The sequence below is a fragment of the Ktedonobacterales bacterium genome, from assembly GCA_036557285.1.
Classification (GTDB): Bacteria; Chloroflexota; Ktedonobacteria; order Ktedonobacterales; family DATBGS01; genus DATBHW01.
Genome location: DATBHW010000021.1, coordinates 1 through 57,075, shown reverse-complemented (window position 1 = coordinate 57,075; position 57,075 = coordinate 1). Strand labels below are relative to the sequence as shown.

General features: G+C 57.7%; 52 protein-coding genes, 1 pseudogene and 2 CRISPR repeat arrays (1 of these 55 only partly in view). Of the genes and pseudogenes, 26 read left to right on the top strand and 27 right to left on the bottom strand.

All coding sequences use genetic code 11. The features are described 5' to 3' along the window. A protein-coding gene (locus VH599_07255; GenBank protein ID HEY7348103.1) for a hypothetical protein crosses the window boundary here: on the bottom strand, positions 1-353 show its 5' portion. It extends 10 nt beyond the left edge of the window; 353 of the gene's 363 nt are visible here — the first part of the coding sequence; the start codon lies at positions 351-353; its stop codon lies beyond the left edge, outside the window. Next, positions 340-1,101 (bottom strand): ParA family protein, encoded by a 762-nt coding sequence (locus VH599_07250; GenBank protein ID HEY7348102.1) that lies wholly within the window; start codon positions 1,099-1,101, stop codon positions 340-342. The genes VH599_07255 and VH599_07250 overlap by 14 nt, the downstream gene beginning before the upstream one ends. A 718-nt stretch (positions 1,102-1,819) precedes the next feature. Between VH599_07250 and VH599_07245 the strand changes: the two genes are divergently transcribed. Beyond that, positions 1,820-2,395: a hypothetical protein gene (locus VH599_07245; GenBank protein ID HEY7348101.1), complete on the top strand. Its 576-nt coding sequence runs from the start codon at positions 1,820-1,822 to the stop codon at positions 2,393-2,395. Between the two features lie 181 nt (positions 2,396-2,576). Here the strand turns inward: VH599_07245 and VH599_07240 are convergent, their stop codons facing one another. Together VH599_07240 and VH599_07235 are read right to left on the bottom strand one after the other, a co-directional pair. Next, positions 2,577-2,783 (bottom strand): hypothetical protein, encoded by a 207-nt coding sequence (locus VH599_07240; GenBank protein ID HEY7348100.1) that lies wholly within the window; start codon positions 2,781-2,783, stop codon positions 2,577-2,579. Positions 2,784-2,991: 208 nt separating this feature from the next. Further along, entirely contained in the window at positions 2,992-3,210 is a 219-nt protein-coding gene (locus VH599_07235) for a hypothetical protein (protein ID HEY7348099.1), read from the bottom strand. A 707-nt stretch (positions 3,211-3,917) separates the two neighbouring features. On the opposite strand from VH599_07235, the gene VH599_07230 reads away from it, so the two are divergent. From VH599_07230 to VH599_07210, 5 genes are all read left to right on the top strand, one after another. Beyond that, positions 3,918-5,870 carry a hypothetical protein gene (locus VH599_07230; protein HEY7348098.1) on the top strand — a complete coding sequence of 651 codons (1,953 nt, stop codon included), beginning with the start codon at positions 3,918-3,920 and terminating at the stop codon, positions 5,868-5,870. A gap of 2 nt (positions 5,871-5,872) precedes the next feature. After that, on the top strand, positions 5,873-6,721 hold the full coding sequence (locus VH599_07225) for a replication-relaxation family protein (protein HEY7348097.1): 849 nt from the start codon (positions 5,873-5,875) through the stop codon (positions 6,719-6,721). Between the two features lie 95 nt (positions 6,722-6,816). After that, the gene (locus VH599_07220) at positions 6,817-7,020 is read left to right on the top strand and encodes a hypothetical protein (GenBank protein HEY7348096.1); all 204 of its coding nucleotides are present in this window, start codon (positions 6,817-6,819) and stop codon (positions 7,018-7,020) included. 87 nt (positions 7,021-7,107) lie between these two features. Further along, on the top strand, positions 7,108-7,452 hold the full coding sequence (locus tag VH599_07215) for a hypothetical protein (GenBank protein ID HEY7348095.1): 345 nt from the start codon (positions 7,108-7,110) through the stop codon (positions 7,450-7,452). Between the two features lie 444 nt (positions 7,453-7,896). After that, positions 7,897-8,883, top strand: coding sequence for a threonine/serine dehydratase (locus VH599_07210; protein ID HEY7348094.1), 987 nt, complete (start codon positions 7,897-7,899; stop codon positions 8,881-8,883). Here VH599_07210 and VH599_07205 read toward each other — a convergent pair. After that, positions 8,859-9,074 (bottom strand): hypothetical protein, encoded by a 216-nt coding sequence (locus tag VH599_07205; protein HEY7348093.1) that lies wholly within the window; start codon positions 9,072-9,074, stop codon positions 8,859-8,861. The two genes, VH599_07210 and VH599_07205, sit on opposite strands and share 25 nt — an antisense overlap. Positions 9,075-9,364: 290 nt before the next feature. Here VH599_07205 and VH599_07200 point away from each other — a divergent pair, with 290 nt between their 5' ends. From VH599_07200 to VH599_07185, 4 genes are all read left to right on the top strand, one after another. Further along, on the top strand, positions 9,365-10,915 hold the full coding sequence (locus VH599_07200; GenBank protein HEY7348092.1) for a carboxyl transferase domain-containing protein: 1,551 nt from the start codon (positions 9,365-9,367) through the stop codon (positions 10,913-10,915). Positions 10,916-10,932: 17 nt separating this feature from the next. Continuing rightward, the gene (locus VH599_07195) at positions 10,933-11,148 is read left to right on the top strand and encodes an acetyl-CoA carboxylase biotin carboxyl carrier protein subunit (GenBank protein ID HEY7348091.1); all 216 of its coding nucleotides are present in this window, start codon (positions 10,933-10,935) and stop codon (positions 11,146-11,148) included. Positions 11,149-11,277: 129 nt separating this feature from the next. Then, positions 11,278-11,538, top strand: a complete 261-nt coding sequence (locus VH599_07190) for a hypothetical protein (protein HEY7348090.1) — start codon at positions 11,278-11,280, stop codon at positions 11,536-11,538. 185 nt (positions 11,539-11,723) lie between these two features. Next, positions 11,724-12,785, top strand: a complete 1,062-nt coding sequence (locus VH599_07185) for a molybdopterin-dependent oxidoreductase (protein HEY7348089.1) — start codon at positions 11,724-11,726, stop codon at positions 12,783-12,785. Here VH599_07185 and VH599_07180 read toward each other — a convergent pair. After that, positions 12,782-13,609, bottom strand: coding sequence for a hypothetical protein (locus VH599_07180; GenBank protein HEY7348088.1), 828 nt, complete (start codon positions 13,607-13,609; stop codon positions 12,782-12,784). The genes VH599_07185 and VH599_07180 overlap by 4 nt on opposite strands. Before the next feature lie 120 nt (positions 13,610-13,729). On the opposite strand from VH599_07180, the gene VH599_07175 reads away from it, so the two are divergent. The 5 genes from VH599_07175 (at position 13,730) to VH599_07155 (ending at position 18,221) form a co-directional block, all read left to right on the top strand. Further along, a complete protein-coding gene (locus tag VH599_07175; protein HEY7348087.1) occupies positions 13,730-14,695 on the top strand; it encodes a YafY family protein in 966 nt (321 codons plus the stop codon). A 162-nt stretch (positions 14,696-14,857) separates the two neighbouring features. Then, entirely contained in the window at positions 14,858-15,853 is a 996-nt protein-coding gene (locus VH599_07170; protein HEY7348086.1) for a Gfo/Idh/MocA family oxidoreductase, read from the top strand. A 28-nt stretch (positions 15,854-15,881) separates the two neighbouring features. Continuing rightward, positions 15,882-16,967: a tartrate dehydrogenase gene (locus tag VH599_07165; GenBank protein ID HEY7348085.1), complete on the top strand. Its 1,086-nt coding sequence runs from the start codon at positions 15,882-15,884 to the stop codon at positions 16,965-16,967. Positions 16,968-17,097: 130 nt separating this feature from the next. Beyond that, the gene (locus VH599_07160; GenBank protein ID HEY7348084.1) at positions 17,098-17,712 is read left to right on the top strand and encodes a chromate transporter; all 615 of its coding nucleotides are present in this window, start codon (positions 17,098-17,100) and stop codon (positions 17,710-17,712) included. Then, positions 17,709-18,221: a chromate transporter gene (locus tag VH599_07155; GenBank protein HEY7348083.1), complete on the top strand. Its 513-nt coding sequence runs from the start codon at positions 17,709-17,711 to the stop codon at positions 18,219-18,221. The genes VH599_07160 and VH599_07155 overlap by 4 nt, the downstream gene beginning before the upstream one ends. Positions 18,222-18,236: 15 nt before the next feature. Here the strand turns inward: VH599_07155 and VH599_07150 are convergent, their stop codons facing one another. Together VH599_07150 and VH599_07145 are read right to left on the bottom strand one after the other, a co-directional pair. Further along, positions 18,237-19,880 (bottom strand): CocE/NonD family hydrolase, encoded by a 1,644-nt coding sequence (locus VH599_07150; protein ID HEY7348082.1) that lies wholly within the window; start codon positions 19,878-19,880, stop codon positions 18,237-18,239. Between the two features lie 208 nt (positions 19,881-20,088). Continuing rightward, on the bottom strand, positions 20,089-20,448 hold the full coding sequence (locus tag VH599_07145; GenBank protein ID HEY7348081.1) for a nitroreductase/quinone reductase family protein: 360 nt from the start codon (positions 20,446-20,448) through the stop codon (positions 20,089-20,091). A 125-nt stretch (positions 20,449-20,573) separates the two neighbouring features. On the opposite strand from VH599_07145, the gene VH599_07140 reads away from it, so the two are divergent. Beyond that, complete coding sequence (locus VH599_07140; protein ID HEY7348080.1) at positions 20,574-21,293, top strand: LiaF domain-containing protein; 720 nt, start codon at positions 20,574-20,576, stop codon at positions 21,291-21,293. Here the strand turns inward: VH599_07140 and VH599_07135 are convergent. The 4 genes from VH599_07135 to VH599_07120 form a co-directional block, all read right to left on the bottom strand. After that, positions 21,253-22,209, bottom strand: a complete 957-nt coding sequence (locus tag VH599_07135) for a VOC family protein (GenBank protein ID HEY7348079.1) — start codon at positions 22,207-22,209, stop codon at positions 21,253-21,255. The two genes, VH599_07140 and VH599_07135, sit on opposite strands and share 41 nt — an antisense overlap. A gap of 58 nt (positions 22,210-22,267) precedes the next feature. Beyond that, positions 22,268-23,491 carry a hypothetical protein gene (locus VH599_07130; GenBank protein HEY7348078.1) on the bottom strand — a complete coding sequence of 408 codons (1,224 nt, stop codon included), beginning with the start codon at positions 23,489-23,491 and terminating at the stop codon, positions 22,268-22,270. A gap of 162 nt (positions 23,492-23,653) precedes the next feature. Beyond that, a complete protein-coding gene (locus VH599_07125) occupies positions 23,654-24,427 on the bottom strand; it encodes an aldolase/citrate lyase family protein (GenBank protein ID HEY7348077.1) in 774 nt (257 codons plus the stop codon). A gap of 82 nt (positions 24,428-24,509) precedes the next feature. Further along, positions 24,510-26,054 carry an acyl-CoA synthetase gene (locus VH599_07120; GenBank protein ID HEY7348076.1) on the bottom strand — a complete coding sequence of 515 codons (1,545 nt, stop codon included), beginning with the start codon at positions 26,052-26,054 and terminating at the stop codon, positions 24,510-24,512. Between the two features lie 413 nt (positions 26,055-26,467). On the opposite strand from VH599_07120, the gene VH599_07115 reads away from it, so the two are divergent. The 8 genes from VH599_07115 to VH599_07080 all read left to right on the top strand — a co-directional run bounded on the left by VH599_07115 (position 26,468) and on the right by VH599_07080 (position 36,606). After that, complete coding sequence (locus VH599_07115) at positions 26,468-27,406, top strand: WD40 repeat domain-containing protein (GenBank protein ID HEY7348075.1); 939 nt, start codon at positions 26,468-26,470, stop codon at positions 27,404-27,406. 94 nt (positions 27,407-27,500) lie between these two features. Then, on the top strand, positions 27,501-27,929 hold the full coding sequence (locus VH599_07110; GenBank protein HEY7348074.1) for a helix-turn-helix transcriptional regulator: 429 nt from the start codon (positions 27,501-27,503) through the stop codon (positions 27,927-27,929). 5 nt (positions 27,930-27,934) lie between these two features. Continuing rightward, positions 27,935-29,320, top strand: a complete 1,386-nt coding sequence (locus VH599_07105; protein ID HEY7348073.1) for a permease prefix domain 1-containing protein — start codon at positions 27,935-27,937, stop codon at positions 29,318-29,320. A 97-nt stretch (positions 29,321-29,417) separates the two neighbouring features. Further along, positions 29,418-32,456, top strand: coding sequence for an FtsX-like permease family protein (locus tag VH599_07100; protein HEY7348072.1), 3,039 nt, complete (start codon positions 29,418-29,420; stop codon positions 32,454-32,456). Positions 32,457-32,484: 28 nt separating this feature from the next. Continuing rightward, positions 32,485-33,111 (top strand): SGNH/GDSL hydrolase family protein, encoded by a 627-nt coding sequence (locus tag VH599_07095; GenBank protein HEY7348071.1) that lies wholly within the window; start codon positions 32,485-32,487, stop codon positions 33,109-33,111. 84 nt (positions 33,112-33,195) lie between these two features. Beyond that, the gene (locus VH599_07090) at positions 33,196-33,774 is read left to right on the top strand and encodes a sigma-70 family RNA polymerase sigma factor (GenBank protein ID HEY7348070.1); all 579 of its coding nucleotides are present in this window, start codon (positions 33,196-33,198) and stop codon (positions 33,772-33,774) included. Continuing rightward, on the top strand, positions 33,743-35,344 hold the full coding sequence (locus VH599_07085) for a YCF48-related protein (GenBank protein HEY7348069.1): 1,602 nt from the start codon (positions 33,743-33,745) through the stop codon (positions 35,342-35,344). The genes VH599_07090 and VH599_07085 overlap by 32 nt, the downstream gene beginning before the upstream one ends. A gap of 77 nt (positions 35,345-35,421) precedes the next feature. After that, positions 35,422-36,606, top strand: a complete 1,185-nt coding sequence (locus VH599_07080; protein ID HEY7348068.1) for a glycine C-acetyltransferase — start codon at positions 35,422-35,424, stop codon at positions 36,604-36,606. 10 nt (positions 36,607-36,616) lie between these two features. On the opposite strand, the gene VH599_07075 is transcribed toward VH599_07080, so the two are convergent. Together VH599_07075 and VH599_07070 are read right to left on the bottom strand one after the other, a co-directional pair. Then, positions 36,617-37,723, bottom strand: coding sequence for a sialidase family protein (locus VH599_07075; GenBank protein HEY7348067.1), 1,107 nt, complete (start codon positions 37,721-37,723; stop codon positions 36,617-36,619). 48 nt (positions 37,724-37,771) lie between these two features. After that, positions 37,772-38,050, bottom strand: a complete 279-nt coding sequence (locus VH599_07070) for a MoaD/ThiS family protein (GenBank protein HEY7348066.1) — start codon at positions 38,048-38,050, stop codon at positions 37,772-37,774. Positions 38,051-38,341: 291 nt separating this feature from the next. Between VH599_07070 and VH599_07065 the strand changes: the two genes are divergently transcribed. Next, the gene (locus VH599_07065) at positions 38,342-38,986 is read left to right on the top strand and encodes an ERG2 family protein (GenBank protein HEY7348065.1); all 645 of its coding nucleotides are present in this window, start codon (positions 38,342-38,344) and stop codon (positions 38,984-38,986) included. 13 nt (positions 38,987-38,999) lie between these two features. Here VH599_07065 and VH599_07060 read toward each other — a convergent pair whose 3' ends face one another. Beyond that, complete coding sequence (locus tag VH599_07060) at positions 39,000-39,944, bottom strand: NAD(P)-dependent oxidoreductase (protein HEY7348064.1); 945 nt, start codon at positions 39,942-39,944, stop codon at positions 39,000-39,002. A gap of 212 nt (positions 39,945-40,156) precedes the next feature. Between VH599_07060 and VH599_07055 the strand changes: the two genes are divergently transcribed. After that, positions 40,157-40,477, top strand: a complete 321-nt coding sequence (locus VH599_07055; protein HEY7348063.1) for a MazG nucleotide pyrophosphohydrolase domain-containing protein — start codon at positions 40,157-40,159, stop codon at positions 40,475-40,477. A gap of 131 nt (positions 40,478-40,608) precedes the next feature. On the opposite strand, the gene VH599_07050 is transcribed toward VH599_07055, so the two are convergent. From VH599_07050 to VH599_06995, 12 genes and pseudogenes are all read right to left on the bottom strand, one after another. Continuing rightward, entirely contained in the window at positions 40,609-41,241 is a 633-nt protein-coding gene (locus VH599_07050; protein HEY7348062.1) for an Hsp20/alpha crystallin family protein, read from the bottom strand. Positions 41,242-41,347: 106 nt separating this feature from the next. Then, positions 41,348-42,370 (bottom strand): universal stress protein, encoded by a 1,023-nt coding sequence (locus tag VH599_07045; protein HEY7348061.1) that lies wholly within the window; start codon positions 42,368-42,370, stop codon positions 41,348-41,350. Positions 42,371-42,648: 278 nt separating this feature from the next. Next, positions 42,649-43,017: pseudogene (locus VH599_07040) on the bottom strand (transposase). A gap of 12 nt (positions 43,018-43,029) precedes the next feature. Then, positions 43,030-45,041: a CRISPR direct-repeat array (repeat unit 37 nt; unit sequence GTTTCAATCTCCAGCGGAGATTCAGCCAGCTTCTAAC). Positions 45,042-45,220: 179 nt separating this feature from the next. Continuing rightward, on the bottom strand, positions 45,221-45,586 hold the full coding sequence (gene cas2 / locus VH599_07035) for a CRISPR-associated endonuclease Cas2 (protein HEY7348060.1): 366 nt from the start codon (positions 45,584-45,586) through the stop codon (positions 45,221-45,223). Positions 45,587-45,591: 5 nt separating this feature from the next. After that, on the bottom strand, positions 45,592-46,716 hold the full coding sequence (gene cas1d, locus VH599_07030) for a type I-D CRISPR-associated endonuclease Cas1d (GenBank protein HEY7348059.1): 1,125 nt from the start codon (positions 46,714-46,716) through the stop codon (positions 45,592-45,594). Then, on the bottom strand, positions 46,709-47,308 hold the full coding sequence (gene cas4, locus VH599_07025) for a CRISPR-associated protein Cas4 (GenBank protein HEY7348058.1): 600 nt from the start codon (positions 47,306-47,308) through the stop codon (positions 46,709-46,711). The genes cas1d and cas4 overlap by 8 nt, the downstream gene beginning before the upstream one ends. Before the next feature lie 14 nt (positions 47,309-47,322). Further along, entirely contained in the window at positions 47,323-48,207 is an 885-nt protein-coding gene (gene cas6, locus VH599_07020) for a CRISPR system precrRNA processing endoribonuclease RAMP protein Cas6 (protein HEY7348057.1), read from the bottom strand. 22 nt (positions 48,208-48,229) lie between these two features. Beyond that, positions 48,230-50,611: a type I-D CRISPR-associated helicase Cas3' gene (cas3, locus tag VH599_07015; GenBank protein ID HEY7348056.1), complete on the bottom strand. Its 2,382-nt coding sequence runs from the start codon at positions 50,609-50,611 to the stop codon at positions 48,230-48,232. Between the two features lie 65 nt (positions 50,612-50,676). Continuing rightward, positions 50,677-51,429, bottom strand: a complete 753-nt coding sequence (gene cas5d / locus VH599_07010; protein HEY7348055.1) for a type I-D CRISPR-associated protein Cas5/Csc1 — start codon at positions 51,427-51,429, stop codon at positions 50,677-50,679. Positions 51,430-51,442: 13 nt separating this feature from the next. Continuing rightward, positions 51,443-52,417 carry a type I-D CRISPR-associated protein Cas7/Csc2 gene (gene cas7d / locus VH599_07005; GenBank protein ID HEY7348054.1) on the bottom strand — a complete coding sequence of 325 codons (975 nt, stop codon included), beginning with the start codon at positions 52,415-52,417 and terminating at the stop codon, positions 51,443-51,445. A 32-nt stretch (positions 52,418-52,449) separates the two neighbouring features. Beyond that, complete coding sequence (cas10d, locus tag VH599_07000) at positions 52,450-55,371, bottom strand: type I-D CRISPR-associated protein Cas10d/Csc3 (protein HEY7348053.1); 2,922 nt, start codon at positions 55,369-55,371, stop codon at positions 52,450-52,452. A 184-nt stretch (positions 55,372-55,555) separates the two neighbouring features. Next, on the bottom strand, positions 55,556-56,524 hold the full coding sequence (locus VH599_06995) for a WYL domain-containing protein (protein ID HEY7348052.1): 969 nt from the start codon (positions 56,522-56,524) through the stop codon (positions 55,556-55,558). Positions 56,525-56,810: 286 nt separating this feature from the next. Next, positions 56,811-57,074: direct repeats of the CRISPR family, unit length 38 nt; unit sequence AGTTAGAAGCTGGCTGAATCTCCGCTGGAGATTGAAAC. Position 57,075: the final 1 nt, after the last annotated feature.

Here is a 57,075-nt window from a genome sequence, read left to right as displayed (position 1 = left end):
ATTCTTCCCCTGACTTTGGCGAGCCAGTCATCTAGCGCTTCCCGAACCATCGCGCTCTGGCTGCCAATCCCTCCCTGCTTCTGGTCTTCAATAGAGCGCTGCCGAAGCGCCTCAATCTGATCTTCATAGATGTCGAAGGGGTGCCGCTTTTTAATCTTTCGCTTCGGCTCAGCGGCGGATGTCAGGGGTACCCTGGTACTCTGGTCCTCTGGTCCTGGAGTCCCCTGCTCTTTGGCAGCAATTTTGGGCTGTACCGGCCTCGGCTTCTCTATAGCCGGGAAGTCGGCCATCGAAGACTTGAGGCTATGCTCTTTAGCGTTCGGGTCAAAATCACTGGTTCTAGGCTGCTTCATTGCTGCTGTCGATTAACCAATCCGCAAACAGGTCATAAGCAATTGCACCAGGGTGGGATGGGTCTAACATACCGATTGGTGTCTTCTCGTCATAGGAACGCGAGAAGATGGTGGCATGAGGTATCTTGAAATTCAGCACGTTTTCGCGCCAGATTTTCCGGGCATTCTCGACGATAGCCGGTGAATGACTGGTCGTCGCCCGGTACATGGTAAACAGGATGCGTAGCTCCTGATGGCCCAGAGCGAACTTTGACCACATGATCTTCTGGACATGCGATATAAGGTCTGCTACGCCGTCTACTGCCATGCGTTCGGCAGAGGCTGGTATAACAATCAGGTCGGCGGCGGCCAGACCGTTAAACGCCAGCATAGCCTTGCCAGGCGGCGTATCAATCAGGATGAAGTCATACTCTTGCTTCAACGGATTTAGCATACCTGAGAGCTTTTGCTCCTCACCAGGCTCCAGCGCTTCTTCAATGGCTGCAAGCAGGTAGTGGGATGGCAAGACATCGATGCCGAACTTAGTATGTCTGATCGCAGCCTGGGCGGACTTCGCCCCAAGAAAGACATCGTAGAGACTGGGGGTTGCCTCTGGGTCAAGATCAAGATACCGTGTCGCTGACGCCTGCTGGTCAAGGTCAACCAACAAAACGCGCTTCCCTTTCTTCCTCAGCGCGGCGGCTGTGCTGACAGTGGAGGTGGTCTTCCCTGTCCCGCCTTTGAATATCGAGAAGCTAACCACCTTCATTGCTGGCCGCCTCTGATAAGCTTATCGTATGATTCTAATGGAATGCGCCACTGCCCTGCACTACCAACTCTGGTTGCCCCTTTCACGCGGCCTTTCTTGAGCCAGCGGCTGACCGTGGCCCGGTCTACCCTCAATAGTTTTGCGACCTCGGATGCGTTGAGATACGCCTTCATAACGGTAAGCTTAATGCAGCAGCAAGCGTACTGTCAATGCTATTTTGTTGCACCTGCTGCATATGTAGGGGTACCCTAGTCCCTTGGTTCTATGGTACTAGAGTACCCTCGTACGATAGTTCTCTGGAACTAGGGTGCTCCGGCGCCGTGGTTCCACGGTACGCCCGTACTAGGGGACCAGGGGACGGGACGTACTGTGGTACGGGAGTACTGTAGTACGGCTAGACAGGGTAAAAACGCTGGCTGTATGATACTAGCAACCTAGCAGTAACAAGACGTCGCAGTTTTGTAGGCTGTTAGGTGAACAACCGGGGTAAGAGGCAGGCCGCTGTAAGGTATTGACCGAGAAAGCGGGCAGTGCTAAAATTGTCTTGCGACGTTTTGTTACTGCAAATCTTATAAAACCTTAAGCCCCGACTAGGGGCTTTTATTTTGCCCTCGGAATCGGCCGCAGTCCGCGCGGGCAACGCCGATCCATACAAACCTAACCAGGCACAGCAAAGCCGCTCCTGGGCTATTCTGCGTGCCCTAAAAAAGGGATTTTGATGAGTACCATACAACTAAGTGAGGCGCTGCAAGGCAGATACGGCGCACGGGTGAGTCAGCGACAAAAATGCAACGAAGCTTCTATAGAAGATACTGTTAGTACAGTTACTAACAACACTTCTATAGAACTTCCGCAGGAAATTGATGATCTGATTGACAACAAAATGTACCGCAACAAGTTCAAGAAGCTCGTCAGGGAAGGGCATACACGTGATCTTCTCGAATTAGCCGCCATTGCTCGGACCAAAGACAAGCCGAGCCATTGGTTTGCGAGAGCGACGAAAACGACAGCCGCACCGGGGCAGGAAGGTACGCCGACCAACTGGGAACGGGCACTGAAGTATCTGGCGAAGCTCCGACAGGTGGCCCAGACCGCTGAACGTGTCGCCAAGCGGATTGGCACCAAAGTCAACAGCTTCATCTACAAGCAGATTTGGAAAGGTGTCAATGTCGAGCGGTGGGCTATCACCGCCGAAGAAGTTAAGCATGATAAGCCAGGGCAGGGAAGGGCGAAGCACTTTGCCTGGCTGTGCATCAATGAGCGGCAGTTAGCCGCCGAAACTGTGAAGTATTAGCAGAACTTTTCCCTATGAACCAATGCGACGGCAGGAGCGATGTACAGTACGATGCTGCGTCGCACACCACGGCGTACCCTATGGCCTTTCGACATGGCAGGCGCTGACCACCGCCGAAGCAACCGGGTGCCGTAAATATACGCGCCGATTTGTTCCTGACTGCTTCGTGATCTTCCTAATATCACTCAGCAGGCGCAGCCGTCAATTCTTGGGGTTGGTCCGCCAAAATCTCCTCGATCATTGCTGGCGATAGCTTACCAGCCACATACTGGCGCAATGCTTCGCCGACCGCCTCACCTAAGTTCCTGTCTTTCAGTTCGGTATATTTCGTGAAGAGGTAACGCACCTCTTCCGGTACGCCGTAGATTTCCCAACCGTGTTTTGCCATAGCGATTCTCCGTTATAAGGTGAGCAGTTTTGTGCCATGCTCAGGGCAACACTATCGCTCCAGTCGCCTACTGCTTAGGAGTAAGCGTTTTCGCTATGGTCTTCCATACCGGGCTTTGCAGATTAACAGTTCTTCCCTGATTTTTCTTTGTCATTGCTCCCTTTTCCTCCTTAACGTGGATTAGCCGGATAACGCTCCGGCCAGGCGGTTAGTGCCTCGTCTTGACGATGTGCACCCGTTCGAGCGGCTCACGAACAATCACCGTTTTGTTATATGTCCGGTGAATGATTGGCCGCATCTTCGGCCCGTGCCGCCGGTACTTGGCTTTGCCGAATACAAGGTCTATCAAAACGAGTTCGACGCTTGCGGCAACGCCGCTTATAGACTTTTCAAGCACATCCGCAACCTTGCGTAGTATCTTGTCCATGTCGGTTTCCTATGTTAAAGTGCTTAGTAGGTTATTTTGGATAGCTCGCCAGCGTGCCACCGCTGGCCTTTTTATGTTCCTTCGCCGTGTTCGATGTTTCTCTCCTTGCTTACCTCTCACAGTATACCGGTATATACCGGCATCAGTCAAGCAGTATTACCCCTGATAACTCTGTGATATTCACAACGTAACGACCCATCGCCGGTATTTTGTGAAATACATACGAATTGCATCCAAATTGACCAAAATCTGCGTCTAAAATCTTGACTATAGGCGCAAACATTGGGTAACATTTCTATAGATCAGTCTCATGTAGACAAAACCTCGTAGGCGTCCTCGTAGTTCCGCTGGCACTAGCTCGAATGAAAGGACACCCAAAATGACCAAAGGGCAAGCCTTGGCCGTTGCGCTGGTATGTACCGGCGCAATGTTGTTCATGTTGTGCGTGCTCGCCAAAGTCTGGGGGTGTTGGCTCCCCCTCGCGCTCCCCGCCGCTGTGTGTTGGGGTATCTGGTACTACAAGTGGCGGCGCGACGTGCGTCTGTCCACCCAGGTGCAAACGGACGTCACCAGCACGTTCGTCACGCCTCAGGCAGCGCCGCCGATCTCCAGCACTGGCAGTACCCGTTTGTTTATCCCAGCCCCGCTCGAAGATCGTCAGCCCCGTTAGTCGTCTCCTAGCCACCTCTTGAAAGGAAGTGGTGCCTGTGCCGTTCGTATCGCATAGCTACCTGGAGTACCTGCCAGCCGCAGATAGAACCTCCTTCCGCCGCCGTCACCTCAAGCTCGGCGACCATCCCGAAACCCGCGACGAGCTGCTCATCCCAGACGGCGACCGCTACGCCGGAACCTATGTGCTCGGTGTGCAGGGGGTGGGGAAGTCCGGCCTGTTAGAGAACCTGATTGCCCAGGACGCCGCCGCTGGCCGGGCGGCTATCGTCATAGACCCGCATGGCGACCTGACGAAAAACTGTATCGCGCAGCTTCCATCCGCTTGCTTGGAACGTGCCTACCTGCTGGATATGGAGGATGAGGAGGCTCCCTTCGGCGTCAATGTGTTTGCCCATGCCAAGCTGACCACCTCGCTCGCGCAGGCGCAGGCCGTTGACCGGCTGATGCACATTTTTGAAGTGCTATGGCCGGAGGTGCTCTCGCAGCAGAACCTGCCGCGCTACGTGCGTGCCGCCACGCTGGTACTCTTAGCCAACCCTGGCGCAACGCTGGTGGACATGCACACCTTCCTGCTGGATGAGCACTTCCGCGCCCGCTTGCTAGCGCAAGTCACCGACTCAACGATCAAGCAGTTTTGGGCGACCCAGTACGATAACCTCTCAGACACAGAGCAGAACCGCCGCGTGCAGCCGCTCATTAACCGCCTGGAAGCGTTGTTTTTGGGCCGGACGCTGGTCCGCAACATCGTCGGGCAGAGCAAGACGACGGTGAATTGGCGCAAGGCTATCGAGGGCCGTGAGATTGTGTTTGTGCGCCTGCCAGTTAAGACGCTCACCCAAGATGCGCGCTTGCTGGGGACGGTGATTATCGCCCAACTGCACGCGGCGTTGTTCAGTTTTGCGGATATACCCGAAGCGCAGCGACCGGGGTTCAGCCTGTATGTTGATGAGTTCCAGCACTTTGCGACGCCCGACTTCGCCGAACTTTTCACTGAAGGCAGGAAATTTTCTATCCGCACCCATGTGGCACATCAGTACCGCGGTCAGTTACCGGAGTTCTTGCAGCAGTCCACCATGACCGCGCGCACCAAGATATGCTTCCAAACGACCCCGGAAGACGGGCGCGAAATGGCGCATGTGTATCCGAGCCAGGAAACGACCATCAAGCCCGAAGACATTGACCCGCACGTCACCGAAACATTGCTCATGCGGGCCAGCGATTATGGCATAGTTGCCGAATGCTTTGTTGACGGTTTCCTGCAACCGCTCCAACGCTACCGGCGCGGGCGCGGCAAGACCGAGATCGTCAACCCTGGTTTCGATCTGCGCCGGACGATTATTGACATACAAAGCAGCGGTGAAACGGTCGGGCAGGCGATTATCGTGGACGACCCGACGTACTTCTTAGACCGCCTGCTGTATGACGTGATGCGTACCGGGAACTGGCTCCTGCCGATACCCTACGAAATCCCGCGCGGTTTTGCGAATTCTGGCAAGGGCTTTTTTGCAGCCGCACGCGGCGCGAAAGACTGGGAGCTAGGCCCGGAAATGATGGACCGCTTCCCGGCTCACCTTGTTGTCAGGACTGCCGAGGGTGATCAGCGATGGACCCGCGAGCCAGAAAACGGCAAGGAGACGTTTTACTTCTTCTTGTACTGTTTGCGGTCGCTCATGAACCAACTGGCCGAAGAACCGATAGGCAAGGAGACCAGGACCAAACCGGCGGATATTGCCCAAATGCTCAGCAATCTCCCGAAACGCGCGGCTTTCGTGCGCTCCGGCGAAGATATTGGGGTTATCTACACCAGCGCCACGCCTGCGCCCGTCGGACCTGCTGAGGCTGGTACCCGGCTGCAAACCATCCGCCAGCAGACCAGGGCGAAGTACTGCCACCCGCGCGAGGATGTCGAGCAAGCCTTACTCCATGATGAGGTGCTGCCGATCAGTCATGGCGAAGGCGTGCCTATCAGCCGCTGGGAGCAGGTGTAAGTGTGTCTATCACCCCAGTGCATGACCGTTTGCTTCGGGGTGACGACCAGGTGCCGCTGGGCATTGCCCAGTTGCACCTGGCGACCGCCGACCAGTTGACGCGCCTGCATTACTTGTCGGGCAGTCTCAAGTACGTCAAGAAGCAACTGAAAGCCATGACGGGTAACGGCCTGATTGTCTCTGATGCCTTGCCGACGAAACAGCGCTCTAGCCCGTATTACTATGCCTTGGGTGCACGAGGTGCTGAATACCTGAACCGGGCGGGCATGGAGGTCAAAGCCTACCGGGGCAGCAAGGCAGAGGATGACTCGCCGTTTATCCGCCATACCCTAGAGGTGAACGACCTGCTTATCTCAGCGATGCTGCTCGGTAAGGCCAATCCCGCGTACTGGCTGGATGATTACCGCCACGAGCACGATCTGAAGCGCAAGCCCTATATGCTTGGCCGCCGCCCGCTGATACCCGACGGCTTTCTGAACTTCCAGACGCGCACCCCAGGCGGCGTTATGCAGATGCCGATTGCGCTTGAGCACGACCGGGGTACGGAGTTCCAGCAGGATTTCCGGCTGAAGATCAGGCGCTACGTCACCTTCCTGCACAAACGCGGGCAAGCAGAACTGTTCGGCGTAGGTGCAATTACCATCGCGTTTACGACGTTCAGAGATGAAGCGCGGCTGGAGCAGATGCGCCGCTGGACAAAGGCTGAACTGGCATCGACCAGCGAGCCTGAGACTATCTGGCACGCCTTCTACTTCGCCACTCTCGATAAACCGCCTGAGCCGGGCTGCTGGCTAGAGAGGAGGTGGTACACGGCGTTCGATGATACCCCTGTAGTGCTGTTAGCGATGTAAAAACAAAGAAGCCTCCGATTGCGCCGGAAGCTTCTTTAACTGTCTACCCAAATACGACCCGACGTTCGCTCTTGCAGATTACCACGAGGCGCCACATGCAGCAACCACAACCGCACCTCTCTACCCGTGACGATGAACTGCTGCGGTCTGGCTTGGCAGCCATCGCCGACGCTTATGCCAACGGCCTGATAACGCTCAAAGAGCGCATACGTTTAAGCCAGGAATGGTCGTCACTGGTGTTGGACGAGCCTGACGAGATGCTCGAAGGCGCGTACGCCGACGAATACCTGGATTCTTGAGTGCGTCCTCATCCTGAAAGAACGGCCTCGAGCTGACAAGGCAGTCTCTCCGCCGTTCTCACACCTTTATTCTTCTAAGGTGCTACCATGCAACAACTGGAAGCAGCAATGTTCGAGCGGGTCATTGTCTTCCCGCTTGAAGATAACCAGGGCCACAACCTCCAGAAAGAAATAGATACGATCTGCCTGGAGTTATTGGAGATAGTTGGCGGCTACAGCGAGACACGGCAGCGCGGGCAATGGCGAGGCAATGATCAACAGGTCTACACCGACTGGTCGGCACGAATAAGCACGGTAGTAAGCGAGGAGCAAGATATACTGATCGGAGCCAAACTCTCTGAATGGTGCGCTCGTCTTCGGCAGCGAACTTTGTACACCCACTCAGTAACGGTAGAGGTACGATTTATCGAGCCTGCCAAGGTGGTTGTGTAGCTCATAAGTTCAACAAAACCCTGCAAGGTACAATGCCAAGCGGGATGCTGCATATCCCATAGAGCAGAGGCAACACTGATGAGGCCAGAACAACCTACTGGTAACGGCGAAGGCATTCGGCACGTGTACGAATTGCTCTACGCCTACCGCTTTGGTACAATTAACTTCCTAGAACTGCTTGAGCAGATGGAAGCTATCCTCTGCTCGTCGCCATCTCGTCATCCCCGCCGCGATACTTCCTTAGAGGAGGCTGAAATGCCGGACGGTGACGGTCAAGTCAAACGCTAGAGAGAATATTTCGCACACAGGTGTCCGATGGTCCGACGGCTAACCTATACTCCCTGCCAGGTTTGATCTTGACCTCTATACCCACTTGTAAGGTATAACACTCTATACCAGTGCTGTATACTCTGCACGACGAGAACTGAAAGCGAGGTGATTCCCGTGTCCTTCCCGACGTTGCAGGATATTCTGAAGGCACAAACACGCATCCGTCCCTATCTGGCACATACCCCGCTTCATAGCTACCCCGCCATCAACAAATTAGTCGGAACCACGCTGTTTATAAAACACGAGAATTACCAGCCGGTAGGGGCCTTCAAGGTACGCGGCGGGATCAACCTTATTTCCCAGCTCACCCCAGAGGAGCGCGAGCGCGGAGTGATCGCCGCCTCCACCGGCAATCATGGGCAGTCCGTTGCCTTCGCTGCCCGGCTTTTCGGCGTCCAGTCTATCATTATTGTCCCGGAGCAGGCCAATCCGGGCAAGGTCGCCGCTATGGAGGGCATGGGCGCGCAGGTGATCAAACACGGTGCGACTTTCGACGAGTCCAAGCTGCATTGCGAGGAACTTGCCCGCGAGCATGGCTATCGCTACATCCATTCCGGCAACGAACCCCTGCTCATCGCGGGCGTTGGCACCGAGGCCCTGGAAATGCTGGAAGAGCAGCCAGATCTCGACATCATCTTCGTCCCCATCGGCGGGGGCAGTGGCGCGGCTGGCGTTGGCATCGCCGCGCACGCCATTAACCCGTCAATACAAGTCATCGGCGTGCAATCGGAAGCCTCTCCGGCGGCCTATGAAACGTGGAAGCAGCACCGGCCCGTCACGGCGCCCAATCGCACCTTCGCTGAGGGCCTGGCTACTGGCGCTCCTTTTGAACTCCCCCAGGCCATCATGCGCGAACACCTGCATGATTTTCTGTTGTTGAGCGAGGAAGAGATTTTGCGGGCTATGGTCTGGATGATTGAACGTGCACATACCCTGGCCGAAGGCGCGGGCGCAGCAGCCCTGGCCGGTGCGTATCGCTTGCGCGACGAACTGACCGGCAAGAAGGTGGGCGTCATCTGCTCCGGGGGGAATACCTCCCTGGAACACCTGCGCCTCGCCCTCGGCCAGCAGGCACCTTACGCCCAGCACGAGAATTCGTGAACGACGATATGCTGTGTTTCACCGCTGCCCAGCGAAAAACGAAATTTGATAGGTGTCCAGTTGTCGTTGATGTACACCTGGGCGCCAATGAAGGCATTCAAGGCTGGATAGCTGTGTAGGGGAGTAGGCGCCAGATGAGGGCGAAGTCGGCGCTGAGCGCGTAGAACATCCGCGAAGGTGACAGGCTGCATCCGCTTCTCCTTCTGCTATTTGCGATGGCTTGCGGCCACAGATGTTGTATGCACTATAGCATATCATGGTTGGGAACAAGGCCACCTGTAGCGCCGCCTTCCAGGCGGCTCAACGCTGGCCGCCTGGAAGGCGGCGCTACAAGTAACACGCCTCGCTTACCAACACCTCATGGTTGAGAACAAGCCCAATAAGGGCTGATTTTCGGACTTGACGCTTGCTATCGCAGCGGCTAGAATGCTGCAACCAGTGATATTCTCTCAAAGCAGGCGACTCCAGAAAGGGGATAAGCATGACCTGGCAGCCGGAGATAGATGAACTTCATCAGCGCGAACATCTCGCCCGCCGCATGGGCGGAGAAGAGAAGGTTGCCAGACACCATGCCCAGGGTCGGCTCACCGTCAGGGAGCGGATTGAGGCGCTGCTCGATGCCGGAACGTTTCACGAGGTTGGTGCGCTGGCAGGAGCGGCTGAGTACAGTGAAGGGCGCCTGACAGCATTTCGTCCGGCCAACTTTGTGGTTGGCACTGGCGCTATCGAGGGTCGCAAGGTGGTGGTGGGCGGGGATGATTTCACCGTTCGCGGTGGAGCAGCAGACGCCTCGGTAGTTGGCAAGCAGATTTACGCTGAACAGCTTGCCAACAGTCTCCAGATGCCAATAGTGCGGCTGGTTGATGGGACTGGCGGCGGCGGCAGCGTGAAGTTGTTGGAACAACACGGCCACACCTATGTACCAGCAAATCCCGGCTGGGATTACGTGGTTGACAACCTGAGCCTGGTTCCGGTTGCCGCTGCGTGCCTGGGTTCAGTAGCTGGCCTGGGCGCGGCGCGGCTTGTGGCGTCGCATTTTTCGGTGATGGTTGCAGGTACGGCGCAGTTGTTTGTGGCCGGTCCGCCGGTGGTGAAGTTTGGCATGGGCGAAGACTTGACGAAGGAGGAACTGGGTGGGGCCGATATTCATCGCTACAGCGGGTCCGTTGACGTGATTGTGCAGACGGAGTACGAGGCGTTTGCCCAGATTCGCCGTTTCTTATCCTACCTGCCACAAAACGTTTTTCAGCTTCCCCCGGTGCAGCCTTCGCAAGACCCGCCCCATCGGCGCGATGAGTTTCTACTGTCTGCCATTCCACGCAACCGCCGCCAACCGTATCGCATTCGCCCGATTCTGGCGGCGCTCTTTGACACAGGCTCGGTCTTTGAGCTTGCTCACTATGGGCGAGCCACCGTCACGGCGCTGGCGCGGCTAGACGGCCATCCGGTTGGGGTGGTGGCAGCCGATCCGTTTATCGGTGGAGGTGGCCTGACGGTTGAAGGGTCCGAAGCGATGATTCGGCTGGTTGACTTGTGTCAGACTTTTCATCTACCCATCGTCACGTTAACCGACCAACCCGGGCTGGTGATTGGCCGCAGCGCGGAGCGTCGGGGAACTATCCGCTATGGCGTGCGCGCTATCGCTGCGGTGTACCAGGCAACGGTACCCGCAGGCGAGATCATCATTCGCCGGGCTTTTGGCGTTGGCGGCGCGGGCATGACGAATCGGCATCGCTTTGTCCAACGCTATGCCTGGCCGTCGGGTGATTGGGGGTCGCTCCCCATTGAAGGCGGTCTTGAGGTGGCCTATCGCAGCGAACTGGAGGCGAGCGACGACCCGACAGCCCTTGCCTCGGAGATTCGCGCGCGCCTGGATGCGGTTCGCTCGCCATTTCGGACCGCCGAACGCTTCGGGATAGAGGAGATCATCGATCCCAGGGACAGCCGCCCACTTCTCTGTGAATGGGTACACGATGCTTACAGGCTGCTTCCTGCCCAGTCAGGACGCCCATCACACGGTACGCGACCATGATTGAGAGAGGAGACGGCATGCCAACCAGGGTATCCTCAGAGGTGAGTGGATTGGTGTGGAAAATTGAGAAGAACGTAGGTGATGTGGTCAATGCAGGTGATGTGCTGATGATCCTTGAATCAATGAAAATGGAACTGCCGCTAGAGGCGCCAGTTGGCGGGAAAATTGCAGAGATACGCTGCAAGGAAGGGCAGAGTGTGAGCGAAGGCGACGTTCTGATCATACTTACTTGAGTTCGCTTGCACGTGCCTTTGCCAGAAGTGTCAGTTTTCTAGAAGCCAAATGGGCTATTGACGATGCGTTCTTGTGTTATACTAGCAATAAGCCGCTGATAGCGCATGAAACAAGAAAGGAAAAACACGATGACTACCTCTAAGCGCGGACCAGAGCCAGGCTCCGAGAAGGCCAAACATGGCGGGCAGGCAGTACGTCAGAAGTATGGCCCGGAGTTCTATGCACGCATCGGCAAGAAGGGCGGCGAGGCTGCCAAAGCCAAACTGGGATCAGAGCATTATTCGCAAATCGGTAGGATGGGCGGCGAGGCAACCAAACAGAATCATGGCTCGGCCTTCTACAGCCGGATTGGCAAAACTGGCGGCGAGCGGGGACGCAAGAAACCGTAAGCGCCGGAGCGGCAGGCCCAGGCTGCCAGGCGCAGTGTTTCCTGGCGGCCTGACCCCAGGGGCCGAATCCTCTCAAGGTTTTCTTTCTGCCCCTGGGGCAAAGAGCATCCTTGTATGATGTTGTATCTCATCGCGTACTGCTTATCAGGGCATTATACAAGGATGCCCTGAAGGATGGGTTGGCTATGTCCCCGCGCCTCACCGATTGGAGCATTGCGCTTGCTGCTGCTATTGCGCTGACGACTGGTCTCCTCAGCCTGTTCAGCGGCCTCCCATCGGACTGGTTCATCTTTGCGCTGCATGGCATCGGGGGACTGTGGCTGCTGCTGCTGTTATGGGGGAAACTGCGGCGCGTCTGGCCTCGTTTGTTCCGCCTGCGGCGCTGGGATCGCCGCACAGTCCTGGGGCTGCTGGCAACCATCTTTGTTCTGGTGACGCTCGGTTCCGGCATCTGGTGGGCCGCAGGTGGCGATCTTGATGTTGCCGGATTCGGTTTATTGAACTGGCATATCATCCTCGGCTTTACCCTCGCGGCAGCAATCTTCTTTCATATGTTCGCTCGCGCGAAGCGGCTACGCAAGCGCGATCTCGTTGGCAGGCGAAGGGCGCTGCAATTCGGCGCTTTGCTCGTCGGCGGGATGGCGCTCTGGCCGATTCAGCAGTTCGGCGAACAAGTTCTTCGTCTGCCTGGGGCCAAGCGAAGATTCACCGGATCGCATGAGATAAGCAGCTACGCTGGCAATGTCTTCCCGGCCTCAAGCTGGGTAGCCGACCATCCACGCCCGATTGACACAGAGACCTGGCAGCTTGTCCTGGATGGCGCTGTGAAAACGCCTCGCTCGTTTTCCTACGATGAACTGGTCGCAGCAGGTGATGAGTTGGAGGCGACGCTCGATTGTACAAGCGGATTTTTTAGCACTCAACGCTGGCGGGGTATCCGTATCGGGCGGCTGCTCGATCAGGTTGAACTTAATGCAGACGCGAGCAACGTCCGTTTTATCTCGGTGACGAGCTATCGCTGGAGCTTGCCGCTGGAGGAAGCGAGAGCGGCGCTGCTGGCGACGCATGTTGGGAATGAGCCGCTCTCCTACGATCATGGGTTCCCTCTCCGCCTAGTTGCCCCAGGCCATCGTGGCATGGAATGGGTCAAATGGCTTGCGCGTGTCGAGGTATTGACCGGACCTGACCCTGGTCAGCTTCTCAGCATCTTCGCCAGCAGCTTCACTTCAGCGGGGCGCGGCGATTAGATTCTGCCGAATGCCCGTAAGACGAGCAGATTCTGGATCGTCGTCCAGCCTCTCCAGTTTGCGTCATATGGCGTGGGCCAGCCGCCATCTTTCTCCTGCTCAGCTTCCATACGGTCCAGTTGTTCCTTCAGAATGTTTTCGGGAAGATGCCTGGCGGTATAGGTCTGCGGGCGTCGAACATAGGCAAAGAAGTGGTTGCTATCCACGCCCGACTCGGCAGTATGCTGGCGTATCAGCCACCAGAGAACGCCGGAGAGATAGAGTTCGCGCTGCGGGTGGTTCCACTCAGGCAGGAAGTAGTGAGCATATGGACGAACGTTATAGAACTCGTCGCCTATGAGATCGTCTACTCGCGCCAGCTCTGCAAAGAGGCGTTCAACTCGCGTATGGAGAGTCTCGGCCCCCAACCCAAGTTCTTTGAGCAGGCCAGAGAGGGTGCAAGAAGGGTTGAGGTTCGGCCACTGCCAGCCCTGGAACCAGGGGGCAAGCTCATGGTTATAGACTCCTGGCGCAAAACGCCAGTTCCCATTCTCCTCCTGGGTTTGCTCAAGGTAGCCTACCATTTTTGAGAGCAAGGGATGCTCCTGGGGCGCATGAGCTTGCAGGCAGATGAGTAAGGCGATTTCTGTTGCAAAGGGATTGCTGTCGGGCGCTTTGATGTCCACCTCCAGGCCATGAAAGCCACCATCAGGATTCTGATAGCGGGCCAGGACGCCAAGCAGATGATCGAGCGGCTGATCGGCGAAATGGTATGCCCACTGTGCCTGGTCAATATCTCGGCCATTGTGCTGGAAAAACTGCTGCGCTTTTGCAAGCGTGTCCATATCGAGCCTCCTAAAAGATGAATCTGTACGTGTCTATACAATTGCAGTATACCAGGGAATGTGGTTAGAATTGGTCCTAATTAACGAGATAATGTGCAGACATGAAAGAAAAGGGCATCTATGTACTCTCCAGTAACACGGCTTTTGACGGTTCTTGAACTGCTGCAAGCCCGGCCATCCATTACCGCCGCGCAGCTTGCCCAGCGGCTCGAAGTGAATAGTCGTAGCGCCCGGCGCTATATCACGATGCTGCAAGATTTGGGGATGCCAATTGAGGCAGGGCGTGGCAGGTATGGCGGCTACCGGCTGCGCCCAGGGTATAAGCTGCCTCCGTTGATGCTGACCGAGGATGAGGCGCTGGCGGTGACGCTGGGCCTGCTGGCGGCCCGCCAACTCGGATTGAGCGGCACAGTTCCAGCCGTAGAGGGGGCGCTGGCGAAAGTCGAGCGCGTTCTGCCAATCGCAGTGCGCGAGCGCGTCCAGGCGGTGCAGGAAAATGTAACGTTGGACCTGAATATACAGAAAGGCTTGCCTGCAACGGACTGGCTCAAAACGTTTAGCACCGCCGCGCAGGAGACACGGCGCCTTACCCTGCGCTATCAGGCTGGGAGCGGCGAGCAGACGCGGCGCGTATTTGATTGTTATGGGGTGCTCTATCGCAATGGGCGCTGGTATGCTGTCGGCTACTGCCACTTGCGCCAGGAGATTCGCGTGTTTCGGCTAGATCGCGTGCTGGAAGCCGAACTGAGCGACGAGCGCTTTGTGCGCCCAACGGATTTTGATAGCCGGACCGCTGTGGTGGGGATTATTGCCACTATTCCTGATACGTGGCACGTCCAGGCGCTGCTGGAAACGACGTTGGAGGATATTCAGGCGCTGGTTCCACCAGAGTATGCGAAGCTGGAGGAACGGGCTGATGGGGTGTTGCTGCGGGCGTATGAGCGGGATTTAGATCACGCGGCGCGTTTTCTTGTCGGGCTGGGATGTCCCCTGCGCGTGCAGCAGCCAGAGGAACTGTTGGAGGCGCTGAAGCGGCTGGCCCAAACGATTATGCAGACCGTTTCAGAAGGTATTACCCCCCTGTGATATTCTCTGTGCATCTGAGCAGTGTGATACACTGTTCATCCACAGGGAGCATGCGTTTCTTCTGCCGCGTGGGTTGTATCTGCCCTTTGCGCCTGAAGGGCAGGTTTTCCGAATCAGTGAATCATGTTGTTTAGTAAAAAGACCATCTGGGGGAGAAAGAGAATGGACAAGGTTCGCTGGGGCGTCCTGAGTACCGCTAACATCGGTCTGAAGCAGGTTCTTCCTGCCATGCAGCAGGGTAAATACTGTGAGATAAGCGCGATGGCATCGCGCAACCTGGAGGCGGCGCAGGCTGCGGCGGCGCAACTGGGTATCCCCAAAGCCTACGGCTCCTATGAGGAACTGCTGGCCGATCCCACTATTGACGCTATCTACAATCCTCTGCCCAACCATCTGCATGTACCCTGGTCGCTCAAGGCGTTGCAGGCGGGCAAACATGTCCTCTGCGAGAAGCCGATTGCGATGACGGCTGCTGAAGCGCAAACCCTGGTGGATACGGCCAGAGCGCATCCCCAACTGAAGGTAATGGAAGCCTTTATGTATCGGCATCATCCCCAATGGCAGCGGGCCAGGCAACTGGTGGCTGACGGGAAAGTTGGCGAACTGCGCACAGTTCAGACGATTTTCTCCTACTATCTTGACGATGGAGAGAATATCCGCAACATCGCTGATGTGGGCGGTGGGGCTATGATGGATATTGGCTGCTATGCTGTTTCAGTGCCGCGCTTTATCTTTGACGCTGAACCCAGGCGGGTTTCTGGCATTGTGGAATACGACCCCCGCTTCAGAACAGATCGCCTGGCTTCAGGTATGCTGGATTTCGGTTCTGGTACTGCGGTCTTCACCTGTGGGACGCAGCTCGCGCCGTATCAGCGGGTGAATATCTTCGGCACCGAGGGGCGCATCGAGATTGAAATCCCCTTCAATGCTCCACCTGATCGGCCTTGCAAGGTCTGGTACGAACACGATGGGAAGATCGAGGAGATCACGCTGGATACCTGCAACCAGTATACACTCCAGGGCGATACCTTCTCGCAGGCGATTCTCACGAATGCTGCTGTACCCACGCCGATAGAAGACGCTGTTGCTAACATGCGCGTCATTGAAGCAGTGTTTGCCAGCGCCAGGACGGCTGGTTGGGCTGAAGTCGCGGCATAGGCATGAGATAGAAGAATCAGGAGGAGTCATGCGCCACTATCAGCTTGCTGTACTGCCGGGTGACGGCATTGGCCCGGAGGTTATTCCAGAGAGCATCCAGACTCTTGAGATGCTCGCCGGGCTGTGTGGCAGCTTCCATCTGGATACAGTCTCTTTCGACTGGGGGACCGAACGCTATCTGCGGGAAGGCGCGCTGATGCCGAAGGATGGGCTGGCGGCGCTGGAGCGAGGCGGCTTCGATGGTATCCTGCTTGGTCCCATCGGAGACCCGCGCGTGCCCGACCATCTGACGCTGTGGGGCTTGCTGCTGCCCATCCGCCAGGGGTTCGATCAGTATGTCAACCTTCGGCCCATGCGCTTGCTGCCTGGCGTGCAAAGCCCCCTGGCAGGCAAAAGCCCCGGCGCTATTGATGTGGTCTGCATCCGAGAGAACACCGAAGGCGAGTACGCTGGCGTGGGAGGCCGCTTGCATCAGGGGACGCCAGATGAGGTGGCGATCCAGTCAAGCGTCTTTACCTGGAAAGGTACAGAGCGGATTATCCGCTCTGCCTTCGAGTATGCTCGTCAGCACAGGCGCAGGCTGGTAACGAGCGCCACAAAATCGAACAGCATGCAGTATGGGATGGTCTTCTGGGACGACGTGTTCAGGCAGGTGGCAGCCGAGTACCCCGATATTGCCCATGAACAACAATTGATCGACTCTCTGGCTGCGCGGATGGTTGCCAGGCCAGAGAGCCTGGATGTGATCGTGGCCTCGAACCTCTTTGGCGACATCCTCACCGATCTGGGCGCGGCAGTAGTCGGCAGCCTGGGGCTGGCTCCCAGCGCGAATCTCAACCCGGATCGGCGCTATCCGAGTCTTTTTCAGGCGATTCACGGGTCGGCTCCCGACATTGCAGGCAAAGGGGTGGCTAACCCTATTGCCTCGGTCTGGTCGGCCCAGCTTCTACTCGACTTTCTAGGTGAGCAGGAGGCGGCAGCGATGCTGATGCAGGCCATCGAGGCGGTGCTGGCCGAAGGAAAGGTACGGACGCCAGACCTGGGAGGCACAGCGACCACGCGCCAACTGGGCGACGCGATTCGGGCGCAACTGCGCCTGGCTGCCGTGAACTGATCGGCCTGTTGACACCGGAAAAGGCGAAACTGGCTCTGATGCCAACCCAGGAATCTGCGGATGGTGGTTTGGTATGGATGTGCTGCTTCTCCTCAAGGCAATCTCTCAAAAGAAAATGGAGCGAGTTATTATGAGCAGACAAGACTCCAGACCTGGAGCCTGGCAGCTTTTTGGCATCTGGGTACGTATTGGATTGCAGTCCTTTGGAGGCGGGGCATCAACCACGCTCTTAATCCAGCGCGTGTTTATCGAGAAGCGACGCTGGCTGTCAATGGAAGAGTTTCTGCGTCTGTGGAATTTGTGCCTGCTGACTCCAGGTATCAATCTCATCGCTCTCACTATTCTGCTTGGCAAGAAACTGGGAGGAGCCTGGGGTGTTGTTGCCTCTCTTGCTGGTCTGCTCCTGCCCAGTGGAATAATCACCTGCCTGTTAGCTGCCCTCTTTGTCAAGATAGAGCAAGGAGCAGCGGTCCAGGCTGTGTTGCGAGGCGTGGTCCCGGCGACGGGAGGAATCATGCTGCTCGTTGGGCTGAACTTTGCGCGGCCCATTCTTGAGAGGCTTTATAAAGTCGGATTTCGGTATGTGCTGGCGAGCGGTGCGCTGATAATCGCCAGTGCGCTGGTCGTTATCCTCTTCAATCTATCGGTGATTGTGGTTGTGCTTGGCGCCGCGTGTCTCGGCGCGGCCTTCTTTGCGCCGCGATCAATGACGCCGCTGCCGGAAGAGCCAGGGGAACAGCTATGATTAATCCCATCCTCTACTTCCTGCTGTTCTTGAAAGCCTCGCTCTTCTCCACTGGCGGCTTCAGCAATCTGCCCAGTCTGCACCAGGATTTGCTCACCAACGGCTGGGCAAAAGAAGCCGACTTTGGGCAATCAATCGTTATTGGACAGATCAGCCCTGGCCCGAACGGCTTATGGGTCATCAGCCTGGGCTACCTGACCTATGGCTATTCGGGCGCATTGCTGGCCCTGCTGGCGATTACCTTCCCCGCGCTTCTGTCTCTCGTCATTGCCGCTGGCTATGCTCGCATTGAGCAGCGAGCCTGGGTCCAGGGGGCAATGCAAGGGGTCTCCCTTGCCGTTGTGGGTCTGCTGCTCACAGTGGTCTGGACGATCTTGCGCCAGCCTGGAGTAGACTGGAAAGGGCTGTTGATCGCCGTGGGCGCCTTCGGGCTGGCGCTAAGCCGCAAGGTAAATGTACTCTTGATTTTAGGGCTGGCGGGCCTCCTGGGGTTTCTTCTCTATCGCTAGCTGCCAGCGAACCATTTAGGCGCCGAGAACTGGCAGCTGAATGGCAGAAGGATGGTCCGGGTCGTGGTAGATGGTCTGGTCGGCGGTCAGGAGTTTAGCCCCTGTAGCCAGCGGCTCCCCGCTCCCCAGGTTGCGGGCAAAACGCGGATGCGCGCCGCTGGAGACCTGTACACGAATGCGCTGGCCGCTGCGGAAGCGATAGGCGGTAGGCCAGAGATCGATCTGGATATGTCGGCTTCCATCTGCTTCCGGGACTGAACTGTCGGGGGTCAGGCGCACAATGCCATCGCACAGATTGAGCGATTTACCCGACGCCTCCACGACACAGAGCCGCGCAAAGAAATCGGTATGTTCCAGGCTGGATTGGACATAGAGGTCGGCAGTGACCGGGCCAATGACCTCCAGGTCTTGTTCCAGTACGGCGCTCGTATAGACCAGCACATCTGCGCGCGCCTCCAGGGCGCGGTTATCTTTTGCTCCCATACGCTCCTGCGCCCCCAGGGAATTGCCGCCTACCGCCGGGGTTGGATCGCCAGGATCATAGCGGTAGTGGTCTGGCTCGGAGGCGGGCGGCGTGGTCGGAGCCAGTGCACCATCTGGCTGGAGATGCCAGCGTTCGCTCCTGGCTGGCGGCGGCCAGTCGGCGAAATCGCGCCATTCCTTGGCCCCCATCACAAACAGCCGAACGGGAGCCTCGCGCAGTTGGCTGCGGTCCCCTTTCAGGTGCGCTTGCAGCCAGGCGAGTGTCTCGCGCGTCATGGTGGGCAGGCTGGGGAACTCCCCATGTGTCCAGGGGCCAATGAGCAGATAGGGCTGGCGACCCGCCGCGCGCAAGGTCTGGTAGTCTTTTAGCTGCCAATCAAGGAAGAGATCGTACCAGCCAGCCTGAAGATAGATAGGCGCAGTTACTTCACTAACATGGGCGCTGTAGTCAACGAGTTTCCAGTAATCGTCGTCTGGCCCGTGCATAATGACGTTCTGGAAGGATTGGGAGGGCTGACCAACCACAAGCTGGTCAGCTTCTTTGAGCGGCAGATGCATATACGCCTGGGCGAGTTTGCGCTCCTGCTTGCGTTGGCCCAGGAGGGCGCTCAGCCGCATTCCAGTGGCGGCCTGCTGGGTCATCATGGTGGACCAGCCCAGCGAGCTTTCCAGGGTAAACCCGCCCTGGAAGCGGAAGTGGTTGAAATCGGCGGTAGTGATCTGCGGTACCAGTGCTTTCAATTCTGGCCCGACCTCAGCGGCTACCGCCCACTGGACAAAGCCAAGGTAGCTGCCGCCGATCATAGCCAGGTCGCCTGAGAACCACTCCTGCTGCTTGATCCACGCGATGGTTGCCAGCCCATCATCAAGCTCGTGGCGGGCATATCTGAACTCTCCACCAGAGCCAGCAGTGCCACGACAGCTTTGGATGAGAACCTGATAGCCGCGCTCGGCGAACGGGCGGGCATAGATAGCGCCAAAGAAGCCGCGCCGCCCGTAAGGAGTACGGACCAGGATGGTTGGGCGCTTAGCGCCAGTGCGGGGCGCGTAATGGTCGGCAAGTAGGGCTACACCGTCGGGCATGGGTATCGAGAGGTCGTGTGTGACTACAAGGTCATGGGTTTCGGCTGGCGGCAAACGGAGCAATAAGCTGATGAGACGGCTGGTGAGACTCATCGAACACCCTCCCATGAGTAGCAATATGGGATGCCCCAGGGCTGTGCCTGGGGAATGTTGGCTGGCATACACCGTATCGTATATGTTAATATCCTCGCCCGCTACTATAGGGAGAGGCAAGGAGCTTGTCAAGCCTTGAAAAGATGGGGTTGCCAGTCTGCCTCTTTCTAGTTGTCAAGCAAACGTCCGATCAGGAGGTGCGCTTCGGCTAGATGGCTACGTCAACGGCCACAGGAAGCGACGTGCGTGACCAATCGCTCAGGTCGTCGCTGTCGCGTGGGGTATACTTATCATAGACGATTTTTCGGGCGAGCGCGTCTTCCTGTGGGTCTGTGACCAGCCGCGCCTGCCCGCTGAAGACTCTCTCACGAATTCTCACCTGGACTTCCGGGGTGCGCTGTGCGTTTTTTACCCAATCCGATTTGTCGCGTCCACCGGAAAGCATATAAATGGTCTGCCCGTGGAGGGCAAACCAGATTTCGATGGTATGCGGATGGCCTGAACGGCGGCCAGTGGTGGTCAGGTAACAAAAGTCGTCGTCAGCCAGGTGTTGAAGGTCAACATTCATAGATAACTATCTCCCAACGTTTATGATTCCCTACTCCCTGGTCACATCAGCAGGAAGTCAATCGTATAGATTATACTTGTGTGATAGATTGTGACACAACAGAGCATTCCCAGGAGGCGGGATTGATGCAACAGCAACCAGTTCTTACTGCCCAGCAGCAGGCAATTCAGCTCGTGCGCACCCGCTACGAGCAGGGCATCCTTACTTTCGAGCAATTTGAATATGCGCTCAATGCGCTCATTGTGGCCCAAACGCCGGAGGAGTGCCAGACGATTGTAGCGGAACTTCCTTCTACTACGGCTACAAGTGTGCTGCATCGCCCAGAACCGCCTTCAGCGCCAGCAGCGGCGCCCATCCAGCGAATCGTGGGGACCATCGGCGAACTCAAGCGGATGCGGCGTCCCTGGCGCCTGGAGCCGCACACCAGCTTCAGGCTGTGGGTTGGGGAGATCAAGCTGGACCTGAGCCTGGCGACGCTGCCGCCAGACAGCGTGTTAGAGGTGTTTGTGCCGGTAGGTGAGGCGGTGATCTATGTACCCCGCGAAGTCCACGTCACGGTGCGGGCGTTCTCGCTGATTGGCGAGACACAGGTGATGGGCGAGGAGCGCAACGGCATTTTCGCTCGTCTCAATGAGGAGTTTCCGTCAGAGATCCCCTCCGCAAGTCCTGCGCCCCACCTGGAGATTCGCCTGAAAACGATCATGGGTTCGGTCAAGGTGATACGTGTCAATGGGCCGGTCATTGCGCTCAAGGACGTGATTAAAGAAGCCGCTGGTCAGGTGCTGCTGGCGACACTCGATGCTTTCAAGCAGAATCGTGGGAATAAAGGCTCTTCACAAAGGTGAGCTCTGTCGCTACCTGGGCGACGGCCACTGGCCCGATAGTCAAGACGATCTTGTTGCGCCAGGGGTCTTCAAGGGTGGCAATATTGCCTGTCTCAGTGAAGGAAAGACCCGCCGCGCGAACCCGCTCAAGGACGGCGGTACGCGCTTCCTGACTGGGCATCTCGATGGTGAAGCAGCGCAGCCCGGCTATTCCAGCGGGAGCTGGCCCAGCACCGCGACTGTGCCAGATGTTCATGCCGATGTGGTGATGGTAGCCTCCAGCGGAAATGAAGAGCGCGGTGGGCATCCTGACCATGATGTCGAAGCCAAGCACCCCATGATAGAAGGCTTCGGCTTGATCAATGGCGCCAACCTGCAAGTGCATGTGTCCAAGGCGTGTGCCCACCGCCATGCCGCTCCATGACTTTCCCTCCTGCTCGGCTGCCGCCAGCACGCCCTGAATATCAATGGGATCTGCCGCCATCTGAAGCTGCCCATTGATATAGGGCCATTCCTCGCGGGGACGGTCACGATAGACCTCGATGCCGTTGCCATCAGGATCAGTGATGTAGAAGGCTTCGCTGACCAGATGGTCGCCCTGGCCGGGGAAGGGAAGGCCCGCTGCAAGCCAGTGCCCAAGCCATCGCCCAAGATCGGCGCGGCTCGGTACCAGAATAGCGAAGTGGTAAAGCCCGGTGTAGCCGTAGCGGTCATGCGGGAAGGGCTGCGCGCCGGGTTCTTCAGTGAGGAAGAGGAGCGGTGTACCCGGAACACCCAGAGTAGCACTGCCCTCGTGTTGTTCAAGGACGGCGAAGCCGAGTCCCTGTGTATAGTACCTGAGAGATTTGTTAAGGTCGGCGACGGCCACGGAAACCAGACCCATTTGGGTTCCTGGGGCAATCGAAGCGGCAGGCGCCTGCTGAGGGTCAGAAGTCATGGAAGGTCTCCAGTCTGTGGGCGTACAGGTCCGCCCACCCGGCTATTGGGACGCCTCTTTACCCCCCAACGGCAGCCAACTCACCCGATGGAGCGATAGGGAGAGTGGGAAGGGTCTTGTGCGCCCTGGCATCGGCGGCCAACAAGACGCCAAAACGCCAGACGAAGCGCCCCTGGTCAACGTTATTCTGCTGAAGTTCAAGCTCACAGCCCGCGACTCCCTGGTCGTGGAGGATAGTGATATTCCACCCTGCGCCTCTCAGAGAGCGTTTCTGCTCAACGCTGAGCATCTGCACGCCTGTTATGCAGACAAGCTGAGTCAGTTGGTAGCTCAGGCTCACATACTGCGAGGGAAGCGGCCCCAACTGCCAGCCAGCCACTGCATCATAGGTGAGAAAGAGGCTGAGCAAGGTAGGGGATGCTGGGAACAGTATATCACTGACAACCTGTCCGCTGGCGGTGGTAAAGCGCCAGCGCAGCGCGAAAGGTGTTCGCACCTGCCAGAACTGGCCGCTCGCGGAGTAGTCATGTGGAAATCCGCCGAGAACAGCACAGGTGAAGCTAAAACAGAAAACACCCCGCTGGGCGTTTGGGGCGCTTGGAACCAGCAAGGCGCTGGCGTGCAGTGGTCCAGTGAGCCGCCGGGTCTTCAGTGTTCCGTCGCGGTTCAGGCCAGTGACGATGAAGGATTGGGCAGGTACATTGATCGTTTGCTGGGCCGTAAGTTCACGCGAAATCAGGGCTGTAATCTGCTGGCGCTGCGCTGCTGGCAGATCAGCCAGGGTGAAGAGTATCTCCAGGGTATTCGATGCCTCCTGGTTAAGAGCGGTGGTACGCCCGGCATCACATGGATGGAAAGCATACGGCACGATAGATATGGGCGGAGGAAAATGACAGGTGCGTGGTTGGAATGGCGGCGCGTTCAATGTGATGGTGTAAGGGGGCTGGCTTGACAACTTGATGGTCAGCGGGAGAACGCCGCGCTGTGGCTGGCCGTTGATCGTGAGAGCGCCGTAGTTGACGTTGCTCATGATGCTTACTGTGGGTGGGGGAGGAGGCGCCTGGACAGGAAGCGGCGGGACTGATGGCTGACTGGGTACGATGGTGTCCCAAAAAGTCACGACCACGACCAGGAACGCTGCCAGCATGAGACTGATCTGGACCAATCGCTTGCGCTGGGAGGGGGGCTGGTTGAGCAGCGTCTCCAGTTCGATGAGAGGTAAGTGTTCCCCGGCATCCTGATCTTCAGGAGGAGAAGGTGGATCGTTTGGGCGCTGGCTCATGTCAACCTGCCTTGCTACTCCACTGCTCTTTCGCCTTTAGCATAGCAAAACTCAGCACGCCGATGCAACCTCACGAGAGCAGACAGGGGAAGAAGCAAGAGACGGCAGCGCGCTCGAAATCAGGAAATATTGTGGGGGATAAACGCGCTGAGGATAGCATGCTTACTCGCGTGCCAGGCGCAGGTGCTGTGTTGCCGCGACGATCAGGCTGCTTACATCCGTCGTCACGCTGACCATGTGGAACCCCTGCCGTACCCGTTCAGCCGCAGCTTCCCCACTGCTGCTGAAGATACCCAGTGCTATCTGCTGTTTCTTCGCTTCTGCCTTGATGCGCTCCAGGGCTGCGAGAAAGGCGGGTTCAGCACCCTCGCTGCTGGGTGCAAGCCCAAGGTGGGCATGCAAGTCATTTGGCCCTACGAAGGCGACATCAATCCCCGACACGGCCAGAATCTCGTCCAGGTTCTGGAGTGCCTGGACGCTCTCGATCTGGACCGCCACCAGAATCTGGTCATTTGCTACTTGCCCATAACTGGCCCAGTCGGTGACGCCGAACCCATAGGGGCCAAAAACCCCACCTATGCTGCGTGTACCCAGCGGAGGATATTTGGACCACGCAACCGCGCGCTCAGCCTCTACTCTCGATTGCACCATCGGGACAATAACGCCCCACGCCCCTGCATCCAAGGCCCACTTGAACCACTCGACGGAGTTCGCAGGCAGGCGCACCAGGGGAGCAGCGATTCCAGCATCAGCGATACAGGCAATCATCTCCGCCATCAGCGCGGGATGCTGGGCGGTGTGTTCCGTATCCACAGCGAGCCAATCAAAGCCGAGACGTGCCATCACCCTGGCCGAAGCCACGCTGGGAAGCACCAGCCAGGCTCCCAGTGCAGGTTCGCCGCGCTGTAATTTTTCTTTCACATGATTTGTTCTCATCGCTGCCACCTCTTTCTAAGAACGCTTCTCTCTCTTCAGCGCGCTTCTTTATCAGGTTTGTTTTGCCTGGTGATCCCTTGAATCATCCAGCCCGCAATCGCTCGGTCAGCAGATGTTTCTGCACTTTGCCCAGGGCGTTGCGCGGCAGCGCCTCGACAAACGCTACGCGGCGCGGTTTCTTGTAACTGGCAAGCTGCTCACGACAAAAAGCGATGATGTCGTCGGCGCTGGGCGTAAGGCCATCCCTGGGTACGACCACTGCAACCACCTGCTCGCCCAGGTCGGGATCGGGCAGGCCCACCACGGCGGCTTCGGCAATTGCCGGATGCGCCGCCAGCACGTCTTCGACTTCGCGGGGGTAGACGTTGTAGCCGCCGCTGATGATCAATTCGCGGGCGCGCCCCGTAATGGTGTAATACCCATCCGCGCTGCGCCAGCCCAGGTCGCCCGTCTTGAACCAACCATCGGCGCTGAAGGCTTCGGCGGTGGCATCGGGCCGATTCCAATAGCCCGCAAAAACGTGTGGGCCGCGTACCTCGATCTCGCCGATCTCACCGGAGGGCAGCGGTTGGCGGGCGCGCACATCCACAACCCGCGCCTCCTGGCCGGGGAACGGCCCTCCTACCGTTCCAGGGCGTCGTTCCCCCTCGTAGGGGTTGGTAAGGTTCATGATCGTTTCGGTCATACCGTAGCGTTCCAGAATGCGTTGGCCGAAGACGCGCTCGAAGTCGGCGAAGAGGTGCGCGCTCAGCGGCGCGGAGCCAGAGACAAAGAGGCGCAGCCGATGCGAGGGCGCTCCTTGCCGTTCGGCTTCAGCCAGCAGACGAGCATACATCGTGGGGACGCCAAAAAAGAGAGTGATGCTGGGATCGCGGCTGAGCATGGCGAGGACATCAGCCGCATCAAATGCGCGCCGCAAGACGGCACTGGCCCCACTGAAGAGCGTCCCGTGCAGGCCAACCATCAGCCCATGCGCGTGAAACAGAGGCAGTACCAGGAGCAGCCGATCCTGGTCTGTCCAGCGCCACGCCGCCGTCAGCGCAGTGATATTTGCGATCAGGTTGCGATGGCTGAGGAGCGCGCCTTTCGCCCGCCCCGTGGTGCCTGACGTATAGCCAAGGACCGCCGGGGCATCGGGAGTTGGCAGGGCCAGCAGGCGGCGCGAAGCCGCGCGGCTCTGCGCGACGAAAGCCGCGAAGGCGATACGTTCCGGTGGGCTGTTGAGCGCCGGGGCGCTCAGATCATCTGCAATCACCAGCGTTGTCAACTGTGGCAGCGGCAAGGGCTGCACCGCATCGGCTCCTGCGGCGCTGGTCACACAGAGCCGCACGCCTGCATCGGTCAGGATGTGCTGTAATTCGACCCGGCGGTACTGCGGATTCACCAGCCCGACAATGCCTCCGGCGAGCTGCGCGCCAAGGTAGGCCACGACAAACGCGGGGCTATTCTCCAGGAACAAAGCAATTCGCTCCCCTGGCTGGAGACCCCAGGCGACCAGGGCGTGAGCGAAGTCTTCAACTTCCGCCGCCAACTGCCCATAACTGATTGCCTGCTCCTCGAAGAGGAGCGCCAGGCGTTCCGGCTGCTGCTGCGCGCGCGTGAACAGGGCTTCCACAATTGAGTTCATCGGGTATCCTCACTCTCCCTGCGTGACTGAACATATCCTACCACAGCAGGATTTCACTAATAATCAGGCACCCGTTGAGTCTTGGGGGACTGGTTTCCGCTGCCCAATCGGCCTTATATGTACTTTGAGAGAAAAATAATGCCCGTTACGTAGTTACCAGAGAGACTCTCTTCGCATATGTTGCGGCATGTACCTGGATGAGTCCGGCATTTCTCTTTTTTCCGTTGAGAGCATTTCTTCCGGCAAATAGCTCCCTGTGCCGGGCGCAAGGAGGTAAGGCGATGTTCTTTGTACGTTATTCCAGAGTATTTCCAGGTTTCTTCCTTGTTTGCTTTCTTTCTATGCTGTCGGCCTGCGCTTCCACTCCCACGTCAACGCCCCTTGTACGCACAACTCCCACTGAATCTGTTCCTATGCGCACTGATTCGCTTCTCGTCTATAAGGGACACATGGGCAATGTGCTTGGAATTGCCTGGTCACCGGATGGCAAGCGGCTGGTTTCGTGTAGTGATGATGGAACTGTGCAGGAGTGGGATGCGGTGAGTGGGCGCAAGAACTGGAGCTTTACATTTTCTGGCCGTCCTCTCAACCATGTGCTGGCAATCGCTTGGTCGCCCGATGGCCGACGCATCGCCGCTGGCGCCTATGTTGGTCAGGTACTGATCCTGGATGCGGCGAATGGGCACCAGGTGGCAAACTACGCGGGCGATGGGACCGATGTTTGGGGAGTTGCCTGGTCGCCTGATAGTAAACGGCTTGCCTCTGGCAATAGCATTGGGACGGTCCAGGTTTGGGATACGCTTACCGGAAAACTGCTTGTGACCTATCGGGGACACAGCGAGGCTGTGGGCCACGTGGCGTGGTCGCCCGATGGTCGGCGCATCGCTTCGGCCAGCTATGATGGCGTTGTGCAGGTCTGGGATGCAGCAACTGGCATGCGCCTGATGACCTATAACCAGTCAAAGGGGACGCCAGTCTGGCAGGTAGCCTGGTCGCCCGATGGTCGGCACATCGTTTCGGGGACGGGGGCTTCGGGAGCTCATTACCCGATTCACTCGGACAATGAAGCGGATGTGTGGGATGCTACGACGGGCCAGCTTCTGTTGAGGTATCAGGGGCATGGTAGCGCCAATGAGGTGTATGCCCTGGCCTGGTCCCCCGACGGCAAGTATATTGCTTCGGGCGGAGACGAGCAGGTAATACGGGTCTGGGATGTCACGACGGGAGACACCTCCTTGCTGTATCGAGGGCATACGGATAGAATCTGGCAACTCGCCTGGTCACCGGATGGGAAGAAAATTGCTTCCTCCAGCGGGGATGGGACCGTGCGCATCTGGTCTTACATCCCGTGAACTGTGTCAAACACCTCCTTGACAGTGCGCCTTGCTCCAGCTAGAATCCCATTATCTCAGACTCTATGATAGTGGAAAAGGCAAGGAGTAGGCGATGCGTGAACTCAAGAAAGGCTCACTGGGGCTGCTGCTGCTGCATCTGTTGCAGGCCAGGCCCAGCTATGGCTATGAGTTGTGCGAGCGGCTGCGGGACCAGAGCGGCGGTACGCTCAGCTTTGAAGATGGGGCAATCTACCCGCTGCTGCATGAGTTCGAGCGGCAGGGATTGGTTGAGGCTTCCTGGGAGGAGGCTGGCGCGCCGGGGCTGGCCTTGCCCACTGAGGCGGCGCGTCGTGGCCCGCGCCGCCGCTACTACCGAATGACCCCACGCGGGCAGGAGGCGCTCCAGGCCGCGCTGAGTGAATGGCATCTGTTTGCCCGCGCCGTGGCCCGCGTGCTGGGCGAAGCCCCTGGCGTACAGTCGGCCCGGATTCCGAGTCGGCTTATCACGGATGAGGCCGCCGCATCCGGCGGTAGGAGGTAGCAGTGATGCAATATCCGATTGATCGCTATGTGATCGCGCTTGTCCGGCGCTTGCCCCTGGACGCCGCTGAGACGGCAGCCATTGTGGAGGAAGTGCGGGCGCATCTGGAGGAAGCCGCCGCGCACGCGCTGGAGGGCGGCATGGACCGCCAGGCAGCGGAGCAGCAGGCAGTGGCCGCCTTTGGCAAACCTGGCGCGCTCGCCCGGCGGTTGGCTTCCGCCCATCCAGCGCGCTGGGATGTCCGGCGCATCGTGGGCGCTGGATTCCTTGGCGGGCTGGTGGTCTGGGCGCTCTGGACGGCCACGGCGTACCCACTGGTGGTCAATAATGCCTTGAATCAACTGGCCTACAACTCAGTCTGGCCCGATAAAACTAGCCTGCCACTGCACCTGCTCATCCTCTCCACCCCGCTCAGCCTTGTGAGTGTTGGTGAACTTTCCGGCCAGCACTGGCTTCTGCCTGTGCTGCTGCTCTACCTCATACTGCCCTATGCCTGGGGTCTGCGGGCGAAACGCTGGCTCCTGCCGGGGCTGGCCTATGGCCTGGGCGCGGCGCTGCTGAATCCCTTGACCTATGGCCTGCTCTTCGTCCTGTCTACTCCAACAGACTCGTCGCTGCTCAATATGAGCATGCTCGCGCTGGTGGTCTTGCCGCTGGCTGTGCTGGCGTCGGGCCTGGGCTATGCCTGGCGTGTCTCCTCTCCTGGGCTGATTACGCGCTGTGGCGCAGTCGTTCTCTCCCGCCTGCCTGGCCAGCGTGTACTTGCCATCAATACCCAGCAGATGGCGCTTCAGCCACGCTCTGCCCTGGCCTCGCTTTCCCGACGCCGCCTCTCGTTGAAATGGGTCATCTTCAGCCTCATCATAGTGGCTATCCTGGCCGTAGAAATCGTTTCGTTTGCGCGCATCTGGAATGCAGCGCATCAGCCCGCGCTCACTCCGTCTCAGCAGCTTGCCCAGGCGCAAGCGCGCACCCCTTTTCCTATCCACCAGCCTGCATTCCTGCCAGTCGGCGCGCATCTGACGCAGGTCTTCTTTGATCACTGTTCGATGTGCGGGAACGAAGCGTCATCTACGGTCCAGCTTATCTATACGCTTGCTGCTCCTAGCGCAACAGTGGAGCTAGAAGAATCAAACGCCCGGATCAATCCGCCTCAAGGAAGCTATCAGGACAGCGCCAGGCATCAGCATCCGCTTGAGGTGAATACTTCGACGATTTCGCTGGGCGATGTGAGCGCAGCGGTCATGATCTCCAAGGGATTCTGGTCCGATGGCTCACCATTCTATCGGTATGACATTCTCTGGACGCGCGGAAGCGTCTCCTATCTGCTCTCGGAGATGGGCCTATCTGCAAGCCTGGGCGATCTAGAGCGCATCGCAGCCAGCATCTAGAAGCCTCAACGCTCATCCGAAGACCCCAACCCAAAAAGGGTTGGGGTTTCTGTTATAGTATGCTCATGAGTTAAGAATGTCTCCAAGGAGGTTGTGGATGGCCCAGGTACGACAGGTGTTAGCCCGGCTGGCTAAGCGGAGCCTGGTTCCCCCCTGTGTCACCCTGGCTTACTGGCGTCTGGGCCAGAGTTGGCGCTGGCTGGTGGTAACGGGGCTGGGGATCATGGCGGCAATCGTCATCGCCTGCACAGTGCCGCTCCTCTCACAGGTGGCTCTGACCGCCGGGGTACGCGCGGTCCTCACTGCCAGCCCGCAAGACCCGGAAATCGAGTTGCAGGCCGGTGCAAAGGCGCTGTCCAACCAGATCGCCGCCGATGGGCTGAAACAACTCAGGAGCTTTACCCAGGCCAACCTCGGCCCCTATCTCAGCAACTATTCACAGTTTGTGCTGCAAACGTCCAGCATCAACCTTGCCACGCCTGGCCTGCAAAACGATACAATGTTTCTGACAGGCGTTTCAATAGATCAGGCCAGTTCTCATCTGCGTCTGCTTCAGGGAAGATTACCGCGCTCATCCGGCCCCGACCTGGAGGTTGTTCTCACTCAACGGAGCGCGACCAGTCTGCAAGTATCGCCCGGCTCCATTATTCCCTTGCAATTTCCCTTCTACGCCGAACAGACTCCTGTAGAGCATCCACAGCACTATATCGCGCTGCAACTGCCCCTGCATGTGGTTGGCGTTATTGCTCTTGATGGGAGCGATCCGTTCTGGCACGCGCAGGATTTCGAGCCGGCGCGCGCTGGCTTTGCGAGCAGCTACAGAGCGATCATGTCCAGCGCCGCCTTTCTGGCGACGGTTACACAGCTTGCTCAGGCGCATGGGGGGACGATGGCCGAGTTCGATGCTCCCCCGACCATGCTCCTGTACTTCTTTCTGGATGCCTCGCGGGTGACGATTAGCAACCTGGACAACCTGATCGCTCGTCTGAACAGCGCGCAGATTCATCTTGGAGGGGACGCGATCCAGACACCTGCGCTCCAGCATCCCCAGCTTATCGGCCCGACCATGAATATCTATGGCGCTCATGGCTCGTTGGAACGCTTTCGTGACCGCATCCCCGTGATTCTCATTCCTCTCTTTATCCTGGCGATTCAGGTGTTAGGGCTGATCCTCTTTTTTGTCAACATGATGGTGAGTATCTCTGTTGATCGCCAGGCTGAAGTCACGGCTTTGATACGCAGCCGGGGAGCCAGTCGCCGCCAGGTTTTTAGCGCGTTTGCTCTGCAAATGCTGACGCTTTTACTGCTTGCCCTGGCTGCTGGACCTGCGTTTGCTTTGCTGATCGTTCGGTTGCTGGTGAGCCGAATGTTTTCTTCCTCAGATCAGAGCGCCCTTCAGAGTGTCTCTACCGATCCATTACAGGCTGCGCTTGGGCTGCGCTGGTATGTCACAGCGGTGGTGGTCGCGGCGATGATCATCATCGCCCTCTCGATCTGGGGTTCGACCCGGCAAACACTGCTGGGATTCCGGCAAGAGACGGCTCGCTCGAAACATCGCCCGCTCTGGCAGCGTCTAAGGTTGGATATGGTGGCCGCCAGTATTGCTTTTGGCGGCTACAGCGCCTCGTTCATTATTACCCGCTCTGGCGCGCTCGATGCGCGCGCCAGTCAGGTGATCTTCCTGCCGGTATCGCTGGTGACGCCAATCTTCTTACTGATCGCTGCCGTATTGCTCTTTGCGCGGCTCTTCCCCTGGCTGCTGCGGTTTTTTGCCTGGCAGACGACCCGCCGTCGCGCCGCGCCCCCTGCGCTGGCGTTAGCGCAGATGTCGCGCGCGCCGCACCAATCCATTCGTATGCTGCTCGCGCTGGCGCTTTCGGTTTCCTTTGCTATCTTTACCCTTGTCTACAGCGCCTCGGAAGCCCAGCAAATGAACAATGTGGCGGCGCAACAGGTCGGCGCAGACTTCAGCGGCCCTATCCCTATACCGTTTGGAAGCCATCCAGAGGCGAACGTGGTTGAGAACACCTATCGCGCTATTCCTGGCGTCACCTCTGCCACGATTGGCAATGCCACCGATGGAACTGTCCAGGAGAGCGGGCAGGCGACCTCGCTCCAGATTCGGGCTGTTGACACCAACACCTTTGCGCAGACGGCCATCTGGACCGATCAGGACTCCAGCCAGCCGCTCCCCACCCTGCTGGCGCGCATCGCTGTCTCGGAACAGGGTACGGGCGATACGCTCGTTGTACCCGCGCTTGTTGATGCTGTCGCCTGGAACGCGCTCCAGTTGACCCCTGGCGCCAGGTTCACCTTAAATATCACCGGCAGCCCGGTCAGTATGACTTTTCAAGCCATCACTGAGGTACAGCACATCCCCACCATCAACGATAGCCTGCAAACCGCCGGGGGCCAGGACTATCTCACGCCTGGAGGGATTCTGGTCGATCTGCATCTCTATACGCAGACCTTTGAGCAGCTCAGCCAGCGGGATAACCAGAGCGACAGCGCCCACCTACCCCCCTCCATCAATTATATCTGGCTGCGCACCAGTGATACGACTTCGGCCCTGGCAGCAGTGCGCGAGGCGCTGACGCACAGCCCACTCTCGCTGGAAATGGTCTACGACCGACGAGCTATGCTTGCTCAGATGCAGCGAGACCCGCTCTTTCTCGCGCTGCGTGGTGTGCTCATCCTGGGCGCTGGAGCCACTCTGCTGCTGGCGTTTGTGGTCAGCCTGTTATTTTCTTCGTTCTACGCGCGCCGCCACCTGTTCAGTTTTGCTGTGCTGCGGGCGCTGGGCAGCACCCCTCGCCAGATTGCCAGTATGCTTTCCTGGGAGCAAGGTATCGTCTATACTGTCGCGCTGGCGCTTGGAGCCGTCTGTGGTGTACTTCTGGTGGTGACAGTCATACCGGCGCTAGTCTTTACTAATCCAACGATGCCCGGCGCCGCGATCAGCAGCACAGAATATTACGTGATTCAGCATGTGCTGCCTGTGCAGATTGTGCTGCCGCTGACGCTGGGTCTTGTCATGGTCGTTTTTGCCATCATCGCTCTCCTGACCGTGATGCTCACGACCCGCATGGCGACAAAACCGTCACTCATTCGGACCCTCCGGCTGAACGAGGATTAAGATTTCAGGTACAGGAGAAGATGAGATCATGGAACAGGAAAAACCACTGCGGGTGGTATTTCAAGGCGACAGCGTTACAGACTGTGGGCGCAGCCGCCGTGATGATACGGACCTGGGCAGCGGGTACGTGATGATGGCCGCCTCCTATTTTGCTGCCCGGTATCCTGAAAAGCAGACTGAGTTCTTCAATCGTGGGATCAGTGGTGATCGGGTTCGTGACCTGCGCGCCCGTTGGGAGAAAGATTGTCTGTCGCTGCATCCAGATTGGGTGTCCATTCTGATCGGGATCAACGATACCTGGCGCCGCTATGACCAGAACGATCCTACCCCGGTGGGTGCTTTTGTGGCTGCGTATCGGGAGATTCTGGAAGCCACGACTGCCCAGGACGCACGAATCATCATCTGTGAGCCGTTTCTTTTGCCAGTATCCAGGGACCAGATGACCTGGCGCGAGGATATTGACCTGAAAATTGTGGCAATACGCCAACTTGCCCAGGAGTACCGGGCGCGGTTCATCCCATTAGACGGTTTATTCGCGCAGGTGGCGACGCAGCGCAAGCCGGACTTCTGGACCCCTGATGGTGTTCATCCATCACCTGCGGGGCATGCTTTGATTGCGCGCGCGTGGCTCAAGATGTTCACCGCAATCATCTGAGCGGTGTGACACTTCCGGCTCAGATTCGATACAGAAAGATGAAAGCGCGCTTTTGTCGAACTGTTGTATGTGTAAAGGGCCAGGATGCAACGACCAGCAAGTCCTGTACAAGTGGAAGACCCACCCATCGCTTCCCTGTATGATCGCTATGCCGTCTCGATCTTTGCCTATGTGCGCGGACGCCTGGCATCACGAGAGGATGCCGAGGATATGCTGCTTGAGGTTTTTGTTGCGGCGCTGGAGCATGAGCAGCTTGCCTCGGTCCCTGAAGCAGAGCGGTTGGCCTGGCTGCGCCGGGTAGCCTATTACAAGCTTGTGGATCATTATCGGTACAAGAAACGCTGGTCCCGCGTTGCTCTGGATGATGTCGCCGACACGCTTGAAGAGGATGAAGCTCTGGCGCCAGAGCAGGTAGTGCTGCGCCAGGAAGAACAGAGCCATGTGCGCGCCGCTCTCCAACGGCTGCCCAGGCTTCAGCAAGAGGTGCTGCGGCTGCGCTTTTCCGTAGGATTGTGCGCGCCTGAGATCGCTGCGCTCCTGGGTAAGCGCGAGGGAGCGGTGCGAATGATGCTCTCGCGTGCGCTCAGGCTCTTACGAACCCTCTACGAAGAGCAGGAAGGAGGAAAGCCTCATGGCGCTCGACGAACTCCCATTCCCTCCTGAAACAGTGGATGAACAAATTGACCAACTGACTCAGGCGCTCCCTGCCAGCCTGCCAGGCGAAGCGCATACGCCAGAGCGGCGGGTGATTGCTGCGCTCCAGGATATGTATACACCTGAGCAACAGGCTGATGCCGAGTCATTGGCCTCTGTTAGAAAGCGCCTGTTGAAGAGAGGCGCTGCTTTCCTGTCTGTCAATCAGAGGGCGATCCCGGCTGTGGAAAGGCGCTCACGCAACGATTGGCGACACCGTATGAATCGCTTTTTCTCCGCCTCTGAGGGTCATTCGCGCCAACGGGCAGGAACCATTGCTGCCACGATGCTGCTCGCGGTACTGTTGGGTAGTCTGGTTGCCGGATTAGTCCTGGTTCGGCGTCCTACAACAACGAGTCACGGCTTTGCTGCTACTGCTACTCCTACTGCCACCACAAGCGCCGCGCCTACCCCGACATCGCCTATTGAGTCAGTGAACCTGTTGTTCGATACGTTCCAGATGATTGATGCTACCACCGGCTGGGCGCTGTCTCTACCATTTGATGGAAATTTCTCCGCGTCTAAAGTGCTGCGTACTACCGATGGTGGTCTCCATTGGAACGACGTGACTCCCGGCTTTCCGGCGGCCCAGGCTCACCTGAGCGGTTCGTCTTCCCGTCCGCTCTCTAGCGGAGGAAATACGGTCCTTACGCATTTCCTAACCGATTCTACAGCATGGGTGTTGAGCCTGCCACAGACGCTCTTCGGGACAACGGATGGCGGCCAGACCTGGCAAAAGGCGCATGCCCCGGCAGTGGTGTTGGAGTACAGCTTTATCAATGCGATGGATGGATGGGTGCTTGGGAAGGACGGCGGCATCTATCGGACTCTCAATGGCGGTCAGACCTGGACAAAGTTGCAGACTATGAGTTTCTCCGGCCAGAACAAATCGGGCCTTTTGCCATACAATGACGTTCTCACAGGATTGGTCTTCCTCAACGCGCAAGATGGCTGGGTAACAGGGCTTGAAATACAGACGATTGTTCCCTGGGTCTATGTGACGCATGATGGCGGCAAGACCTGGCGGCGCCAATCGCTCGCTCTGCCGCGCGGAACGATTGATCTGCCGCTGCTGGTGTCTCCCCCAACGTTTGTGAACGCCCAGGATGGGTTTCTGTGGGCCAATATAAACGTTATCCCCCAGTTCTCGCAGGAACGGGCAGGAACGCCTCAGAGCGGGGGTGGTGGGCTGGAATTATATCTCACCCATGATGGCGGGGCTAACTGGCAGGATAGGTCTATGCTTCCTGGCGGCAGTGCGACCATCTCCTTCAGCGATGCCAGTCATGGGTGGGCGGCTGCATCCGGGGGGAGCCAGGCTGATACGCTCTGGGTCACAAGCAATGGCGGGCAACGCTGGAACCAGATTCGTATCAATCAGCGTTTTTCCACCCTTCAACAACTCGATTTTGTTTCGGAGACAACAGGTTGGGCTATCAACTGGGTGAACACCGATCAGCCTCAACAACTCTACAGAACGAATGACGGCGGTCATACGTGGACTGAGATCAGGTATAGCATTGTGCCGAAAGCTCATTAGAGGCCCGCGCCCGTCTTGACCCGGTGGGACTCATCTGCTATCTTGGGTTCACTATTCACCAAAGGAGGACTGAGCAGATGAGTCTGGATCATCTGAAGCAGCGCCTGGCGCAAGAACTCGCCACGTTGAAACAGGATGGACGCTATTACCGCCCTGAACCGCTGTCAGGGTCTCAGGGTCCACGCATCACCATTCAAGGCCAGTCCTACATCAATCTGGCTTCCAATAACTACCTGGGGTTTGCGCAGGATCGGCAGGTGATAGAAGCCGCTCGGAATGCTCTCGATCAATATGGCTTTGGGCTTGGCGGAGGGCGCCTGCTCTATGCGATGAAGGTTCATCAGGAGCTTGAAGAGCGTCTGGCGGCGTTTAAGCACCGCGAGGCCGCGCTGGTCTGCCAGACTGGCTATGATACCAACCTCACCGCGCTCTGGACGCTGACCGGGGAAGGGGATGTGATTATCAGCGATAGCGCGAACCACGCGAGCATTGTAGATAGCATTCGCCTCTCGCGCGCTGAGCGCCGCATTTATCCACACAACGATCTGGACGCGCTGGAAGCCCATTTGCGTGCCAGTCAGGGCGCGCGGGCCGTCTTCATCGTGACTGATGGGGTTTTCAGTATGGATGGCGATCTGGCTCCACTTCCCGAACTGGTGAATCTGGCTGAGCGTTACCGGGCGCTTGTCTATGTAGATGACGCCCACGGGGATGGCGTCCTGGGGAAGACCGGCTCCGGCATTGCCGAACACTTTGGAGTGCAGGGGCGGGTTGCTATTGAAATGGGTACGCTTTCCAAGGCGCTTGGAGGCGTTGGCGGTTTCATCGCGGCAGACCGGGAATTGATTGATTACCTCTTTCAGCGAAGCCGCCCCTTCATGTTCAGTACAGGCCACCTGCCGCCTATGGTTGCCGCCGGATTGCTTGCCGCCCTGGACCTGCTCGCGGCACAGCCCCAACGCCTGGACCGGCTTTGGGAAAATACCCGCTTCTTCCGCAGCGGCCTCCAGCAGTTGGGATTTGATACCGGCGCCAGTGTGACGCCTATTGTTCCCATCATGCTGGGAGATGAGGGGAGCGCCACCGCGATGAGCCGGGAGATTCGCGCCGTGGGTGTGTATGCTCAAGGGTTCACCTATCCGGTGGTGCCGCAGGGCAAAGCTCGCATCCGCTGTATTGTCTCAGCGGCGCATACCCAGGAGGATTTAGCCACGGCGCTTGATCTCTTCAGGACGGTTGGGAAAAAGCTGCGGCTCATTTGAGCCGCAGCGATCACTCCAGAACAGCCGCAGTCACCGAGTAAATAGGCGGCAGGAAGTCGGCAAGAAGCTCCCAGGTGTCTCCGCCGTTGGGGCTGGCAAAAAGCTGGCCGGTGTTGGTGCCTACATAGACCCCGCAAGGGTTGAGACTGTCGGTACACATCCCATGCCGTAACACGCCCAGCTTGACCTGGCTCCCTGTCGGTAAGCCCTTCGACAGTGGCTCCCAGTGTTCCCCGCTGTTCGTGGTGCGATAGACGGTAAACTGGTTGCCAAAGTTATAGCGTCCACGACCATCCTCGACAATGACAAAGACTGTCTCAGGATGGTGGGTATCCAGGGCGATAGGGAAGCCAAAATCCGAGGGGAGATTCTGCTGGATGTCGATCCAATCTTCGCCCCCATTCGTACTTTTGTAGACGCCGCAATGGTTCTGCTGGTAGAGAATATCGGGCCTGGTGGGGTGCTGGACCAGCCGATGGATGCACTGGCCGAATTCAGGATAGCGATCAGGCAAAAAATCGGCGCGGGTATTCTTGTTGGCAAAAACCCAGTTCTGGCCGCCATCATCGCTTCGCAGACATCCCACTGCTGAGATACCTACCCACATACGTGAAGGTTTGGAAGGATCGGCAATGATGGTGTGTAAGCAAAGCCCGCCAGCACCGGGTTCCCAGCGCGCCCGTGTCGGATGGGTCAGCAGAGCGTTGTTGGGTTCCCAGGTCTCGCCTCGATCCCTGCTCACCCACAGGCTCGCAGGATCGACACCAGCATAGACGGTGTGAGGCTCGTTGGCTCTGCCTGGTTCGATCACCCAGATATTCTTCAGAGCAAGATCACCTTCCTGGGGAAATTGAATCCCCTGCTTTGGCTCCTGCCAGGTTTGCCCCCAATCATCGCTGTAGCGGATAAAGTTGCCAAAGAAATCGCCATTATCGGCAGCGAACAACCGACGGCCAGCGCGCTGATCAAGGATGGCGTGGAAGATTCGGTGCCCTTCCAGGGAGGTAGGGTGAACGTCCCACTTCACTCTGTCAGCAGAGGTGGCGAGAAAGAGACCGCGCTTGGTGCCAAGCGCCAGAACAACGGTTCCCGGTGAATACGGATGTTGATCGGCCATAGGTATCCCCCTTATCTTAGCATGAGGAGAAGCAGCAGAAGACATTTCTTACCCGCCCGCAACCGACGGGAAGATAAATAGCTGCCCTCCAGGAGCAACAGGAGTATCCAGCCCCTGCAAGTATCGGATGTTTTCGCGGTGCAGGAAGATATTCACAAAAGGACGAAGTTCGCCTGACTCGTAACACAGTTGGAAGCGCAGACCAGGATAGGTTTGCTCCAGGGAGTCAATGACTTCACGTACTGTGCTGCCGTTGACCGTGAGAACCGGCTGATCTCCAACTTTCACGCGCAGCGCGCCGGGCAGGAAAACCGTAACAGACGGCATTAGCGACCTCCTTCTGCGAGAGGCTACCCCGCAAACTAGAACAAGTATACTAGAAAAAGCAGCAGTTGGCAATACGTGCGCAAGCCATTTTTTTGTTCCCTTGACGTGTCTTCCTGGCTCATGCAAAATAGAGCAGAGTCCTGCTCCCTGACGAGAAGGGAGAATCACCAGGCTAAGAGCGCCTGACACAACCTCCGCACGAGCAGGGGCGGGGTTGTAGCGCCGTCCTTCCAGGCGGCAGGGGTGGGGCCAACCGTCGGTTGTGTGAGGCATTCTAAGGAGTATTCAACCATGACCAGCTATGTATTTGACCCCCAGGTTATCCACGAGATGAGCCGTAAACATCTTGGGCGGCCTCTTGAGCAGATGTTTGCCAGCATTACTGCGGAACTGTCGGAGTGCTACCCTGGCATGATAGATGATTCCAAGCCCTGGATTTTCAACAACGCTGGAGGGGTGATGCTCCAGATGAAGCTGCTGCATGCCTCAACCAAAGAGTACGTGATGATCTGGGGGACGCCCATCGGTAGCGAAGGGCATACCGGGCGTCATCTGGTCGAGTTTTACGATACAGTGCTTGATGGGGAAGCCTGGTACTATCAAGAGGGGCAGTTTCAGCGCGATGTCTATACACCTGGGGACCATATCTTTATAGGCAAGGGGCAGAGCGCCGGTATGCACTATCCCGATCATGTGTGGATGATAGAGTATGCGCGCGGCGCGCTGCCATCGCTGCTGCCCTTTGGCCTGGCCGATGGTTTGATTAGCACGATGGATTTCAAGACGGTGGCACAGACGGTGGTGATCTACTTCTCGCTTCTCATGCAGCAGCTTCCAAAAAGCCAGAAGATAGCCCTGGGCGCGCTGGCCGGAGCAACGCTGCTGTGGGGGCTGAGGGGAACAGGAGGCCGCCGCAAGAAGAGAGCGCAAGGGTGAGCAGATGCCAGGCTCAGGCGCGGTAAAAAGGTGACATACGCAGGATATACCAGCGCGCAAGCGGGCGCACCAGTGCTGCAAGCTGCCGTTTGTAGCCGACGATGCGCGTCAGTTCTTGCATGATGTCCTCAAAAGAGGAGCGCTGATAGTTGAGCAGATGCTGGCTTTCCTCGGTATCCAGCCAGTCGGTACAATATTGCTCAGTCCCGAAGGCGCGCTCCGGCAGCATACCAATGCCCATCATATCCAGCATGCGCCCCAGGTAGTCCCGGTAGCGAATCTGGCAGGTGGGGCCGCCGCCGATGAGCAGTATTCTGCCCCAAACCTCGTCGGAGCGCATCGCATTGGCAACCGCCAGCCCCGCATCGCGGGTATGTATGACCTCGAAACGTGTGGCGAGTGGGATGCTGAACATGATGGGATGTGGGCTGCGCAGGCCCAATGGAGGAATATCTGCGAAACGGAAAATCGCCCATTGCAACCCGGAGGTTTTGACCATCTCTTCACAAGCGATTTTATGGGAGGAGTAGTGGTCGCTGGCTTGAACCGGATCAGTCACTTTACGGGGCGGCGCTTGGTCCTGGGTATGGCCGAAGACATCGAAGCTGGAAGCGAACAAAAACCTGGGCGGCCTGGATAAACTGCGGGCGGCATCAAGCAGGCTCCGCGTCCCGTCTACGTTGATCGCGCGAGCCAGATCGGGCTGATCTTCGCTCTGCGGTGGCAGCATATAGGCCAGGTGAATGATGGCCTCTTGATTCTGTACAACTTGTGTGAGGTCTGCCGGTTGGCGCATATCGCCTTGAATGAGTTCGATTTTGCCTGCAAAGCGTCTGGCAGTGCGCTGATGGGCTTTGCGCCTGGATACAAAGCAGCGCACCTGATGCCCCTGCTGTAATAGTTCTTCCAGGGTACTCATGCCGAGGTTGCCGAACGCGCCGGTGAGCAAAATGTTCATCAGTACTGCGGCATAACTGCCCGCGCGCCTTCAGGTGGCGAGAAGAAACTCCGCACCTCCTGGCTCCAAAAATTGCGCCCCCACTCCTCAGTGTGTGGCGCACAGCAGTAGCATAGCTCAGATATACTAGGGTTGCAAGTGTTGGCATTTCCAACACGAGCAGGGCACACTGGCTGCATCAGCCAGAGAATAGTTCTTGAGGAGGGGTGTGTATGGCTCAATTGTCAGAGAAGCCTACTCTGAGCGATCTCCAGCACTACGTTGCTGAGGTTTGCAAGGAGCGAGGCTGGACGAAAGATACTCCTGCTGAAAAGTTTGTCCTTTTTATCGAAGAGGTTGGCGAACTTGCCAAGGCGCTGCGCAAGACGGCTGGGTTGTATGCAGAGCCTGCAAAACCTGGGAAGATGTCGTTGGAAGAAGAATTTGCTGACGTGCTCAGCTATCTGCTAGATCTGGCAAACTGCTATCACGTTGACCTCGAAGCAGCGTTCCGCGCCAAAGAACAACACAATCAGTCCAGAATCTGGGAATGAGGCTCAGGTTCTCACCCCGGCTGAGCATTGACTCCTGGCGACTAGAAGTCCGGGGGGCCTGGAGCTAACGGTTGATCGCCGCTACAGGCCTCCGGGTGCGCTATTCAGGCAGGGTTCTGGTTCAGGGCTGCTCATCCCTGCGTCTGGAACTGCCCCTGCCCTGGCGTCTGAGATTGCTCTTGTCCTGGCATGTGAGGTTGCCCCTGGCTCTGCCAGGGCGTCTGGAACTGCCCTTGCGCGGGCGCCTGCGGCTGCCCGCTTTCCAGGCGCTGTGCTGCCCCTGCCGAGCGCAGAGGAATCTGGTGCGTGCGCGCTGCCTCGCTCTTGGGCAGGCTCAGCGTCAGGATGCCATGCTCATAGGTGGCTTCCGCGCCCTCAGTCTTGACCTCGCTCGGCAGCGTAAACGTGCGGTAGAACTGCCCGATCCTCCGCTCCCGCACGAGATAGTTCCCGCGCTCGGTCTCCTGCTCTTGCCCCACCTGCCCGCTGATCGTCACCTGATTGCCGCGCGCCTCGATATGTACGTCTTCTGGCTTGACGCCTGGCAGCGATGCCTGGACGATAAAGGTATCGCCCTTCTCCTCAATATCGAGCGCAGGCGTCCCCAGCAGGTGCGTCCCACGGACGGAGGGCTTGCCTGTTTCTGGTGTCACGCTTCCCAGGCGGGCGCTGGGAAGCAGCACGCTCTCCTCCATAAGACGGTTCATGGCCTCGCGCAGACTCATCATCTCTTGCAAGGGATCCCATCGAGTAATATCAAGCATTTTCCAATCCTTTCCGTGTTGCTCTGTTCATCTCGGTTTGCGATCTGCATTTCTACTCTTAATTTGCCTGGTGTAAGAAGACGCTGCCCTGAAAGAAGCAGGGTATTCAGGTGAGAACCATTTCTCTGATAGAGGGTTCAGCATTGAGTCGGTTGGTGACGATGACCTCTTGAGGACGTATGACTAGCAGTGGGAGTTTGGTGGCAGACAGCACACGCTCGGTGACACTGCCCATTACCCAGCGATGTAAGCCCCCACGCCCATGTGTTGCCATAGCTATCAGATCAAAGCTGCCCATATCCTCTGTGCTGGTGGCTGTTGGGACGCGCTGCGCCAGATTGACCAGTGCTCCGGCGACATCTTGATCAACCAGAGCCGACCAGGTGGTCTCGACCTGAAGCTGAGCGAGCGGTCCCCTCTGCAAGTATTCTGCGGTGCGGCTCAGATAGTCTTGTGCCTCAAGCAAGGCGGCTTCTCTGGCTCTAGCTTCAGGAGATGGTTTCGGGGCCGCTTCAGATTCAACTGGTGGGGACTTTACCACGCGCACAAGATGCACTATCCGTTGCCCCTGGGGGGCCAGCAGACTCACCAGTGTTGCTGCCGACCCTAACGCTGCCTCGGCTAGCCAGGAGCCATCGAGGGGGACAAGGGCGCGCAGCGGGCGCTGGTCATCTGTTGTCGGCGCAGGCCCTTGCTGATGTAACACCAGAACAGGTACAGGAGCCTGATGGACTATGCGCTGCGCTGCGCTCCCCAGCACCCAACGCAGCAGGCCCGTCCGGCCATGACTACAGAGGACAATGACATCAGCCTGGCCGGACTGAACAACATTCAAGATCATCTCTGCCGGATACCCGACGAGTACCACTGTTTCGCACTTTATCCCTGCCAACTCAGGTCGTTGGGTTACTCCGGCGAGATAGGCGGTTGCCCTATCCAGGTTTTCTGGGAGGATCTGTGTTTCCATCTCCAACGCGGGCGACAGAAAGGTTGCCGACTGAAAAGACGGCTGTACTACCCGCACCAGGATCAGGGCGCCATTCAGGGAGCGAGCCAGACGCGCAGCCACAAGCAGCGCACGCTCAGCCGGCGCCGAGCCATCAAGCGGCACGAGAATCCGGTGAAACATGCTTTTGCTCCTTTGCGCCTCATCGCTATTCGCCAGAGAGACTATCGCTGCCCGATATTTGCAGGCTGCATATTTTGTGCCGGTGCGGCTGGGTGGGCAGGCTTGGCTTCGGGGGCGCGGTTACGAGGTCTTGCCTGCTATTGAGGATTATGCAGCGGGTGATAGCTGGAATTTCTACCGAGACAAGCTTCAGGAGCTGTTGCGGCGTGCGCGCAATCACGAGTTTCAGCTAGTATAGGCGCCGCTAGAGGCTGTACGAGAGGGCTTCCAGCCTGGGTTCAAGCAACACGGCGATAATGGAAGGCTGGCTCTGCCTGCTCGTGCGCCAAGCGTTTCAACATCACCCGGAGCATGCTCAAGTACACCCACACCTCACTCGTGGCTGGCAAGTATTCATAGTCCTTCGAGAGCCGCCGATTCCGCCCGATCCAGGAATGTGCTCGTTCCACCACCCACCGCCGCGCTTTGAAGCCAGCTTCCTTCTTAAGTGCCCTGGTTTCTTCTCCCCGCGTGTGAATGTGGGCAGTAAAGCCAAACTCGCGCAGGATGTCGCGCACCCCGTCATAGTCATAACCCTTGTCGAGACACATCCCCTGCGTCTGTTCCTCGCTCGGCTCCTGGCGCTCGATGATGATGCTCTGCGCTGAATGTGGCAAGCCGTTTCAATCTCCAGCGGAGATTCAGCCAGCTTCTAACCCTCGGCGTCTATTTTACCCGGCGCTTTCTGATGGTTTCAATCTCCAGCGGAGATTCAGCCAGCTTCTAACGTGGCGCAGATGCAAGAGATGGAGACCCTGATCGACCGGAGTTTCAATCTCCAGCGGAGATTCAGCCAGCTTCTAACCCTGAACTCCCCCCATGGCCTGATACCGCTCTCAGACAAGTTTCAATCTCCAGCGGAGATTCAGCCAGCTTCTAACTTGACGCTTTGCCACACATGCAGTAAGCCTTGCCCGGTTTCAATCTCCAGCGGAGATTCAGCCAGCTTCTAACGGTGATCGTCAATACATGACGTGGGCATGTCTGGAAGTTTCAATCTCCAGCGGAGATTCAGCCAGCTTCTAACCTGCCTCGCCCACTTCTGGCGCCTTTGGATATTCGTTTCAATCTCCAGCGGAGATTCAGCCAGCTTCTAACGTTATAATGCTGCCATCCGAGCGTCTGCGCTAGGGTTTCAATCTCCAGCGGAGATTCAGCCAGCTTCTAACGTAAATGCCTCTTTAGTAACAGGCGTAAGCCATTTGTTTCAATCTCCAGCGGAGATTCAGCCAGCTTCTAACACTGCTGGAAGTTTCCAGAGGCTGAGTTCTCGGCATAGTTTCAATCTCCAGCGGAGATTCAGCCAGCTTCTAACCCGTCGGCTGTCCTGGTGTGCATCCCACTGCAAGCCGTTTCAATCTCCAGCGGAGATTCAGCCAGCTTCTAACTCCGTCGCTGCGTTTGAGCCGGAGATCGAAGCCCTGTTTCAATCTCCAGCGGAGATTCAGCCAGCTTCTAACCTCTTTCGTTGAATGTTGAACGCCTGAAGTTAGTAGTTTCAATCTCCAGCGGAGATTCAGCCAGCTTCTAACAAGAATAAGAAGTAGGTGGGCAGTTATGAGTGCAGAAGTTTCAATCTCCAGCGGAGATTCAGCCAGCTTCTAACTTTCGGGTGCGTGGGTGGTTGGGACGCCCAATCATCGTTTCAATCTCCAGCGGAGATTCAGCCAGCTTCTAACTCTCCGAGCGGGGGGCGCCTATACAGGTGGATCGGATGTTTCAATCTCCAGCGGAGATTCAGCCAGCTTCTAACGCATCTGCCGCCGCATGCAAGTCATCTTGCGCATTGTTTCAATCTCCAGCGGAGATTCAGCCAGCTTCTAACCTAGAAAGCCGATCCCCCGCTCGCCCCCTGCCGTCAGGTTTCAATCTCCAGCGGAGATTCAGCCAGCTTCTAACCTGGCGCTGGCTGTCCAGCCAGGCATTGACTTTGGCATGCGTTTCAATCTCCAGCGGAGATTCAGCCAGCTTCTAACTAGTGATATGGTCAGTGTCGGGCAGGCTGTGATATAGTTTCAATCTCCAGCGGAGATTCAGCCAGCTTCTAACTGCAACGAGCCTACGAGTGTAATCCCAGAGCTACGGTTTCAATCTCCAGCGGAGATTCAGCCAGCTTCTAACCCACAACGAGAACAGCGCCATCATCCGGCAGCCGACGTTTCAATCTCCAGCGGAGATTCAGCCAGCTTCTAACCCCAGGCCATGGACGACGTATATGGCAATGCAGTAGTTTCAATCTCCAGCGGAGATTCAGCCAGCTTCTAACGGCCATCTACAATTTTGGCAGTTGCCGTGTTTGCACCGTTTCAATCTCCAGCGGAGATTCAGCCAGCTTCTAACCCCTGCCGATAAGCCCCCCATTTGCGGGCCAGGTAAGTTTCAATCTCCAGCGGAGATTCAGCCAGCTTCTAACGAAAATACGGATGATGCGCTGCATATCCGTGATCAGTTTCAATCTCCAGCGGAGATTCAGCCAGCTTCTAACTCCTGGTCGCAGATGACAGCTATGCGTTGGTAGACGAGTTTCAATCTCCAGCGGAGATTCAGCCAGCTTCTAACTGAACACATCCTGCCCCCGCGCCAGGCCACCAAAGAGTTTCAATCTCCAGCGGAGATTCAGCCAGCTTCTAACCCCTGCGCAGCTAGTATAGCACCATAAGCGGGGAGAAACAAGTATTTTCGAGTACCTGCATCTTTTGGGCCTTCTAAGTAGCATTGTCCATGTGCATACCTGCCCATCGAACCCGCTCCAGGCAGGTGAATACGGGCCTGGTACATCTGCGAGCAGCGCCGCCTACGCTGACCACACCTTCACCTGCTCGCAGATACCGGATTCGGATGCTCTGATATGAACAGAGGGGTTCCAGTAAACCTTGCAACTGAGGAAACCTGCAGAATGATGGTAAGTGGTTCTGCCGGGTGCGGGCTTCCCACGGTTTCAACGCGCGCCACACAGCTTTTGCAGAGCGGGTAAAAACGCAGGCTGCCTCCTGACCTCAGAACTTTCTTGAGTTTGGCGCGCAACTCAATCAAGTGCTGCCTGGTAAGCCAGCACTCGAAGAGCGAATACTGCGTCCAGTCGCCATAGCCACAGAGCAGTTTGTGTATCTGAGTCCGCCTTCGATCATCCGAGATGTCATAGGCGACCACGTACAACGTCGTTTCCTGGGATTTCATCGCGCTCACCGCACAATAAAAGGCTGATAGTTGGGCAACTCGCCCAACAGCACCTTGCCAAGCAGGCGCACCTGTAACTCGATACACCGCCGGTAGGTCGTTTTATAGCCAAAATAGGGGTGCTGGATGGTGGTGTTCAGACGTTCTTCCAGCTTTTCCAGGAAGGCTTTTCGGGCGCGGTCCGTCAGCCGCACACTTCCGAACTCGTCAACAAAGTCGCGCTCGTGCAGGGCGTTGGTGTTCAGCATGGTAACAACAACCGGATCGACAACTAAGGGGCGGAACTCTTCGATCACGTCGAGCGCCAGCGCAGGCTTGCCAAAGCCGGGACTATGCAGGTATCCAATGTAGGGATCGAGTCCGACCAGGGTAATCAGTGAGACCGTCTGGTTGGCAAGGATCGTATACCCCAGCGAGAGCAATGCGTTCACCGGATCGCGGGGCGGCCTGCGGTTTCGCCCTATGAATCGCCACGGGTCTTGCAGAACGGTTCCCAACGCAGCAAAGTAGGCGTTGGTTCCCTGCCCCTCACACCCCAATATCTGCCCCAGCCCGTGCATTCGCTTGTCCTGTTCGGGATGCTCGGATGGCTGAAGGCGCAGCAGATCATGCAGCGCGGTTTTGATTTGCCGGGCGGCGGCCCCAGCGGCGCCTTCCTCTCGCTTCCGTTCATAGCGCAGCAGCACTGTGCGCATATTGCGAAGTTTGCCAGCGACAAAGCCAGACGCCAAATGAAAGCGCGTCTGATACTCGTGATAGGCCCGGAACTGCCCAAGGCGCAGGGCGGCGTTCCTGGTGGGGTCAGGCACGACTGAGCCATAGGATCGTCCGTGACTGGTGAGATAATGCACCGCGATACGCCGCTCAAGCAACATCTGAAGAGCAGAGGCGGTCAGGGTGATTTCGCCAAAGACGATCACCTGATCGATCCGAATTAACGGCACGCGCACTTTGCGCTGCTCCCGCGCCAGCGCCTTGTTCGCAGGGATGTTGACAACGAGCGCCTCGCCTTCTTGCTGTACGAGGCTGTAGGGTTCAGTCAGATAGAGCGCGCCCATAAGTTCCTCCACGCCGGTTGTATAGAGAACAGCCGCAGCGCGCGGCTCGCTTTCCGTCCTGGGATCAATCATCCTGTATGCCTCCTGGGGTAGCCAGCATTGCCCGTACCTCATCTGGCAAGCAGAACGGTTCCAGGCTACAGGCTGAGCAGCGCTTGCGTTCCTCGATAGGTGGCGGCGCGGTGAGCTGATCGGCCAGTTGGTGCGCCTGGGCGGCGAGTTCCTCGGTCCAGGCGCGCAGGGCCGGCGTGAACTCAACGGTTTCGCGCCGCTGGTTGGCAAAGGAAAAGATATAGCCTTGAGGAATGTTGACACCCAGGCGCTCCTCCAGGCAGAGCGCCTGCGCGCAGAGTTGGGCGTGGTCATTTTTCCAGCGCCCCAACCGTCCACGCTTGTATTCAATTGGGGCAAGCTGCCCATCGCGCCACTCGACCACATCAATGATGCCCGCCAGAAGCAATCGGTCGCTCCAGACATAGATACGCCGCTGCTGCGTGACATTTTCGCGCCACACTGCGCCGCCCTCGTCGCTGGGGCCATGCAAGAGCCGACCCTCGACCACGTGTTCATTATCCAGCATTTCTGCCTCAACGTACTCATAGTAAAAACGGCGGGGACAATACGCGAGCGCGTTGATGTATGAAAGCGGGATGTAGTCGTCCATTTTTACCTTGTTCCTTACGAGGCAGGCGCCCCAACCTGCCCGCCCTCAGCGGTGTCGGGGGCCGCTTGTGTGACTGCCGCTGCGCGGCGCTCATCAAGCCGCGCCAGGCCCATGCCCTGCGTGGTTTTATAGCCAACTCCCAGGAAGAAGGCCCCGCGCGCCAGCGCGTGGACCAGGCGGCGATCAGCCACCGACCCACGCACCAGATAGGCGCATCGCCCAACACAGCCCACCTGCTGGCTCCTGGCGAACTGGAGCATCTCGGTGCGCAATTGATAGCTGCTGGGCAGCAGGTCCACCCGCTCCAGCAGATCAGTGGGCAGAGGGGTGGAAGCCAGGTCGTTCCAGCGCCGGAGCAGGCTGCCAAACATGGCGGCTGGCTCAGGGAAGATGCCCACGCGCTTGTGGCCGTTGGCATCGGCCCCTTGCGTAAAGGCCGTTGGCGTGACGAAGTGGAGGGTGAGTTCTTCGGCTGGCGCGGCTCCGTCCAGCAGCGAGTCCCAACTAGCTGCGCCAGCCCAGGGATGCGAGCCAGGCGTAACGAGCATATCCTGAAGAGCGAACCGCGCGCTCCCCAGCCGCAGCAGCGGTCTTTCAGTTGGCAGAAAAAGGCGCGCCAGCGGGCCAAAAAGCTCCCCACGCAGGAGAGTGATCCGCAAGAGATAGCTGCTGCCGGGTCGCAGGCGTCGGGCTTCTGTCTGAAGAGTAGCGATGGTAAAGGGCTTGCTGCGCCCCGCGTCGTGGAGCGCCGCTGCCAGCGATGGGTCTGCTTGCTGCATCAGCGCAAGAAAGAGCGCGTGGGCGCGGTGGCCCTGCGTGCGCTCCAACTCGGCTTCGTCCAGAGCCGTCAGCCGCAGGACACAGGCAAACAGATCAGGATTGGCGGGTATAGGCTGCATGGTCGTTCCCTTTCATGGCCGCTTAGATGATAATGGCCGTCTGGCGCTCGTCCTCATCGCGCTGTCGGCTGCGCAGAGACCAGCCATACTGCGCGTCAATGTGGAAGGCGGCGCTGCCAAAGATGGCCTGATAATCAACCGTTTTGCCTCGGCAGGTCACTTGCAGCTTGCGGCTGTAGAATGGAGCCTGGCGCATCACCAGGATAAGCCGGTGAGAAGCCGAATCGCGCACAGCAAGAAAGGGGAGATACTCGCTTTTGATCGCTTCGGCCAGTTCTTGCGGGAGCGGCATGGGAATTGATTCTTTGCCCGACCTCACAGTTTGCAGAGTAAAGCCAGCGCAGGCAACCGGGCGACAGGTGTACAGCTTCTCGAAGACCTGCTCTTCATCCTCAAAATCAAGCGCAAGCGTCAGGTACAGCTTCTCCTCGCGTCGGCCTCTCAGTACGAGAGATACCGCAGCGTCCGAGTCAAGCAGGTGTTGGCGTTCAGGATAGCCCTCCGCAAGCTGGCGAAACTGGTCGGCTGACCGCACATCGTAGTGATAATTCTCCAGAATGTGAAACAGGTCGTAGCTGTTGATCGGCTCGGAAGAAAGCAGGCGTTCAGGATCATAGACGTTGGCCGCTGGGCCAGAAAAAGCGTCGCGGAAGCTGAAGAGCGCCTTCGTCAGATAATATTGCTCGTGAATGAAGCGCGACAGCCTGCGCTCCGCCAGCGACGGCCTGCGTTTGAGGAAAGCGATTTCCTGCTCAAAGGAGCGGCTCTCGCTCACTTCTCCCGTCTGGTCAAACCACTCGCTGAACCGTTGCAGGTGCTTGCGCAAGGTATAGTCGCTGGGAGGCAGCCAGCGCTGATTGCGCTGGCGCTCCTGCACAAACTGCTCGTTGTCTCGGAAAACCTCGAATCCGTAACGCAGGCCCGGCAGTTTGCGCTTGCTGTGGGGAGCCAGGGCGCTGCGCATCTCCTTAAAGAGGGACTCAAGCTGTTCCTCGCGGCCATCAGCCTGTTCGCGCCTGGTGTGCAGCGCGATGGGGAAGAACGTTTCGATCATGCCATAGACGCTGATATAGCGAAAGAGGCGATGCTTTGCGGGCAGCTCCGGCAGCGCGCGGAGCAGGGCGCTGAAATCCGGGCGGCTCATCTCCTGCCCATCGTGCTGCTGCAACGCCCGGGCGGCCTCTTCTGGCAAGAAGGCGATGGCCTGGCCGGGATAATCGGTCACATCCCGCCCCAGCACGCGGCCAGCGCGCCCCAGGCGCTGAATCGCTTCATCATGAAAGCGCGCATCGAAGAGAATCACATCAATGGGCTGGCGTCTGGGTGTTTTCTCCGGGCGGTCAAAGTTATAGCCAATATCCACTGTTGGCGTTGCCAGGATAAAGGGGTTCTTGATGGCTGCCAGCCGCTTCTCTTCTGGCTCCGGTCCGGTGATGCGCCCGGCCTCTAGTCCCTGCCGCTGTAGATGACTATAGACCTCGTTGATCTTGCGCAGCGAACTGCTGATGATAGCGGTGTCCAGCCCTCGCGCTTTCCAGTCGGCAAGCTGGGTACTGTGCTGCCTGATCCACTCTGGCAGGGCGTCGGATAGTATTTCTACTTCCAGGGGCGCGAGGGCGGGGATACGCTGGTAGTCCTCGCTTTCGGGTGGCTCGTTCTCCGGCGCGATCTGAGTCCAACGCTCGCCAAAGAGGTTATCCAGATATTGCCGTAGCTCGTCGGTGGGCGTGGCCGAAAGCAGACAAATCTTGCGGCCTGCCCGCTCGAAGTAGCCCCACTTTTTCGAGAGCAGGAAAAAGAAGAGAAAAGAGACAAGCTGCCTGCTGTCGTAATAGTGAAACTCGTCAATGATGATATAGGTAAACGCCGTGACGATGGCGGCGAAGACGTTGCGCTGGTCAACTGGACGGTATTGGTAGAGCAGCGCGTAGTGGAAAATATCCGGGTTGACGACCATGATGAGCGGCTTTTTGCTTTGATCCGCAGTATCGGCGCTGAACTCGCGTGGATTTTCGATGAGGCGATAGAGCAGTTCGCCTTTGCGCAGATGATAGCCCGGCTTCAACTGGTTGAGCGTCGCGGCGGTGACGGTCTGGACCTGATAGCGCAGGCCCTCATTCTGCACGAAGTCGCTAATATCGTTGGCATGCTGCTCTAGTAGGGCGTTGGTGGGCGCGATAACCAGCACATTCTTATTGTGCTGCATGGCGGGATCCAGCAGGTACATCAGCCCGGCAATGGTCTTGCCCGCGCCAGTGTTGTAGGTGTTCATCACCAGATCGCGCGTCTGAAGGGCTTCTGGCGTGCGTATCTGGTGGTAGAGCAGGGGCCGTCCATCGCGCCGCTTAAAGAGCGGATGCGGGGGCGCGAGTTTCTCTTCGTGAGCCTGGAGCCTGATCTTCATAAGAGAGTCCTTTCCTGGGCAGGTGGGGGAAAGCAGCCCTGCTTTCCCCCGCCACGCGTGTTTGTTCACACGCCGAAGGCCATCCGCGCCGGGAGATAGCGGTCACGGTCAATGCGATAGCACGCGCCGGAGCAGCGCAGATTTTTGATGAGCGGCGTTGGGGGTACATTGATCGTGTCCCAGAACGTCATAGCCAGTTCCGCTGGCAGATCGGCTGGGTTCAGCAGGAAGCCAATAGTGACGTTTTCCGCATGGACCAGCTCGAAGGCAACCGGCTCGGCGGTCACTCTGGCCTTACTCATAAACTTACCCAGCCGAATATAGCGTGGGATAGTGATGTCCTGCTCGCTGATGACATAGCAAAGCGCAACGTTGCCAAGCGCCAGATAGCGGATGCGCCCATGCTGGGGCCGATTCTCTACACCGAGCTTGCGGCCTTTCTCGCCAGGGCGCTCGATGATATACCAGGCGCCCATTGCTCCTTCTGCCCATGCGCCATCTGGCCGCGTGACCAGCAGATTATTTCCCATCGCGTACCAGTAAGTATCGGTCTGCGCGTTGAATTCGCCGACGGTGAAGCGCGGCGCGCCCTGGATGGTGGCCGGTGTGACATACAGGCCGCGCTGATTGAGGCCGCCCAGGTCTTCGCGGTAACGCGGCGAGCCAGCGGTCCGATAGGGCGCCTGGCAGAAACCAAACGCATAGGCCAGGGCATAGTTGCCGATCAGCGGCTCGGTCTGATAGATGGCGCTGACCTCCCGGCTGCTAAAGAAAGTTGGCTCCATCAGTTCGAGCGCGCAGCGATAGATATGGGGCATTGTCGTCCCCTCTCTAAGCTCGTGGGCCGTAGCTCGCGGTCATCTGGCGCAGCATGCTTTCAAGCGCCGACTCGTCGGAATAGAGCGCGACGATCTCGCGCCGGAGGTCGTTCACTTCCTCTTCGGAGAGCGCAACAAACCGTCCCGGCAGGTCACGCAGCAAGCCAGTAGTCGCTTCGCGCACAGCGCGCTCGGCCTGGCTTGGGTGCAGCGGAAAGTCGAGGTCTTTACCATCGCCCAGCACATCAAAGACGGTCTGCGTCAGTTCCAGATTAGAGAAGAGTTCGCAATCGCTGAAGACGACGCCCGCCAGGATATTCTCTATCTTGCCGATGCGCGAGGAAATCGCGCCATAGCGCGCTGAGCGGAACAGGTTGCCAAGCGTGTAGCGCAGTTCGTCGGGCGTGACATCCTTCAGGGTTTCGATGTCGATGAAGAGCGATTCCGGGCGGATATATTCGTCAGTATTGATGCTGGTTGAGCGCTTCCCGGTATCACGATCATACATGGTGCTGCTGTCGAAGAGGGCGTTGAACTGGCGCTGCCCGGTGATCGTCTCGGCGGAGTGCAAACTAAAGGCATCGTCGGTGATGACCCGCGAGCGCTGCGAGCCACCGCCTCCAGCGGCATAGCCATAGAGCATACAATCAACGCACCATTCGCATGGGGTGTTGGTGTTGAGCGTACAGACACGATCATTTTTGCCTTTGAGCAGGTTATAGCGACGCAGCAGTTCGCGCCCGGTGCGGCGTTCGACTGCCGTTTGTTTGCGCTTGCTGATGACGATGCGCGGAATAGGTGGCTGGCCTTCACGATGCTGGCGTCCGGCAAAGACGAATTCGCGGTTGAGCGGTTCGCCGCTGCCTTCAGTGCGGAAGATGGCTTCTGATTCCACTTTGCGCACCAGCAGCAGGCTGACAAAGCGCCCCTGGGGCGAGTTGCTATAGGTGGCTGGCAGATGGGCGCTGTAGCGATCAATGATGCTCATGGTTGCGGTGTATCCTTCCTGTTCACTATCCACTACTCAACTATTCCTGACTCCAACACTTCCTCGGAGTCAGGTTCGTCTGGCTCATCGATGATGGAATCTTCTGGCAGGTTTTCGCCCTTGTGCGGGATGCGCTCCCAGATATAGAAGAGATAGGCGGAGCGCAGCCGACGCTCATCGTTGAGGAATAAGGCTTTGTTCCTGTCGTAGACGCCGCCATACAACCCATCAAAGAAAGTGTCCACAAATGCTCTGATGGCCTCGCGTTTGCGCGCGCCGGGCTTGTATCCCTCCTTCGCGGTACGCTTGAGGTACTCGAAGATTTCCATGTTGATGGTGGCGCGGATCGCCGCTTCATCGAAGGCTTTGCTGGGATGGCTGAGTTGATTCAGGCATTCGTTGAAGGGTACCATGAGCGAATGCTTCTCCAGCGAGCGCCCGCGCAGCCCGCCTGCCCAGGCAATGGTTGCCAGTTGTTGTAACTGGTCGCTGACCGATGCCACTTTCTGTCCTCCTTTCGTGGCTTTCGCCAATTGCTCCAGCGCCGGGAGCAAGATACGCGCTTCCTTGATGCGGGTGAAGATTTGCTGCCCCTTGGAAAACGAGCGCTGCTCGCTCATCCGGTTGTCTAGCAGCCGTTCGGCGACATAGAAGACCTCCAGTGGATGCGTGGTGAGCGCCCGCGCCAGTTCGATAACCGGGTTGCGTTTATCTTTGATACTATTGAGGTGTTTGCGCAAGGTCATGATGGCTTTCATGCGTTCCCAGAGCGGTTCCAGGTTCCCCGGTTGGTCGCCGTCCTGATAGGCGGAAAAGTTGACATCCTCAGTCAGCCCTTGCATGCTGAGCGGTTGCAGGTCGAGGTAGAGGTCGCGGAAGTCGTCTTTTCGCAGCGGCGGTATTGGCGATTCGCTGACCAACGCTTTCAAGCCGCGATGACGCTGGAGCAGCAGGGCCATCTGAAGCACATACAGAAACCGCTCGGTGTCGTTGTCGCCGGGTGGATTGATGGGTTCGATGATGAGGTTGCCGATGGTTTCTGAGTAATTGGGGAGATAGAGGCCGTTGACGTGCGGTTTCCCAGCTTTCGTCTGCGTCAGGAATTGCAGTTCTGGGGGCGCTTCCTTGGGGGCGTATTGGGCAATATAGTCTTCGGGGCGCAGAAAGAACGCCTGGGCGGTTGCATCCATCTTCCTGTCGCGCTGTACATTGGCGCGTACTCCTTCGATGAAGGCGGCGGGCAAAAACGAGTAGGGATACAGATGCAGATAGAAGATATGTTCGCCGCGCACTTCCTGGAAGGCGAGCTTTTCAACAAGGAACTGGACCTGACACAGTGCGCAGATATATTTCTTGGGTTCGCCGGGTCCACCAGCCAGCCGATTAGAGAATGTGTTGACACTGATCTCCGAGCGCACATCAGACTTCATCCAGGGTTCGGTTGGGAACCAGGCACTGCACTGCACACACTGGCGGTGCTGGTTGGTGGTGTATTGCTTGAGGTAGTGCTGGAAATTGGGCCGCTCCTCTTGCGCGGGGGAGCCGAACTGCGCGGTCTGCTGCACATACTCCACGAAGAGCGGGATGCGCGGGTCGGCGTTCTGGCGCTGGCCCAGCAAGGCGGAGCCATCAGCGATGATGCGCTCCCAGATGTCGCCGGTGGAAAGTGCCACGTCGTTGATGACGACATAGGCGCGGTCCAGGCGAGGGTCGAATGCTTCATAGCCTGCGCGCTGATCCTGGGGAAGCTGGAAAAGATCATAAAGGCGCGCCCAGGGGTCGGCCACAGCGGCGCTGAAATGCTCGTTCAGAAAAATATAGTAGGTGCGTATAGCCTCAGCGGCGCGCAGGCGGTCAGCCGCGTCGGGTACGAAGGTTGGATTTGCCAGCAGCGCGGCGGTGGCGGCCTGGCGCGGATCGTTGGCTGGGATGTCGGCTAGCCGCCGCTCGGCACGGGCCTGCGCCTTCTGGCGCAGTTCGGTGGCATCGAGCCGCCGCCGTTCGATGATGCTGCGGGCGGCTTGCATGAGATCGCTGAAGGGGATGCCTAGCTCCAGGCATTTTTCGTTGATGCGAATGCCCAGAGGCCGGACTTCGATAAAGTCTTCGAAGCGCGCTCTGGTCATGGCCTGAATGGCGCTGGTAATTCGCCCGGCCATATCGGCAAGCATGGCGTCATCAACGATGATGCTGGAGCCGCGCTTGACGAGATAGGCGATGCCTTCAGGATAGAGCAGCAGCGGCATGGCCTGACATCGCTCCTGAAGCGTCTGGCTGATGTTGTTGTGGATGATGTTGGTGAGCAAGCCACGATGCTCGGTGAGACGATGAGTAAAGAACTCGTACTGCGTATCGTCGCAGGCCATGTTGAATTCGGAGAGGAACTTGTCTTTGTGGCCGCGCCACTCATCCAGCGTCTGGGAGAGGTCAAGGTTGTCGGCGGAACGGATGAGGTGGATGAGTACCTTCAGCCGCTCAAGCGACAACCCGAATAGATGCGCGCGCGTCAGGTCCAGCCGCGCTACATCATAGTTGCTGTGCCCAGGATGGGCAAGGATCAATTCGACAATATCTTGAAGATAATGGAGGTAGCCTGGAAAGAATTCGTTCAGCCGAAACTCACTAATGAATCGTTCGACGTTCTCCGGGGTGGCAATTTCGACAAAGTTTTTGCGCGGCCATGTATCGAGCTTGTTGATGTCGTGAAGGGTGAAGGCGGTGAAGAGGGTGCGCATTTCGGTGTCGTCAAGGGCGACCAGGCTGCATAATTGGTTTAGGGTGAGGATGCCATCGAGGATATGGGTATAGAGCGATTCCCCCGCTTTTTTGCCGTATTGGGCAAGCGCTTTGTAGCGGCGGAATGGTCCTTTGGCAACGGTTTCGAGATAGTCCTGAAGCAGCGATTGCCCTTCAGCGTCTATCTGGAAGTAGTCGGAAAACGAGTAGCCATCCATAGTGTCGCGCTCCTCAGTATTGAACTACCGGCGCCTCAACCACTCTCTCGCGCTTGCCGGTCTCTGATACAAGTGTAGCAGACGCATCCGACATATTCTGTCGGATGCAAAGCGGAGATCAGGACTTCTTGCTTAGTATACCGAGCGATGCAAGAGGCTGAGAATCGTCCAAGAATGCGGAAAATTATAACGAATGTGATTCGTTCGCTGCCAGCATCGCTCTCAATGTGGCGAGGTATTTTTCTTTGAGCCAGGCTGGTTCGACGATCACGGCGTTTTCCGCGTAGGCCAAAAGCGTGCGGATGATCCAGAAGTCGCTGCGGCCTTGCGCCGTAATATAAGCCCATTCTCCGTTCGGTTCTTCTTTGGTAGAATGGTCAAGGATGATAAAGCGTTCGCTGACACCATGCTCAACGAAGCGCGCTGGAAGGCGATAGGTGAAGGTGATGAGCCGACGTGACTTTATGCCTGGGATAAGGGTGTGGAGGCGCTGTGGGCTGTTCTCGTTTTCGATGATGCGATCAATGCGGAACTCTTGCGTATATCCCCAGCGATAGCTGTAGGCAATCAGATAAAAGTGATTGTGGAAGTATTCAATTTCATACGGATCAAGCGGGTCATGGCGCACCACAGACTGAGAGGTGACTGATTGATAATCAAAGGCGATTTGATGACGGTTGGAGATGCTTTCTTCTAGCCAGAGGATCAGCTTTTCATAGGGGCGATAGTCTATGGCTGTGTGGAGGGGCACACGCAGCGCAGGACGCCGGAGATAGACCCGACGCTGTGTTTCAGGGAGGGAGGCGGTGAGACGTTCGAGGAGTTGCTGTATTCTGCCGGAATGGGGAACTGGCGCTCCGAATGTTTCTCGAATTAAGGCGAGCGTGTTCAGTTCTTCGTTACTAAAGGGTGGAATCGGCCAGCCGATGAGGGTGAATGTGATAGGTTTGCCGCTCTCCTGGATGAGAAACCCAAGCTGCCGAAGCGCACGAACATCACGGATGGTGCGCATCAGTCCGCTGGCGCCTGCTGGCTGGGTTTCAGGCGAGATTGTTTCACAAAGCTTGCGTGCGGTGGTGGGCTGCCGCTGCAACAGGTGAAGTGTTTTGACAAGCCGAGGAATGAGGGCGTAGGGCGATTCATTGAGTGACATAGCTGTGCTGGCCTCCTTATCACTCGCCTGGTAGGGTTCCCTCTTTTTATCATGCGGCGCTTGTCAAGTGGCGCTGTGGTGTAAACTCCTTGGCCTGCGAGCAGGTGAAGCTGTGGGCATCATATGCGCTGCTGCTCGCAGATGTACCAGGCCCGTATTCACCTGCCTGGAGCGGGTTCGATGGGCAGGTATGCAGATGGACAATGGTACTTAAGAAGGCCCAAAAGATACAGGTACTCGAAAATACTTGTTTCTCCCCGCTTATGGTGCTATACTAGCTGCGCAGAGTTAGAAGCTGGCTGAATCTCCGCTGGAGATTGAAACACGCTGCGACGAATAGCGACGCTGCGACGCCTGCGACGACAAGTTAGAAGCTGGCTGAATCTCCGCTGGAGATTGAAACAGTATGGTCTCAATTTGACAACAGCATCAACGAAGAGTTAGAAGCTGGCTGAATCTCCGCTGGAGATTGAAACTCAGGTTCTACCTGGAGTACAAAAGCGCACAGATGAAGTTAGAAGCTGGCTGAATCTCCGCTGGAGATTGAAACT

Excerpts from the sequence above, each read along its gene's own strand:
- cas7d (HEY7348054.1), bottom strand. The coding sequence starts at position 52,417 with ATGAGCATCATTGATCGCTACAGCGCCCATCTGCCAGCCACCTATAGC.
- VH599_07190 (HEY7348090.1), top strand. The coding sequence starts at position 11,278 with ATGACTACCTCTAAGCGCGGACCAGAGCCAGGCTCCGAGAAGGCCAAA.
- VH599_07235 (HEY7348099.1), bottom strand. The coding sequence starts at position 3,210 with ATGGACAAGATACTACGCAAGGTTGCGGATGTGCTTGAAAAGTCTATA.
- VH599_07175 (HEY7348087.1), top strand. The coding sequence starts at position 13,730 with ATGTACTCTCCAGTAACACGGCTTTTGACGGTTCTTGAACTGCTGCAA.
- VH599_07070 (HEY7348066.1), bottom strand. The coding sequence starts at position 38,050 with ATGCCGTCTGTTACGGTTTTCCTGCCCGGCGCGCTGCGCGTGAAAGTT.
- VH599_07165 (HEY7348085.1), top strand. The coding sequence starts at position 15,882 with ATGCGCCACTATCAGCTTGCTGTACTGCCGGGTGACGGCATTGGCCCG.
- VH599_07240 (HEY7348100.1), bottom strand. The coding sequence starts at position 2,783 with ATGGCAAAACACGGTTGGGAAATCTACGGCGTACCGGAAGAGGTGCGT.
- cas2 (HEY7348060.1), bottom strand. The coding sequence starts at position 45,586 with ATGAAATCCCAGGAAACGACGTTGTACGTGGTCGCCTATGACATCTCG.
- VH599_07245 (HEY7348101.1), top strand. The coding sequence starts at position 1,820 with ATGAGTACCATACAACTAAGTGAGGCGCTGCAAGGCAGATACGGCGCA.
- VH599_07120 (HEY7348076.1), bottom strand. The coding sequence starts at position 26,054 with ATGAACTCAATTGTGGAAGCCCTGTTCACGCGCGCGCAGCAGCAGCCG.
- VH599_07080 (HEY7348068.1), top strand. The coding sequence starts at position 35,422 with ATGAGTCTGGATCATCTGAAGCAGCGCCTGGCGCAAGAACTCGCCACG.
- VH599_07170 (HEY7348086.1), top strand. The coding sequence starts at position 14,858 with ATGGACAAGGTTCGCTGGGGCGTCCTGAGTACCGCTAACATCGGTCTG.
- VH599_07160 (HEY7348084.1), top strand. The coding sequence starts at position 17,098 with ATGAGCAGACAAGACTCCAGACCTGGAGCCTGGCAGCTTTTTGGCATC.
- VH599_07180 (HEY7348088.1), bottom strand. The coding sequence starts at position 13,609 with ATGGACACGCTTGCAAAAGCGCAGCAGTTTTTCCAGCACAATGGCCGA.
- VH599_07065 (HEY7348065.1), top strand. The coding sequence starts at position 38,342 with ATGACCAGCTATGTATTTGACCCCCAGGTTATCCACGAGATGAGCCGT.
- VH599_07220 (HEY7348096.1), top strand. The coding sequence starts at position 6,817 with ATGCAGCAACCACAACCGCACCTCTCTACCCGTGACGATGAACTGCTG.
- VH599_07055 (HEY7348063.1), top strand. The coding sequence starts at position 40,157 with ATGGCTCAATTGTCAGAGAAGCCTACTCTGAGCGATCTCCAGCACTAC.
- VH599_07145 (HEY7348081.1), bottom strand. The coding sequence starts at position 20,448 with ATGAATGTTGACCTTCAACACCTGGCTGACGACGACTTTTGTTACCTG.
- VH599_07205 (HEY7348093.1), bottom strand. The coding sequence starts at position 9,074 with ATGCAGCCTGTCACCTTCGCGGATGTTCTACGCGCTCAGCGCCGACTT.
- VH599_07125 (HEY7348077.1), bottom strand. The coding sequence starts at position 24,427 with ATGAGAACAAATCATGTGAAAGAAAAATTACAGCGCGGCGAACCTGCA.
- VH599_07135 (HEY7348079.1), bottom strand. The coding sequence starts at position 22,209 with ATGACTTCTGACCCTCAGCAGGCGCCTGCCGCTTCGATTGCCCCAGGA.
- VH599_07060 (HEY7348064.1), bottom strand. The coding sequence starts at position 39,944 with ATGAACATTTTGCTCACCGGCGCGTTCGGCAACCTCGGCATGAGTACC.
- VH599_07075 (HEY7348067.1), bottom strand. The coding sequence starts at position 37,723 with ATGGCCGATCAACATCCGTATTCACCGGGAACCGTTGTTCTGGCGCTT.
- VH599_07185 (HEY7348089.1), top strand. The coding sequence starts at position 11,724 with ATGTCCCCGCGCCTCACCGATTGGAGCATTGCGCTTGCTGCTGCTATT.
- VH599_07140 (HEY7348080.1), top strand. The coding sequence starts at position 20,574 with ATGCAACAGCAACCAGTTCTTACTGCCCAGCAGCAGGCAATTCAGCTC.
- VH599_07200 (HEY7348092.1), top strand. The coding sequence starts at position 9,365 with ATGACCTGGCAGCCGGAGATAGATGAACTTCATCAGCGCGAACATCTC.
- cas3 (HEY7348056.1), bottom strand. The coding sequence starts at position 50,611 with ATGAAGATCAGGCTCCAGGCTCACGAAGAGAAACTCGCGCCCCCGCAT.
- cas1d (HEY7348059.1), bottom strand. The coding sequence starts at position 46,716 with ATGATTGATCCCAGGACGGAAAGCGAGCCGCGCGCTGCGGCTGTTCTC.
- VH599_07115 (HEY7348075.1), top strand. The coding sequence starts at position 26,468 with ATGCGCACTGATTCGCTTCTCGTCTATAAGGGACACATGGGCAATGTG.
- VH599_07155 (HEY7348083.1), top strand. The coding sequence starts at position 17,709 with ATGATTAATCCCATCCTCTACTTCCTGCTGTTCTTGAAAGCCTCGCTC.
- cas10d (HEY7348053.1), bottom strand. The coding sequence starts at position 55,371 with ATGGATGGCTACTCGTTTTCCGACTACTTCCAGATAGACGCTGAAGGG.
- VH599_07050 (HEY7348062.1), bottom strand. The coding sequence starts at position 41,241 with ATGCTTGATATTACTCGATGGGATCCCTTGCAAGAGATGATGAGTCTG.
- VH599_07130 (HEY7348078.1), bottom strand. The coding sequence starts at position 23,491 with ATGAGCCAGCGCCCAAACGATCCACCTTCTCCTCCTGAAGATCAGGAT.
- cas4 (HEY7348058.1), bottom strand. The coding sequence starts at position 47,308 with ATGGACGACTACATCCCGCTTTCATACATCAACGCGCTCGCGTATTGT.
- VH599_07105 (HEY7348073.1), top strand. The coding sequence starts at position 27,935 with ATGCAATATCCGATTGATCGCTATGTGATCGCGCTTGTCCGGCGCTTG.
- VH599_06995 (HEY7348052.1), bottom strand. The coding sequence starts at position 56,524 with ATGTCACTCAATGAATCGCCCTACGCCCTCATTCCTCGGCTTGTCAAA.
- VH599_07095 (HEY7348071.1), top strand. The coding sequence starts at position 32,485 with ATGGAACAGGAAAAACCACTGCGGGTGGTATTTCAAGGCGACAGCGTT.
- VH599_07090 (HEY7348070.1), top strand. The coding sequence starts at position 33,196 with ATGCAACGACCAGCAAGTCCTGTACAAGTGGAAGACCCACCCATCGCT.
- VH599_07195 (HEY7348091.1), top strand. The coding sequence starts at position 10,933 with ATGCCAACCAGGGTATCCTCAGAGGTGAGTGGATTGGTGTGGAAAATT.
- cas5d (HEY7348055.1), bottom strand. The coding sequence starts at position 51,429 with ATGCCCCATATCTATCGCTGCGCGCTCGAACTGATGGAGCCAACTTTC.
- cas6 (HEY7348057.1), bottom strand. The coding sequence starts at position 48,207 with ATGCAGCCTATACCCGCCAATCCTGATCTGTTTGCCTGTGTCCTGCGG.
- VH599_07110 (HEY7348074.1), top strand. The coding sequence starts at position 27,501 with ATGCGTGAACTCAAGAAAGGCTCACTGGGGCTGCTGCTGCTGCATCTG.
- VH599_07045 (HEY7348061.1), bottom strand. The coding sequence starts at position 42,370 with ATGTTTCACCGGATTCTCGTGCCGCTTGATGGCTCGGCGCCGGCTGAG.
- VH599_07100 (HEY7348072.1), top strand. The coding sequence starts at position 29,418 with ATGGCCCAGGTACGACAGGTGTTAGCCCGGCTGGCTAAGCGGAGCCTG.
- VH599_07150 (HEY7348082.1), bottom strand. The coding sequence starts at position 19,880 with ATGAGTCTCACCAGCCGTCTCATCAGCTTATTGCTCCGTTTGCCGCCA.
- VH599_07250 (HEY7348102.1), bottom strand. The coding sequence starts at position 1,101 with ATGAAGGTGGTTAGCTTCTCGATATTCAAAGGCGGGACAGGGAAGACC.
- VH599_07215 (HEY7348095.1), top strand. The coding sequence starts at position 7,108 with ATGCAACAACTGGAAGCAGCAATGTTCGAGCGGGTCATTGTCTTCCCG.
- VH599_07085 (HEY7348069.1), top strand. The coding sequence starts at position 33,743 with ATGGCGCTCGACGAACTCCCATTCCCTCCTGAAACAGTGGATGAACAA.